The 57,671-nt window shown below is 32.9% G+C and carries 62 protein-coding genes and 1 pseudogene (1 of these 63 running past the window's edge); 48 read left to right on the top strand and 15 right to left on the bottom strand.

The window, feature by feature from the left end:
• The first annotated feature begins 110 nt into the window (after positions 1-110).
• The 7 genes from BAU27_RS28795 (at position 111) to BAU27_RS28765 (ending at position 3,924) form a co-directional block, all read left to right on the top strand.
• Positions 111-896, top strand: a complete 786-nt coding sequence (locus BAU27_RS28795) for a class I SAM-dependent methyltransferase (protein ID WP_071772825.1) — start codon at positions 111-113, stop codon at positions 894-896.
• 69 nt (positions 897-965) lie between these two features.
• Entirely contained in the window at positions 966-1,154 is a 189-nt protein-coding gene (locus BAU27_RS28790; protein ID WP_000621876.1) for a DUF3970 family protein, read from the top strand.
• Positions 1,155-1,238: 84 nt separating this feature from the next.
• Positions 1,239-2,204 carry a nucleoside hydrolase gene (locus BAU27_RS28785; protein ID WP_071772824.1) on the top strand — a complete coding sequence of 322 codons (966 nt, stop codon included), beginning with the start codon at positions 1,239-1,241 and terminating at the stop codon, positions 2,202-2,204.
• 123 nt (positions 2,205-2,327) lie between these two features.
• Positions 2,328-2,570: a GlsB/YeaQ/YmgE family stress response membrane protein gene (locus BAU27_RS28780; RefSeq protein WP_000638425.1), complete on the top strand. Its 243-nt coding sequence runs from the start codon at positions 2,328-2,330 to the stop codon at positions 2,568-2,570.
• Between the two features lie 79 nt (positions 2,571-2,649).
• Entirely contained in the window at positions 2,650-3,045 is a 396-nt protein-coding gene (locus BAU27_RS28775; protein ID WP_071746243.1) for a cytosolic protein, read from the top strand.
• A 188-nt stretch (positions 3,046-3,233) separates the two neighbouring features.
• Positions 3,234-3,380, top strand: coding sequence for a chorismate mutase (locus BAU27_RS28770; protein WP_071772823.1), 147 nt, complete (start codon positions 3,234-3,236; stop codon positions 3,378-3,380).
• Between the two features lie 46 nt (positions 3,381-3,426).
• Complete coding sequence (locus tag BAU27_RS28765; protein WP_071772822.1) at positions 3,427-3,924, top strand: hypothetical protein; 498 nt, start codon at positions 3,427-3,429, stop codon at positions 3,922-3,924.
• Between the two features lie 374 nt (positions 3,925-4,298).
• Here the strand turns inward: BAU27_RS28765 and BAU27_RS28760 are convergent, their stop codons facing one another.
• Entirely contained in the window at positions 4,299-5,402 is a 1,104-nt protein-coding gene (locus BAU27_RS28760; RefSeq protein WP_071772840.1) for a spore coat kinase CotI, read from the bottom strand.
• Positions 5,403-5,560: 158 nt separating this feature from the next.
• Between BAU27_RS28760 and BAU27_RS28755 the strand changes: the two genes are divergently transcribed.
• The 4 genes from BAU27_RS28755 (at position 5,561) to BAU27_RS32575 (ending at position 8,764) form a co-directional block, all read left to right on the top strand.
• On the top strand, positions 5,561-6,697 hold the full coding sequence (locus tag BAU27_RS28755; RefSeq protein ID WP_071772821.1) for a glycosyltransferase family 4 protein: 1,137 nt from the start codon (positions 5,561-5,563) through the stop codon (positions 6,695-6,697).
• Between the two features lie 24 nt (positions 6,698-6,721).
• Entirely contained in the window at positions 6,722-7,786 is a 1,065-nt protein-coding gene (cotS, locus tag BAU27_RS28750; RefSeq protein WP_071772820.1) for a spore coat putative kinase CotS, read from the top strand.
• A complete protein-coding gene (locus BAU27_RS28745; protein WP_071772819.1) occupies positions 7,783-8,220 on the top strand; it encodes a hypothetical protein in 438 nt (145 codons plus the stop codon). Before cotS ends, BAU27_RS28745 begins: the two co-directional genes overlap by 4 nt.
• Positions 8,221-8,302: 82 nt before the next feature.
• Entirely contained in the window at positions 8,303-8,764 is a 462-nt protein-coding gene (locus BAU27_RS32575) for a hypothetical protein (RefSeq protein ID WP_175546577.1), read from the top strand.
• A gap of 229 nt (positions 8,765-8,993) precedes the next feature.
• Here the strand turns inward: BAU27_RS32575 and BAU27_RS28735 are convergent, their stop codons facing one another.
• The 3 genes from BAU27_RS28735 to BAU27_RS28725 are packed head-to-tail and all read right to left on the bottom strand — an operon-like array spanning position 8,994 to position 12,427.
• Positions 8,994-10,184, bottom strand: coding sequence for a glycosyltransferase family 4 protein (locus BAU27_RS28735; RefSeq protein ID WP_071772818.1), 1,191 nt, complete (start codon positions 10,182-10,184; stop codon positions 8,994-8,996).
• A gap of 3 nt (positions 10,185-10,187) precedes the next feature.
• The gene (locus BAU27_RS28730) at positions 10,188-11,141 is read right to left on the bottom strand and encodes an NAD-dependent epimerase/dehydratase family protein (RefSeq protein ID WP_071772817.1); all 954 of its coding nucleotides are present in this window, start codon (positions 11,139-11,141) and stop codon (positions 10,188-10,190) included.
• The gene (locus tag BAU27_RS28725) at positions 11,138-12,427 is read right to left on the bottom strand and encodes a UDP-glucose dehydrogenase family protein (RefSeq protein WP_071772816.1); all 1,290 of its coding nucleotides are present in this window, start codon (positions 12,425-12,427) and stop codon (positions 11,138-11,140) included. Before BAU27_RS28725 ends, BAU27_RS28730 begins: the two co-directional genes overlap by 4 nt.
• A 192-nt stretch (positions 12,428-12,619) precedes the next feature.
• Here BAU27_RS28725 and BAU27_RS28720 point away from each other — a divergent pair, with 192 nt between their 5' ends.
• The 3 genes from BAU27_RS28720 (at position 12,620) to BAU27_RS28710 (ending at position 15,376) form a co-directional block, all read left to right on the top strand.
• On the top strand, positions 12,620-13,441 hold the full coding sequence (locus BAU27_RS28720; RefSeq protein WP_071772815.1) for a UTP--glucose-1-phosphate uridylyltransferase: 822 nt from the start codon (positions 12,620-12,622) through the stop codon (positions 13,439-13,441).
• A gap of 360 nt (positions 13,442-13,801) precedes the next feature.
• Positions 13,802-14,647, top strand: a complete 846-nt coding sequence (locus BAU27_RS28715) for a DUF5700 domain-containing putative Zn-dependent protease (protein WP_071772814.1) — start codon at positions 13,802-13,804, stop codon at positions 14,645-14,647.
• 24 nt (positions 14,648-14,671) lie between these two features.
• Complete coding sequence (locus BAU27_RS28710) at positions 14,672-15,376, top strand: YjgB family protein (protein WP_071772813.1); 705 nt, start codon at positions 14,672-14,674, stop codon at positions 15,374-15,376.
• A gap of 14 nt (positions 15,377-15,390) precedes the next feature.
• Here BAU27_RS28710 and BAU27_RS28705 read toward each other — a convergent pair whose 3' ends face one another.
• Positions 15,391-16,596 carry an MDR family MFS transporter gene (locus tag BAU27_RS28705; protein ID WP_071772812.1) on the bottom strand — a complete coding sequence of 402 codons (1,206 nt, stop codon included), beginning with the start codon at positions 16,594-16,596 and terminating at the stop codon, positions 15,391-15,393.
• A gap of 62 nt (positions 16,597-16,658) precedes the next feature.
• Here BAU27_RS28705 and BAU27_RS28700 point away from each other — a divergent pair, with 62 nt between their 5' ends.
• The 5 genes from BAU27_RS28700 to BAU27_RS28680 all read left to right on the top strand — a co-directional run bounded on the left by BAU27_RS28700 (position 16,659) and on the right by BAU27_RS28680 (position 22,225).
• On the top strand, positions 16,659-18,434 hold the full coding sequence (locus BAU27_RS28700) for an SgrR family transcriptional regulator (protein WP_083596220.1): 1,776 nt from the start codon (positions 16,659-16,661) through the stop codon (positions 18,432-18,434).
• Between the two features lie 158 nt (positions 18,435-18,592).
• A complete protein-coding gene (locus tag BAU27_RS28695; RefSeq protein WP_071772810.1) occupies positions 18,593-19,216 on the top strand; it encodes a YhbD family protein in 624 nt (207 codons plus the stop codon).
• A 13-nt stretch (positions 19,217-19,229) separates the two neighbouring features.
• Complete coding sequence (locus BAU27_RS28690) at positions 19,230-19,940, top strand: bactofilin family protein (protein WP_071772809.1); 711 nt, start codon at positions 19,230-19,232, stop codon at positions 19,938-19,940.
• A gap of 18 nt (positions 19,941-19,958) precedes the next feature.
• Positions 19,959-20,666 carry a cytoplasmic protein gene (locus tag BAU27_RS28685; protein WP_071772808.1) on the top strand — a complete coding sequence of 236 codons (708 nt, stop codon included), beginning with the start codon at positions 19,959-19,961 and terminating at the stop codon, positions 20,664-20,666.
• Between the two features lie 23 nt (positions 20,667-20,689).
• Complete coding sequence (locus BAU27_RS28680) at positions 20,690-22,225, top strand: MDR family MFS transporter (RefSeq protein WP_071746233.1); 1,536 nt, start codon at positions 20,690-20,692, stop codon at positions 22,223-22,225.
• 53 nt (positions 22,226-22,278) lie between these two features.
• Here BAU27_RS28680 and BAU27_RS28675 read toward each other — a convergent pair whose 3' ends face one another.
• Positions 22,279-22,599 (bottom strand): hypothetical protein, encoded by a 321-nt coding sequence (locus BAU27_RS28675; RefSeq protein ID WP_071772807.1) that lies wholly within the window; start codon positions 22,597-22,599, stop codon positions 22,279-22,281.
• Between the two features lie 255 nt (positions 22,600-22,854).
• Here BAU27_RS28675 and BAU27_RS28670 point away from each other — a divergent pair, with 255 nt between their 5' ends.
• Positions 22,855-23,634 carry a BC_2878 family exosporium-associated protein gene (locus tag BAU27_RS28670; protein ID WP_071772806.1) on the top strand — a complete coding sequence of 260 codons (780 nt, stop codon included), beginning with the start codon at positions 22,855-22,857 and terminating at the stop codon, positions 23,632-23,634.
• A gap of 376 nt (positions 23,635-24,010) precedes the next feature.
• Here BAU27_RS28670 and ycaC read toward each other — a convergent pair whose 3' ends face one another.
• Positions 24,011-24,646: an isochorismate family cysteine hydrolase YcaC gene (ycaC, locus tag BAU27_RS28665; protein WP_071772805.1), complete on the bottom strand. Its 636-nt coding sequence runs from the start codon at positions 24,644-24,646 to the stop codon at positions 24,011-24,013.
• Between the two features lie 321 nt (positions 24,647-24,967).
• Between ycaC and BAU27_RS28660 the strand changes: the two genes are divergently transcribed.
• The 3 genes from BAU27_RS28660 to BAU27_RS28645 all read left to right on the top strand — a co-directional run bounded on the left by BAU27_RS28660 (position 24,968) and on the right by BAU27_RS28645 (position 28,294).
• Complete coding sequence (locus tag BAU27_RS28660) at positions 24,968-25,738, top strand: GNAT family N-acetyltransferase (protein WP_071772804.1); 771 nt, start codon at positions 24,968-24,970, stop codon at positions 25,736-25,738.
• Positions 25,739-26,289: 551 nt separating this feature from the next.
• The gene (locus BAU27_RS28655) at positions 26,290-26,985 is read left to right on the top strand and encodes a CsxC family protein (RefSeq protein ID WP_071772803.1); all 696 of its coding nucleotides are present in this window, start codon (positions 26,290-26,292) and stop codon (positions 26,983-26,985) included.
• Between the two features lie 127 nt (positions 26,986-27,112).
• Positions 27,113-28,294, top strand: a complete 1,182-nt coding sequence (locus BAU27_RS28645; protein ID WP_071772801.1) for a BC_2427 family protein — start codon at positions 27,113-27,115, stop codon at positions 28,292-28,294.
• Between the two features lie 223 nt (positions 28,295-28,517).
• On the opposite strand, the gene BAU27_RS28640 is transcribed toward BAU27_RS28645, so the two are convergent.
• Complete coding sequence (locus tag BAU27_RS28640; RefSeq protein ID WP_071772800.1) at positions 28,518-28,949, bottom strand: GNAT family N-acetyltransferase; 432 nt, start codon at positions 28,947-28,949, stop codon at positions 28,518-28,520.
• Positions 28,950-29,173: 224 nt separating this feature from the next.
• On the opposite strand from BAU27_RS28640, the gene BAU27_RS28635 reads away from it, so the two are divergent.
• Positions 29,174-30,034, top strand: a complete 861-nt coding sequence (locus BAU27_RS28635) for a DegV family protein (protein WP_071772799.1) — start codon at positions 29,174-29,176, stop codon at positions 30,032-30,034.
• A gap of 77 nt (positions 30,035-30,111) precedes the next feature.
• Here BAU27_RS28635 and BAU27_RS28630 read toward each other — a convergent pair whose 3' ends face one another.
• Complete coding sequence (locus BAU27_RS28630) at positions 30,112-30,315, bottom strand: hypothetical protein (RefSeq protein ID WP_071772798.1); 204 nt, start codon at positions 30,313-30,315, stop codon at positions 30,112-30,114.
• Between the two features lie 464 nt (positions 30,316-30,779).
• Between BAU27_RS28630 and BAU27_RS28625 the strand changes: the two genes are divergently transcribed.
• The 5 genes and pseudogenes from BAU27_RS28625 to BAU27_RS28605 all read left to right on the top strand — a co-directional run bounded on the left by BAU27_RS28625 (position 30,780) and on the right by BAU27_RS28605 (position 36,996).
• Entirely contained in the window at positions 30,780-32,051 is a 1,272-nt protein-coding gene (locus BAU27_RS28625) for a helix-turn-helix domain-containing protein (RefSeq protein ID WP_071772797.1), read from the top strand.
• Between the two features lie 330 nt (positions 32,052-32,381).
• Entirely contained in the window at positions 32,382-33,986 is a 1,605-nt protein-coding gene (locus BAU27_RS28620; protein ID WP_071772796.1) for a M3 family metallopeptidase, read from the top strand.
• A gap of 18 nt (positions 33,987-34,004) precedes the next feature.
• Positions 34,005-35,400: pseudogene (locus BAU27_RS33460) on the top strand (5'-methylthioadenosine/adenosylhomocysteine nucleosidase).
• Positions 35,401-35,488: 88 nt separating this feature from the next.
• Positions 35,489-36,499, top strand: a complete 1,011-nt coding sequence (locus tag BAU27_RS28610; protein WP_071772795.1) for a phosphotransferase — start codon at positions 35,489-35,491, stop codon at positions 36,497-36,499.
• Positions 36,500-36,558: 59 nt separating this feature from the next.
• Positions 36,559-36,996 carry a GNAT family N-acetyltransferase gene (locus BAU27_RS28605; RefSeq protein WP_483295359.1) on the top strand — a complete coding sequence of 146 codons (438 nt, stop codon included), beginning with the start codon at positions 36,559-36,561 and terminating at the stop codon, positions 36,994-36,996.
• 139 nt (positions 36,997-37,135) lie between these two features.
• Here the strand turns inward: BAU27_RS28605 and BAU27_RS28600 are convergent, their stop codons facing one another.
• Together BAU27_RS28600 and BAU27_RS28595 are read right to left on the bottom strand one after the other, a co-directional pair.
• Entirely contained in the window at positions 37,136-37,459 is a 324-nt protein-coding gene (locus BAU27_RS28600; RefSeq protein ID WP_071772794.1) for a hypothetical protein, read from the bottom strand.
• Positions 37,460-37,745: 286 nt separating this feature from the next.
• On the bottom strand, positions 37,746-38,162 hold the full coding sequence (locus BAU27_RS28595) for a hypothetical protein (protein ID WP_071772793.1): 417 nt from the start codon (positions 38,160-38,162) through the stop codon (positions 37,746-37,748).
• Between the two features lie 121 nt (positions 38,163-38,283).
• On the opposite strand from BAU27_RS28595, the gene BAU27_RS28590 reads away from it, so the two are divergent.
• From BAU27_RS28590 to BAU27_RS28550, 9 genes are all read left to right on the top strand, one after another.
• Positions 38,284-38,931, top strand: a complete 648-nt coding sequence (locus BAU27_RS28590) for a response regulator transcription factor (protein WP_071772792.1) — start codon at positions 38,284-38,286, stop codon at positions 38,929-38,931.
• Positions 38,924-40,300, top strand: a complete 1,377-nt coding sequence (locus BAU27_RS28585) for a sensor histidine kinase (protein ID WP_071772791.1) — start codon at positions 38,924-38,926, stop codon at positions 40,298-40,300. The genes BAU27_RS28590 and BAU27_RS28585 overlap by 8 nt, the downstream gene beginning before the upstream one ends.
• Positions 40,301-40,438: 138 nt before the next feature.
• Entirely contained in the window at positions 40,439-42,235 is a 1,797-nt protein-coding gene (locus BAU27_RS28580; protein ID WP_071772790.1) for a Xaa-Pro dipeptidyl-peptidase, read from the top strand.
• Positions 42,236-42,546: 311 nt separating this feature from the next.
• Positions 42,547-42,810 carry a hypothetical protein gene (locus tag BAU27_RS28575; RefSeq protein ID WP_071772838.1) on the top strand — a complete coding sequence of 88 codons (264 nt, stop codon included), beginning with the start codon at positions 42,547-42,549 and terminating at the stop codon, positions 42,808-42,810.
• A gap of 184 nt (positions 42,811-42,994) precedes the next feature.
• Positions 42,995-43,210, top strand: coding sequence for a hypothetical protein (locus tag BAU27_RS28570; protein WP_071772789.1), 216 nt, complete (start codon positions 42,995-42,997; stop codon positions 43,208-43,210).
• Between the two features lie 208 nt (positions 43,211-43,418).
• Positions 43,419-43,919: a transglycosylase SLT domain-containing protein gene (locus tag BAU27_RS28565; protein WP_071772788.1), complete on the top strand. Its 501-nt coding sequence runs from the start codon at positions 43,419-43,421 to the stop codon at positions 43,917-43,919.
• 165 nt (positions 43,920-44,084) lie between these two features.
• A complete protein-coding gene (locus BAU27_RS28560) occupies positions 44,085-44,315 on the top strand; it encodes a hypothetical protein (RefSeq protein ID WP_002172334.1) in 231 nt (76 codons plus the stop codon).
• Between the two features lie 385 nt (positions 44,316-44,700).
• Positions 44,701-45,192 carry an ankyrin repeat domain-containing protein gene (locus BAU27_RS28555; protein ID WP_071772787.1) on the top strand — a complete coding sequence of 164 codons (492 nt, stop codon included), beginning with the start codon at positions 44,701-44,703 and terminating at the stop codon, positions 45,190-45,192.
• The gene (locus BAU27_RS28550; protein WP_071772786.1) at positions 45,189-45,785 is read left to right on the top strand and encodes a DJ-1/PfpI family protein; all 597 of its coding nucleotides are present in this window, start codon (positions 45,189-45,191) and stop codon (positions 45,783-45,785) included. The genes BAU27_RS28555 and BAU27_RS28550 overlap by 4 nt, the downstream gene beginning before the upstream one ends.
• 47 nt (positions 45,786-45,832) lie before the next feature.
• On the opposite strand, the gene BAU27_RS28545 is transcribed toward BAU27_RS28550, so the two are convergent.
• The gene (locus BAU27_RS28545) at positions 45,833-46,759 is read right to left on the bottom strand and encodes an aldo/keto reductase (protein ID WP_071772785.1); all 927 of its coding nucleotides are present in this window, start codon (positions 46,757-46,759) and stop codon (positions 45,833-45,835) included.
• 288 nt (positions 46,760-47,047) lie between these two features.
• Between BAU27_RS28545 and BAU27_RS28540 the strand changes: the two genes are divergently transcribed.
• The 7 genes from BAU27_RS28540 (at position 47,048) to dltD (ending at position 53,961) form a co-directional block, all read left to right on the top strand.
• Positions 47,048-47,404, top strand: a complete 357-nt coding sequence (locus tag BAU27_RS28540; protein ID WP_071772784.1) for an FtsB family cell division protein — start codon at positions 47,048-47,050, stop codon at positions 47,402-47,404.
• Positions 47,405-47,680: 276 nt separating this feature from the next.
• Positions 47,681-48,007, top strand: a complete 327-nt coding sequence (locus BAU27_RS28535; protein WP_071772783.1) for a DUF3870 domain-containing protein — start codon at positions 47,681-47,683, stop codon at positions 48,005-48,007.
• 120 nt (positions 48,008-48,127) lie between these two features.
• On the top strand, positions 48,128-49,180 hold the full coding sequence (locus BAU27_RS28530) for a dipeptide epimerase (RefSeq protein ID WP_071772782.1): 1,053 nt from the start codon (positions 48,128-48,130) through the stop codon (positions 49,178-49,180).
• Positions 49,181-49,219: 39 nt separating this feature from the next.
• Positions 49,220-50,221: a C40 family peptidase gene (locus BAU27_RS28525; RefSeq protein WP_071772781.1), complete on the top strand. Its 1,002-nt coding sequence runs from the start codon at positions 49,220-49,222 to the stop codon at positions 50,219-50,221.
• Positions 50,222-50,240: 19 nt separating this feature from the next.
• Complete coding sequence (locus tag BAU27_RS28520) at positions 50,241-51,863, top strand: peptide ABC transporter substrate-binding protein (protein ID WP_071772780.1); 1,623 nt, start codon at positions 50,241-50,243, stop codon at positions 51,861-51,863.
• A 113-nt stretch (positions 51,864-51,976) separates the two neighbouring features.
• On the top strand, positions 51,977-52,510 hold the full coding sequence (locus BAU27_RS28515) for a GNAT family N-acetyltransferase (RefSeq protein ID WP_071772779.1): 534 nt from the start codon (positions 51,977-51,979) through the stop codon (positions 52,508-52,510).
• Positions 52,511-52,779: 269 nt separating this feature from the next.
• Positions 52,780-53,961: a D-alanyl-lipoteichoic acid biosynthesis protein DltD gene (gene dltD, locus BAU27_RS28510; protein ID WP_071772778.1), complete on the top strand. Its 1,182-nt coding sequence runs from the start codon at positions 52,780-52,782 to the stop codon at positions 53,959-53,961.
• A 41-nt stretch (positions 53,962-54,002) separates the two neighbouring features.
• Here dltD and BAU27_RS28505 read toward each other — a convergent pair whose 3' ends face one another.
• Positions 54,003-54,227 carry a hypothetical protein gene (locus BAU27_RS28505; protein WP_071772777.1) on the bottom strand — a complete coding sequence of 75 codons (225 nt, stop codon included), beginning with the start codon at positions 54,225-54,227 and terminating at the stop codon, positions 54,003-54,005.
• Between the two features lie 148 nt (positions 54,228-54,375).
• Here BAU27_RS28505 and BAU27_RS28500 point away from each other — a divergent pair, with 148 nt between their 5' ends.
• Positions 54,376-54,876, top strand: a complete 501-nt coding sequence (locus BAU27_RS28500) for a DinB family protein (protein WP_071772776.1) — start codon at positions 54,376-54,378, stop codon at positions 54,874-54,876.
• A 24-nt stretch (positions 54,877-54,900) separates the two neighbouring features.
• On the opposite strand, the gene uptA is transcribed toward BAU27_RS28500, so the two are convergent.
• Positions 54,901-55,506, bottom strand: a complete 606-nt coding sequence (gene uptA / locus BAU27_RS28495; RefSeq protein ID WP_071772775.1) for an undecaprenyl phosphate transporter UptA — start codon at positions 55,504-55,506, stop codon at positions 54,901-54,903.
• 296 nt (positions 55,507-55,802) lie between these two features.
• Between uptA and BAU27_RS28490 the strand changes: the two genes are divergently transcribed.
• On the top strand, positions 55,803-56,918 hold the full coding sequence (locus BAU27_RS28490) for an HD domain-containing protein (protein ID WP_071772774.1): 1,116 nt from the start codon (positions 55,803-55,805) through the stop codon (positions 56,916-56,918).
• A gap of 37 nt (positions 56,919-56,955) precedes the next feature.
• Positions 56,956-57,453, top strand: coding sequence for a GNAT family N-acetyltransferase (locus tag BAU27_RS28485; protein ID WP_071772773.1), 498 nt, complete (start codon positions 56,956-56,958; stop codon positions 57,451-57,453).
• Between the two features lie 35 nt (positions 57,454-57,488).
• Here the strand turns inward: BAU27_RS28485 and BAU27_RS28480 are convergent, their stop codons facing one another.
• Positions 57,489-57,671: the final stretch of a DUF1836 domain-containing protein gene (locus BAU27_RS28480; protein ID WP_071772772.1), read on the bottom strand. Its footprint extends 582 nt past the window's final position; only the last 183 of its 765 coding nucleotides appear in the window; its start codon lies off the right edge, out of view; the stop codon is at positions 57,489-57,491.

The following is a 57,671-nucleotide window of genomic DNA, read 5'->3' as shown; positions in this document are numbered from 1 at the left end:
TTGGGGTTACTAGTATTCTTATACAAGGAATGGAGCCTAAAAGAGGATTTGAAATTATATAAAGAGAACTTATTAATTATATGAATACTTATAGAAAGAAGTTGATAAAAATGAGTAAAGAAGAGCTTGTGAAACAACAATTTGGTAGTAATGCAGAAAAGTATGTGAAAAGTAAAATACATGCAAATGGACCGGATTTACAATATGTAGTTAAGCAAGTTGAAGCTCGTCATAATACTCGTCTTCTTGATATTGCTACTGGTGGTGGACATGTTGCTAATTTCTTAGCCCCAATGTTTAAAGAGGTAGTCGCTCTTGATTTAACAGAAAAAATGTTAGAAAAGGCAAAAGGTTTTATAATAGGGAACGGACATGAAAACGTATCTTTTGTAGCAGGACATGCAGAAAGGTTACCATTTGCTGAAGAATCTTTTGATACAATTACATGCCGAATTGCAGCACATCATTTTGTTGACCCTTCGCAATTTATTTTTGAAGTACATCGAACGTTAGAGGATGAAGGATTATTTATATTAATTGATAATGTTTCACCAGAAAATAATGAGTTTGATACATTTTATAACTTTATCGAAAAGAAACGTGATCCAAGCCATGAACGAGCTTTGAAAAAAACAGAATGGATTACTTTATTAGAAAAACATGGTTTACAAATGCAGTCATGTCTTACTTTTGACAAAAAGTTTGATTTTGACTGGTGGTGCAATATGATGGATGTGCCTGTGCAAAAGCGTCTAAAGTTAACAGAATGTATGATGAAAACATCAAACGAAATGCAGGAATTCTTCAACATTCACTTTGATAATAATAAAGTAGAGTCGTTCTATACTGAAATGGCACTGTTCGTCTGTAAAAAAAGTTCAACATTAAAAAGATAAATTTCTTGCAGACTTTCTGAAGTACGATATACTTAGTACAGAGAAAATGAGAATTGAGGAATAGCAATAATGATTCGTGTACGTATTGAAGGAACTGAGGAAGAAATGCTTGAATTTTTGCAAAGAATGCCTGATATTCCTGGGTTTGAAAAAACACATATGAGAGAACCGAGAAAAGGGAATAATCCGAAATATGATTCAAGCAAAAGTGTACTAGCATATTTATCTTATAAAAAGATTGAAGTCGCCAATAAATAATAAATAGGCGGCTTTTTTAATTATCTCTTTTTCACCGCCTTGTCTTTTTCGCATAATAATGATAGTAGATTATGCTGGAGAGGGGTGAGGAAAGTTAATAAAAAAATAATCTTTTTCGGAGATTTTGGAATTGATGATGCAGTAACGTTAATTTATGCGAATAAAACATGCAAATTAGATATTATAGGTATTGTTGCAGAGTATGGAAATGTATCAAGAGAAATTGTAATGGAAAATGTGTATTTTTTAGAAAAATACTATGCTACAGAAGTGAAGATTATTGAAGGTGCCAGTAGACCGATGACAGCTGAAGAACCTTTATTTTTCCCTGAAATTCATGGAGATCACGGTTTAGGTCCAATTATTCCACCGAAAATGAGAATTTGTAACAGCGAAAATTTTTGCGAATTGATTAAATTAATTGAGCCTTGTCCTGAAAATATTATTATTGTGGCGACGGGACGATTAACGACACTTGCAACATTATTTTTATTGTATCCAAATTTAATGAATCGAGTATGTTCCTATTATATAATGGGCGGTGCTTTTCTATTTCCAGGTAATGTTACACCAGTATCTGAAGCTAATTTTTACGGTGATCCAATTGCGGCAAATATCGTAATGAAATATGCAAAGAATGCTACTATATATCCGTTAAATGTAACGCAAGCAGCACTTATTACTCCTGAAATGGTCGATATTATTGATAAAGAAGGGACAGGACAGGCGAAACTTATTAAACCAATGATTGATTTTTATTTTGAAAATTTTTATAAAAAAGAATATCCAGGTATTGCTGGGAGTCCGATTCACGATTTACTTCCGTTCATTTCTTTTATAACTGATGATATTTTTGAATATAAAAAATCATCAGTTTGGATTAGTACGACGAACGATGTAACGAGAGGTCAAAGTGTTGCAGATTTTAGAAAAATAGCTGAGCCAACGACATTTGATAATCGTCCTATACAAAGAATTGCCGTTGGATTTAATTATCAAGCGTTTAAAGACGAATTTATGAGAACAATATTGAAGCCAGATTGTCCTTAATAGGTTGAGCAGATTAGAATGATTTTCATAAGACGAATAACTTACGAAAAATGAAACATAACTAATGGTAAGCAATTGTTTCAGATTATATTTTTATAGGTTAAATATATAGGAGGTAATGATATGATTTGGTATTTAATCGTCGGTGGTATATTAGGATGGTTTGCAAGTTTAATCACTGGAAAGGATGTACCGGGCGGTGTAATTGGTAATATTATTGCTGGTATTATCGGTTCTTGGCTTGGTTCGTTATTACTTGGAAAATTCGGTCCTGTTATTGGTGGCTTTGCGATTATTCCAGCTTTAATCGGTGCGATTATTTTAATCTTCATCGTGAGTTTTCTGTTGCGAGCAATCCGGAAATGAAGATAGGTGGACTGTTTACATTTGTAAGCAGTCCATTTTATATGTTATGCTACTGTTATACAATCAGGAGGTGTCAGCATTGAAATCATTCACAGTAAATTTCCATCAAGAAGATAATGCAAAAGCGACAACAGTACATAAATTAAGTGAAGAGGACTTCAATAAAGCAACAGAAAAAGGTACTCGTCATCTATTTGATTTAGATACAAACGTTGGCTTCTTCGTATTCTTTGATGCAGAAGATGCAGAAGGAAATGATCAATACTTAATGTTACAATATGAAGGAGATCATGAAGAACCAAGTGCTTGCTACGGATTTGATTTAAAACTATACTATCAATTTTTAGCATTATACTTAAATGATCTTGAATTCCAAGGTGAAACAAATGAAGAAGAGGAAGAGTATGGTCCAATTCATCATTTAGCTCACTTACTTTACCATATCGTTGAAGACGGTAAATCAATTGAAGTGTAAAGATACATATTTTGAAGCTGTCCTTGATTAGGACAGCTTTTTTATTTATATGTCGTGCCTTTCAGGAACTGTGGCCGATATAGGTTGAGAATAGAGATTCATTTTGGAGAACTGTTTTATTTCTTCCGTGTTTCAGTGGTAAAACTTCTGTTATAATTAGCGTAACTAAATTAATGGAGGCTATTATTATGCCCGTAGATGTAAAACATTTTATTAAAGCAGCAGGATTAACTGTTATCACGTCATTAAGTGGAGACAATACATTCGCTCACAATTTCGAAACTGTAAAAAGTATTTTCGCTACATATGTAAAGAAGTTAAGATTAACCTTTTAATGTAATTTTTGTAATTTGAATAGACGCAATATTTAGGGGAGATAATTTGTTTACAATAGAAAATTATACAAATTCTTTAAAAAAAGGGCTTGAAGAAAAATCGATTGATTTGATTAGAAATATTAGAGAGACACTTCGGTTTAATTATTATGAAGGGATAGATATAATAGATTTCACAGCTTTTGTTCAGTCATTTGAAATGTCAATTGTCATGTTTTCGATGGATAGAGGAGCAAATGAAGTTTTTTATGAAGGAATGGATAGCGGTGTCTTTTCTGGTAGTCACGATTTGATAGATGATGTGGAATATTATAAATTCCATGACGACGAATCAGACGAATTTTGGGAATTTTATGAAGAAAATGATGGGGAGTTATCAGAAATTGAAAAGAAAGCTATAGTGGAATGGTTTGCTATGTGCTGGAACAAAGCAGGTGGTACGAGTGTTAAATTACCGTCCTACTTTAGTTTTCATGATTATGATGAATGTTTTGATTTACATAACAATAAATGGATTTCTGATGGAGACAAATGGTTTGATTAATCTCAAAAACAAAAGGGAAAGATTTATTTTTTGTTAACAAGTAAAGAAGTCTTTTTCTGAGTGAAGGGTTCTGTAAAAGGTTAAATCTAAAGAAGTTATTGATGGAAAAAAGCATGACAATTTTATGTCATGCTTTTTATTTATATACATCAAATTTAAATACTATAAGCGTATACGATTTAATGAATAATTTGGTGTGATTTAACACATATAACTTTATTTTCTTATATCCAACTCCATAAATAATTTTCACATGTACCACAGTAGAATATACGTTACTTTATTAATATAAGAAAGATTCCTTAACCTCATTTTATTATTAAGGATAGCTAGATTATGTTTGCGGATGATATCATATCGGACGATCAAGTGGCTTAAAATTCATTTATTAATATGTTTAACGCTTTTGATTTTATTCTTTCATACTCCATAGCTTCAGTGAGTTCAGCAGCAAGTAATGGTGATTTTCTGACGTATTTTTCACGGATTACATCATATAATTCGTAGGGAAATAGCATATCAATAAACATGATTTTTTTTTGCTCGGCTGTTAAAGGAGAAACTGATTCATATGCATTAATCATAATGTTAAATTGTTCTTCGTTCCATGTACCTGTTGTATCTAATAAAGGAATAATCATTTTGCGTAAATCCCGAATCGGTAGATCGAACGAAACGGTATCTAAATCAATTACCCAAATTTGATTATTCGTATCCAGTAAAGAATTTCCTGTTCCATAATCCTGGTGACATAAATTGGGGGATGCTCGTAATTCTTCTGTCCACTTTTGATATTCAGACTCTAATAAACGTTGATACGTAAGTTTTGCTTCTGTAATAAAAGGATCGATTTCAGCTAAGTATAGTTGTGAAAAAGGGTCATCAATCAAGGTTTCAGATAGGTTTTTCCAAACCTCCATCTGTTGAAATCTTTTAATATAATGATTAGGCCAACGACCTAATTTTGTAAAGATAGGTATACCTGGTGGTGGCTTATAACCAATAGAAGCTAAGTGGAAATCTGCTAATCCCTTCATAATCATTTCAAGATCTTCTTGCATAGTCAGTTCAAAAGGTCTACCTTCAATCCACTCGTATAAAACAAATAAAAATGGACCGTGTTTTGTATAGAGTTGGTCCTTTTTATTAGGAATTATATTTGGAACACGCATGCCTTTTTTAGAAAGATAATCTTGAGCATGAATTGAAAATAAAGCTTTCTTTTCAGGTCGATGAATTCTTTTTAAACAAAATGGTCCATCTGAAGTATGAATTTTCCACACTAGAGCAAGTTGCCCACCTTGTATAAGTTCGATTGTAGTTGTATGAATATCCCAATGTTTAATCATGTTTTCTGCTAATGATATTAATTTTTGCTCCTCTTCAGGTGATAGTATATATTCCGTTTCCTCATTGTGAATTTCCAAATATGTCACCATCCTTTTGTGTTCTCTTATTACTTTATGGTGCATGGTCATTTTTGTTTGAGACATTCGCCTATAAAACAAAAAAGTGATGTTTTTCCTAATTTAATTGTAAAGAATAGAAAAAACAATGAATAATTCACAAAGATAAAACTTATTCCGTAACATATACTGAAAAGAATTATATTTTTATGAAATAGGGAGGGTAAAGAATGAAAATTGCAATAATTGCTACTGAAAAGCTACCTGTACCTGCCGTGAGAGGGGGGGCTATTCAAATTTATATAGATTCCGTCGCCACCATTATTGCCTCTAAAGGAAATGATGTAACAGTTATCTCCATAACGGATCCAAATTTAAAAACGGAAGAAAAAAATGGTGGTGTAAGATATATACGTTTTGCAGAAGAGGGGTATCTTCATGATATTCTTGAACATTTGAGAAATGAACAATATGATGTGATTCATTTATGTAATCGCCCTAATTGGATTACGTTTTTAAGTGAAGTGGCAACAAAGACAAAATTTGTATTAAGTGTGCATAATGAAATGTTCGCGTATGAAAAGATGAGTGATCAAGAAGGAGAAGCATGTATTAAAGCCGTTTCGAAAATTATAACAGTGAGTGATTATATAGGAGAAACGATTACCTCGCGCTTTAAGACAGCACAGTCTAAAACAAAAACAGTATATTCAGGTGTAGACTTAAATGAATATTATCCGGATTGGACTATAAATGGAAAAGAAGTTAAACGTTATGTAAAGAAAGAGTTGAATTTGCAAAATAAAAAGGTGGTTTTGTTTGTTGGACGCCTGAGTAAAGTGAAGGGACCTCATATTTTGCTACAAGCTCTCCCTAAAATTATCGAAAAAAACCCAGATATTGTAATGGTTTTTATTGGATCAAAATGGTTTGGTGATAACAATGTAAACAACTATGTAAAACATTTATATACATTGGGAGCAATGTTTCAAAATAATGTAATCTTTATTAAATTTGTTAAGCCTAAGGATATTCCAACACTGTACACTATGTCAGATATTTTCGTTTGTTCTTCTCAGTGGCAAGAACCTCTTGCCAGAGTACATTATGAAGCAATGGCGGCAGGGTTACCAATTATCACTAGTAATCGAGGTGGTAATCCTGAAGTAATTGAAGACGGAAAGAATGGTTATATTGTTAATGATTTCGAGAATCCTGATGCATACGCAGAGAAAATTATTAGTCTATTAAATAATGAATCTAAAAGAGAACAAATGGGGAAATATGGACGTTTGAAAGTTGAAAAGGATTTTGGATGGAATCGCGTTGCCATGAATTTAATTGGAGTATATAAGGAAGTGCTATAGAATTCAAGAGGAGGATGAAGAGAATTGGAAGAAATAGCTGGATTAGAGAAAGAACATTTAAATAGAATCCTTAGTTTTTATCCATTTGAGGTAAATAATATTATTCTGCAATCAAGTAGAAGTGGGAGAACTGTTTGGGAAGTGGAGACAAATGAAGGGTTAAAAATATTAAAACAAGCACATATGAAACCGAAAAGAATGTTATTTATTGCTGGAGCACATTTACATCTTTTTCAAAAAGGATTGCCAATTACAAAAATGCATAAAACAAATAGAGGAGGGGTTTGTATTGGAGCTGATGAGTATGCATATGTATTATATGATAAACATCAAGGAAAAGAAGTAATCTATTATAATAAAGAACAAATGGAAAAAGTGCTTATATATGCAGGTAAGTTTCATCAAGCATCAGAAGGATATATCCCACATCAAGAAAGTAAAATGAGAAGTCGATTAGGAAAATGGCATAAGTTATATAGGTGGAAATTACAAGAATTAGAAGGAAACAAAAGAATTGCACAATCTTATCCTAATGATGTGTTTTCAACAATGTTTTTAGAATATGTTGATAAAATGATAGCTCGTGCCAAAAGGGCATTACAAGAAATTGATGAACCATTTTATAACGAATGGACAAAGCAAGTAATTGCATCTAAAGGTTTTTGTCAACAAGATTTTACATTGGCAAGATTTGAGGAAATAGATGATGCTGTTTTTATGAAAGAGTTACATTCTATTACAAATGATTTACCAGTAAGAGATTTACGTATCATTTTAAATAAAGTAATGAAAAAAATGTCAGTTTGGGATGTTAATTCAGTGATTCATATGCTGAGTGCTTATGATTCAGAAAATCCATTATCAGAAAAACAATATCGCATACTTTGGACGGATTTAACGTTTCCCCATTTAGTATGTTCGATTGCACATAAATATTATTTAGGGCAAAAGCGTTCGTGGTCTGATGAAAAATATATTTGGGCGTTACAAAATATAATTGCACTGGAAGATTCTAAAGAGGAATTTTTATCTCGATTTTCAGATATTTATGACGAAATCAAGAATAAAAGTGGAGGAGGAAGAAAATGAAATTAGAACCGGAAGAAATAGTCATACCTATTTTAAATTTAGAAAAATTTATGTTTTCTCCACCAGGACCAATGGGATGGGAGATGTCAGAATATGAGCAAACATTAGAGAAGCAAAAAGACATTGTACTTGATGAATCATCTATATTAGAGAATTTAGCGATTATTAAAGACATAGAATTAGTGGAGTTACCAACAGTTGGATTACTAGAGTTAGAAACAATAAGCAGTAAAACAAACACAATAGTTAAGGACATTGTAGATGAAATAAATGATGAAGATATTCAAATCGTTGAAGAGGAAGCCGTACAATCGGATTTAAGTACTACTGAACCAGAAAAACCAAAAATAAAAATACAAATTATTACACCTAACGAGCCATTAAAAAGACCGTGGATAGCTGGAATTTTAAAACATTTCATGGAAAAAGAATAATGAAAAGTCCGCAATTACAACAATCATTTTTTACTTTCTAGCATATTTTAAATATAAGTCAAATAAGGAAGGAGTTATGTAAATGGCTGATGTAAAAAGAGCAAAAATAAAAATAGATTTTGAGAATGGCTTTAATATTAATTCTGATCAAGATATACAAGAGGTATTAAAACTTTTGGCTGAAGTTATTCAATCTGGTGGACATACTGGTGTAGAAGTAGAAGTTCAATATATTGATGAAACAGAAATAACCTTTACTGACGAAGAAGAAGAAGAAGAGGACGAAGAAGACGAAGAAGACGACGAAGAAGAAGAGGACGAAGAGGACGAAGAAGACGAAGAAGACGACGAAGAAGAAGAGGACGAAGAGGACGAAGAAGACGAAGAGGACGAAGAAGACGAAGAAGACGAAGAAGACGAAGAGGACGAAGAGGACGAAGAGGACGACGAAGAAGACGAAGAAGACGAAGAGGACGAAGAAGACGACGAAGAGGACGACGAAGAAGACGAAGAAGACGAAGAAGACGAAGAGGACGATGCATAAGAAAAATCCCCCCTAATATATAGGGGGATTTTTCTTATATTTTTGTTTATTTTATGAAATAAAAATACTAAATGAGAGATTGAAGTAAAGAGCGAATTTAGTTGCTGTGGTTCTGTAAAGGATAAATGTATTTGTCAGTAGGTTTAACTTTCACGCATTAACTGCCCGTAAAAGCCCGAGTGGTGCAACTAATAACCAGTGGGGGAAAAACACTGGTTAAAGTTTCATTTTATATAATTTGAATTTTAAGTGGCCGCATTAGATTTGTTACAGGTTGGTTTGTTGGTATAATAACTTGCCTATATACTTGTTTTAATTTATTAGCTGTATGCTTAAATGTAAAGTTTTTTTCAACAATCTGCCTGCCATTTTGAGCTATCAATTTTGCGAATTCTGGTTGAGATAGCAAACCTTGGATAAGCCTAGAGAACTCTTTCGGGTTATTATATTGTTCAATTAAGCAGCCGTTATGTTCATCTGTTATAACTTCTGCATTTCCACCACGGTTTGTTGTAATGATAGGGGTTCCGGCAGCCATTGCTTCATAATGAACACGTGCTAATGGCTCATGCCATTGCGAGCTGCAAACAAATATGTCTCCCATTAAAAATATATTATGAATTTGATCCGCTGGAATAAATTTAGTGAAAATCACGTGTTCTTTAATAGGTTTAGCGAGTTTATGCAATTTTTTAATATATTTATTTACTCTGTTATCACTAAACCATTTACCTCCAACTATAACGAGTACCGTATCTTTATGGACTTTAATAATCTCTTTCATAGCATGGATGAGTATATCTGGTCCTTTGTTTTTGGTCAATCTACCGACAAATAGAATCACCTTTTTATCTTGGATAGCGTATTTCGTCCGAAATTCATTTCTAATTTCTTGTCCTTTGCGTGTCCAAATTGGAGGAGATGTTTTTATGTTTACACCAGAGTAGACAATCGAAATTTTATGTTCAGCATGTGGAAATCGTTCGATTACTGTTTCTCTAATATAGTTACTAACAGTAACGATAGCTGTAACCATTTCAATAATTAGGTTGCCTTCAGGAATGGATATTTTGTGTTCAGCAAACATATCGTTATGAAGGCCTAATACAAATTTACTGTCTGGAGAGGCTTGTTTATATAGGGGGATATTTTTGGGACGATTAAAAACGTGTATAATATCAAAGGTATTGGATTGAAGTGCTTTTATAACATTCTGCTCATATTCTATTTGAGGGAAATACATGTAATGAATATTGTCTTGTGTTGATTGTTTTGGAAGACTTGGGTCCGAGATGGAAAAAATAGTGAGTTCGAATTCTTGACATATATAGGGGGATACTCCATCAATCATCATTTGAATTGCACCGCCTTTAATTGCTGGAGAAGGTAATTTTTCAGTACATATATATGCGATTTTCATAAACTAGTCTCCTTTATAAAGTTGTTTTATATATTGATATTCTGCTTCCAATCCATTAGATAAAGAAACAACAGGATGATATTGTAGTAGTTTATTAGCCTTAGATATATCTGCCCATGTTTGTTTTGGTTCGCCAGGAATTGATTTTAGAAAAATTTTATTTGCTGATTTACCTAATATTTTTTCTAGAGTAGAAATGATATTTAAGATGGAAGATCGTTCTGTTCCACCGATATTTATAACTTCTCCTACTATATGTTCGCTTGTCTCTAAAGCAGCTATGGTTCCTCGTATACAGTCATCGATATAGGTAAAATCACGTGTTTGCGTTCCATCACCAAATATTGTGACAGGTTTATTTTCTAGCATTTGTTTAATTAATCTGTGGAATGCCATGTCAGGTCGTTGTCTCGGTCCATAAACTGTAAAATATCTTAAAATCACAATTGGTATATGAAAATTTTTGTGATAAATATGACATAGGTTTTCACTACTTAATTTTGTGACACCGTATGGAGAAAGTGGAATCGGTAATAAGTTTTCAGAAACCATCCCAGATTTTTCTCCATAAACAGAAGATGTTGATATCTGAATGAATTTCTCTAACTTTACTTCCTTACATGCTTCAAGTAAATATTGTGTAGCAAGTATATTATTGGTTACATAAGGATGAAAATCCTTTCCCCAGCTTGTTCTTACGCCAGGGATAGCAGCTAAATGATAAACAACTTTTACATCTTTTAAAAGCCTGGATAAATCTGTAGTTAATATATTTTCTCTTATAAATTGAAATCGTGGGTTCATTTGGAGGGTTTGAATATTATCTGTTTTTAAGGCCGTTGGGGTAGGGCCAATAAAATGATCAATTCCTACTACATGATAGGACTTATTCTTAAGTAGTGCTTGACATAAATGAGAACCGATAAAACCGGCGGCTCCTGTTACAAGTATTTTCATGAACGACCAACTCCTATATAGCGTAAACTGTACTGCTCTATTTCATCTTTATCAATACAATTTCGTCCATCCACAATTGTGCATCCTTTCATTAATTGTTTGACTTGTTGCCAATTAAGTTTTTTAAATTCATCCCATTCTGTGGCAAGAATAATACAATCAGAATTTGTGATTGAGGATTTTAGTTCTTTATGTTGTGTAACTTGTTTATTCAAATGCGGAGGAAGAGAAGCTTTTGGATCATACGCATGAAGGTTGTAACCAAGAGGGAGTAATTTTTCAAGAAGTTCTACAGCAAGTGAATTACGAATATCATCAGTGTTTGGTTTGAAGGAAATTCCTAAAACAGTTATTTTTTTTGAAGATGGCACTTTTATGGTATTTTTAATTTTTTCAACATAGAGGTCAATCTGTGTAGAATTAATGGATTGTACAGCTTGCAAAATAGGAACTGTTACCTGCCTATCATTTGCTGTATATATGAGTGAATGTAAATCTTTTGGGAAACACGATCCTCCATATCCCATTCCTGCTTGAAGAAAATGGGGGTTAATTCGAAAGTCGTAGCCAATTCCTTTTGCCACTTCATTAATATCAATGTGATACGCGTCACAAATTCGGGCGATTTCATTTATAAAAGATATTTTTGTAGCCAAAAATGCATTGGCGGTAGATTTAATCATTTCAGCTTCGCTTAGACCTGTACAAAGGAATGGAGCATTAATCTTTTTATATATATTTTGCATAACTTTTAATGACTTTGTGTCATTTTTTTGGATACCAATAATAGTTCTATCTGGAATAAGCATATCTTGAACAGCAGATCCTTCGCGGAGAAATTCAGGGTTAGAAACAATATTAAATAGGGATGACGGTACACCATTTTTGATGAGCATTTCATATAAATGTTGATTCGTTCCAGGTGGAACTGTACTTTTTGTAATAATTGTTTTATAGGATTTTATAGCTGGAACTAGTAGGTCAATAACAGAGTATAAATATTTTAAGTCTGTCTTTCCGCTGGGGGTAGAAGGGGTTCCTACAGCAATAAGAATAACTGGTGATTGTTGTATAGCTAGACTAATATCCTGCTGGAATTGTAGTTGTTTTTGATTTTTGTAAATAAGTTCCTTTAAACCAGGTTCGTAAATTGGACATTCGCCTCTCTGGAGAGCTTGGATTTTATTAAAATCTTTATCTACACAAATAATAGAATGACCTAAATCGGCTAAAACCGCCGCCGATGTGAGCCCAACATAACCAGATCCTATAATACATATATTCATATGGCAATCACCTTTCTGAAGTTATTACTAGTTTTTACAGTATATTAGTGGACAAGTTAGATTGGTGACATATAAAAAGGCCTATTCATACAAGCGATGTAAGATAGGAGCCTTTTTTTAATTTGTGATGCGCGGTTAAGGGTTCTATTGAGTATAATATTGAAAACATGTTGAAGAAGGGAGGAGAGAGGAATGATAAAAAAAGCGATCATTCCAGCTGCTGGTTATGGTACAAGAAATCTTCCTATTACAAAGGTAGTTCCGAAAGAAATGTTTCCAATAGGTAATAAACCTGCAATTCATTATATTGTAGAAGAAGCTGTGAAATCAGGTATTGAACAAATATTAATTGTTCTTTCAAGTAGAAAGAACTTAATAGTTGATTACTTTGATTATTCATTAGAACTAGAGGCATTTTTAGAAAGGGAGCAAAAAGCCGAATTGTTAAAAAAATATAACATTCCTAACATTCAAATCCACTATGTAAGACAGCCATATGCTAGAGGACTTGGTGAGGCAATAAAATTAGGAGAAACATTTATTGGTAATAATCCTTTTGCTGTGCTTTTGCCAGATGATATCATAATTTCTAATAAAGAAAATGCCTTAAATCAATTAATTGAGATATATAAAGAGACAAAAAGTAGCGTATTAGGTATCCATACAGTACCAGATGAAGATTTAGGGAAATATGGAATTGTCAATGGGAATAGTGTTAAAGCAGATTATATTCAGATTACAAATATTGTTGAAAAACCGAAAGTAAATCCTCCATCTAATCTTGCGGTGGTCGGCCGATATATTTTTACGCCAGATATTTTCCAGTTGCTAAAAAAGATTGGGCCTGGACATGGAGGTGAGTATCAACTAACTGATGCAATAGAGTCTTTGCTTATGACTAAGAATGTGTATGGCAAAATTATTGATGGAAAAAGATTTGATATTGGACAAGAAAATGATTATATTCAACTTCTTAATTTTCTACATGGACAAAATAGAACAAGCATGAATTGAAACGGTGTAAAGTTTCTTAATATACATGAACTTAAAAAATTTTCATGTGGATATACGCTTATTTAAATCATTGAGAGGACAGGAATGAAGCAAAATATAATTTTGTATTCAAGAAAACCTAAATGTATTTTCTATTTCATACAGTGCAAGAGAGATTTTTAATAACTGCATATGATGAAATGTAAAAAAGTTCTTTATTAAAAGGTGGTATTTATACTACTTTTTAATAAAGAACTTTTTTATGTAACTACAAGTTTCTTGTTTTTTATTTAAAGTAAATTTTGTAACAATTCCTTTTAAGTTATAGTAGAAGGATTGTAACAAGTAAGGAGAGTAAGTGTATACAAGGAGATGAATAAGATGATTAACAATACAATTCCAAGCTTTTTGAAGATTTTGGAAAGAAATGAAATAAGATTACATGACTTGAACAAATATTATGATATGCACTCAGAGGCATTCGAAGAGTATTTTAATTTTCACTGTCCTAAGACGGAAGAACGTCTTTCTAGTGCGATTGAAAAGTATCCTGCAAAACTAGAAGACATTCGTATTATTTCGGAAACTTTACCATCAATTATTCAAGAAGTTAGTAAGGACTATCGCATTCAATTTGGTATTAATATAGATTTAACTTTTCATATATTTGTAGGTGGATTTGGTTCCAACGCATTTGTGGAAAGGGAGATTATTGGGGATATCTTTTTTGCGGTAGAAAAATTATCTCCTGTAAGGGAGCATCTTCGTGTTATCGTTGCTCATGAAATTGGACATATATATCATAATTTCGTACTACAAGAGAGCGGAATGGATTGGACTAATGCTGAATGGACTGATGCGTTCGTAAGTTTATATCGTGAAGGTGTTGCAATTTATCTGTCAAAACAAATTGTTAAAGATTTAAGTGAGTCTGTTTACTATTCATATAATAATGACGGTGATCCATGGTTCCAATGTTATAAAGAAAGTGAGAAGCAAATTAAGAAACGTTTTTTACAAGATTACATTGAAGGATGGACCGCTGAAAAAGAGAAAGAATGGTTCCGTGTATCAGGAGGGAACTATTTTGGATACAACCGACTTGGTTATTTTTTAGGAGCATCGTATATGGAGTATATTGTGAATACTTTCGGGGAAAGCGAAGCACTTACTTTTTGGACCAAAAATAATTTGAAGAGTAGTGTAATGGAATGGTTACAAAAGTGAATATGTTGAAGAAGGAGGCTGAAAATGATGAAAGTATATATGAAAGTACTTATATTTTTCCTAACTTTAACGTGTGTAGCGGCTTTAACCGCATGTGCTAACGCTGAGGAAAAGAAGCAAACTAATTCAATATCAGAAAATAGTACGGAAAAAAAGAGCGATACGTCAGAAACGAGTAAAAAGAATGAAGAGACTGCTCCCAAAAAAGAGAAAGAACCTGTGGAAAAACCAAAAGGTCAAGACTCAGCAAAACCTTCAACAGATTCTAATTCAAAAAATATAGCAGTTAATCAAAAATCAATTAACCATATTATAGATTTATTTGAGCAAGCGAAAGTAGGTAAAGTACCTAATGTTCCATACGCGGCGCATACAGGTGATATAGAAGAAATAGAGAAGGCATGGGGGAAAGCTGATAAGCTTGATCAAGCGGGGAACGGGATGTATGCAACTTTTACAAGTAAAAATGTGGCATTTGGCTTTAACAAAGGATCACAAGTATTTGACGTTCGCTCGTATCATTCAGAACTCAAATCGATTACGTTACAAGAAATCGAAAAGGCTTTAGGAAAACCAGCGTCTGTTAAAGTAAATGGTAATGACAAAATATACGTTTATAAAGTAAATGACCAATTTGAATTGAAATTTATAATTCCGAAATCGACTGGTAAAGTACATCATATTTCTGTGTTTTCACCGGAGGATAGCATAAATAATATGGCTGGTTAAATGAAGAGCTGTTCCTATAGGGACAGCTCTTTTGCTTTTGTTCTCTCTAATGATTGAACGAAAGCTGTTTGAATAATACCGCCAATTATTAATAAGAAAGCACAAATATAAAATAGAGTACTACCGCTTAATTTACTTAATAACAATGCACCTACAAAAGGTCCGCAAGTTCTTGAAATATCCCAATGTATACCGTATATAGAAAAATATAATCCGCGTCTATGACTTGGAGCGATCTGTGAAACGAATCGTAGTAAGTGATTCAAAGCTATACTTTGCCCAATCACTAAAAAGAGCAATGTGAAGAATAATGACCATATTGTTGTGGAATAACCGTAGCCAATCGCAGCTAACGTATAGCAAGTATAGGAAATAACTATGATTTTAGGCATAGAAAATCGTTCAGACCATTTCACAAGGAATATTTGAAGAAGCACTTCCATTACCGCTTTACAAGTAGAGATAAATATGAGTATGAATAGAAAATTTGGAAATACACTTTCAGCGAATATACGATAGTTTGATTCGGTTTGAGCGTAGAAAAAACTAATAGGTAGCGTAGAAACCATAAGTCCAAACACAGCATAATGCTTTGAAATAAATTGTTTTGGCGAATATACTTCTTTAGTTTTATTAACGTTTTTCATGAGTGGAGCTGTTTCAGGAAGCTGCGTCCATACGAGCACGGCATAAAGAGTAAGAGTCACACCTTGTGCAATAAATAAGTACTCAGGATGACTATTATAGAAAAAAGCACCAATTAATGGGCCAATTACAGAGCCGATTGCTCCCATCGTTTGCAGAACCGCAAATATTTCTGCCTGTTGTTCTGCTCTTGTTAGGTCAGCAATTTGAGCGCGCTGTGCCGGAATGTATAAAGAGCGGCCAATACCATTTACGACATATAATAAGGCGAAAAAGGCGACGGATTCAGCAAAAACGAATCCGCTTACGGCAAAAGCTTGTAAAAATAAGCCGAGTAACATGATTTTCTTACGACCGTATTTATCTGTTACACCTCCAGCAATTAATGTAAACACAATATCAGCGAGAGGCTGTAATCCGAAAAGAAGCATTGTAACGATGACATTACCATTTAACACTTTATTAACGTGAACAATAAAAATGATAGCTAACATTGCTTCAGTCGTCCGGACTAACAATTCACCGAACAACCGAATGAGGATTGGTCTATTATAACGTTTTAAAAGATGATTCATTTTTAATTCCTCCTTTCTATATTAAAATGATAAGATGGAAGCTGAAAATGAAAAAGGGTAGAATGAAAGGGAAAGGTTTTTCATCTTTTAGGGGGCGTTTTATGAGCATTTTAGAGCAATATATGCACCTATGGCTCCAGTATGGAAAAGGGAGAGCAGAGGGGGAGCAATTAGAAATAACAATACAAAATATATCCGAAACATTATTTTGTACAGAGCGAAATAGTAAACTAATCATAAAAAAATTAGAAGAATTACATTGGATTGTATGGTTTCCTGGCCGAGGAAGAGGGAATCGTTCAAAGTTGTTATTTCAAAAACATCCGCTTTCTTTAATTTTAGAAAGAGGAAAAGAAATAACGAAACAAGGGGACGTAAAAAGCGGAAACGCGTTTATTGAAAGGTACAGCTCGTATTTCCCATCGCTCCAAACTCAATTTCAAACTTGGATAGATTCGATATTTGGTTATCAAGTTGAAAGGACATCTCAAGGGAGAAAAGATGTGCTCCGCTTGCAAGTTCAAATGAATCTAGACATTGCATTAGACCCTGTATACGCAACGATGCGTTCGGAATGTCATATGGTAAAACATATATACGATACATTAGTGTATGTAGACGGAAATACAAACAGTGTAGAGCCAAGACTTGCGTTTTATTGGGAATATGATGACCAGAAATATATATGGACCTTCTACTTACGAAAAGGTGTTAAATTTCATAATAGAAAAGAACTAACCGCTTATGATGTTGAACAGACATTTAAACGATTTATGAAAGTGAAAAATAATCCGCATGCTTGGATGTTACAACACGTTGAAAGTTTACATATTCTTGATGACTATATTGTACAGATTCGTTTATCTACAGATAATAAGTTGTTTTTACATTCTTTAAGTACAGAACAGTGTTCTATTGTAAATGAAGATGGAGACGGGAAGTTAATTGGTACTGGACCGTTTCTGTTATGTGAAAAGAATGAGGATGTATTTGTATTAGAAGGAAATGATTTATATTTTCGCGAGCGACCATTTCTGGATCGAATTGAATTATGGAATGTAGAGCACAAAGTTAATACGTACGATATATTAGCGAAAGCACGTTTTAAAAATATAGTAAAGCGTCATAAAGAACTATCTAGACTTGAGTCGAATGTAACTTACATTACGTTAAATACAGTAAAAGAAGGACCTATGCAAAATGCGATGTTTCGGAGAGCTTTATATAAAATTATTCATGGTAATAAAATTGTTGAAGAATTACAGGGAGAGCGTGGGGAAGTAGCGGATGAATTAGTATTCATAAAGAACGGTACAATTCAAATTAACAGGGATATACATACACTTATTAAATGCAGCTCTTACCGTAATGAAACACTGCAATTATATACATTTACAGGGAAAGATCACGTTGAAGATGCACATTGGATACAAAAAGAATGTGCAAAATACGGAATTAAAATTGATATTGAGTTTCTTGAACAAGAAGAATTATTGCAAATGAGTACGATACAAAAGGCCGATATAATGCATGATAGTGCGACAATTAGCGAGCGCATTGAAGATAGTTTACTATATATGTTTCTTACCAAAAACAGTTTTATAAATCAGCATAGTAATATAAGCTTTAACAAAGTATTGCGGCCATATTTTACAGAAAATCAATTAGAGAAACGGGTGACACTGTTACGCGATATTGAGGGCACACTGTTACGTGAAATACATATCATTCCTTTATATCGTAATAAACAGCGAGTAAGTTCACACGAAAAAATACAAAATGTAATGATTAATTCACAAGGTTGGATTGATTATTACGATATATGGTTTAAAGCTTGAAAAATATAGGTTCTCACGCATTTTAAAGAGATGTGTGAGGACCTTTTTTGTAGGTAAGACAGGTTTGTTTCACACATTGTTATGCCACTTGTGATAGAAGTTCGTTTACAACATAACAGTGTTATGTTACATTGGTATCAGGAAGGAGTGTTATACAGTTGAGTACGGATTTAATTTCAAAAAAAGATTTATTAGAACTAACTGGTATTTCATACGGACAGTTATATAGGTGGAAGAGAAAAAGTTTAATACCGGAAGATTGGTTTGTACGAAAGTCAACGTTCACAGGTCAGGAAACATTTTTTCCGAAAGAAAAAATATTAGAACGTATTGATAAAATTCAAACGATGAAAGAGGATTTATCACTAGATGAATTAGCAAATATGTTTTCACCGAGCGTGACAGAAATTCATTTAACAAAAGATGATTTGTTACGTAAGGGTATTGCATCAGAGCCAGTTTTACAATTCTTCATAGAACAAACGAATAAAACAACAGAATTTCAATTTGTAGATATTCTTTATGTGTATATGTTTGAAGAACTACTTCAATCAGGAGACGTTAGTTTAGAAGAGGGAAAAATGGTCTTACAAGTATTACGTGAAAATTACGAAGCGATTAAACATAAGAATTGTGACTTAGTTATTATTCGGAAGTTAGGGATTTCTACATGCTTCTTAGTATCAGGCGTTGAGGATTTAATTTTTGAAAAGGGAACAAAGATTGTTTTACGTGTAGCAATTATGAAATATACCGAAGCATTAAAAACTAAACTGTTGTAGTGGAGGAGAAATAATGCGTACAGAAAATTTAATTATAAACGGATATGGTTCATCAAACGGTGGAGAGTTTCATAAAGTGCAACTAAATGGAAAAGGAACTGTTAACGGAAACGTTGAATGCGACCAATTTGAATGTAATGGTTACGGAACTGTTACTGGTGATTTGAAAAGTGGCAATGCGAGAATTAGCGGATCAGGCAAAGTTGAGGGTACAGTTAGTGCAGAAACGATGCGAATCGATGGGAAAGGGACAATTACACAAGATGTAAAGGCGAACAGTTTAAAAATTGCAGGAAAAGGTACGATAGGTGGAAATGTCATCGGTGAAGAATTTAAAATCAACGGTCAAGCGACGATTGATGGTAATTGCGAGGTTGATGTTTTTTCTTCAGAAGGACAATTTACAGTTGGCGGTTTATTAAGCGCAGATGAAATTAATATTAATATTCACGGTACATGTAGGGCGAAAGAAATTGGCGGTCAAACGATTAAAGTAAGACATAGATTGAGTACTTTTAGTCGGCTTTTTAAAACAGTATTTGGCTTGCAGTTAGAGACTGAATTGTTAGAAGGTGACAATATCGATATTGATTATGCTCACATAAAAACGGTAAGGGGAAACAATGTTACAGTAGGACCGAACTGTGAGATTGAACTTATTGAATATACTGGTGTTCTTACTGTTGATAAAAGCGCAAATGTAAAAGAAATTAAGCAGGTTTAATGGGAGGGAGAAAGTAATATGGAACATCAACATAGTCTTACTGTCAATGGTTCTGGTAGTTCAGCAGGCGGAGATTATAACAAAGTGAAGATACGCGGCGAAGGAACGATTTCTAACGATATGAGTTGTAATGAATTTAAAACGTACGGCACGAGTGATGTACGCGGTAATATGAAAGTTAAAAACTATGTCGTGTATGGTGACAGTGAAGTACAAGGAAACGTAGATGCGGAATATATAAAAGTATATGGCAATACACAAATGCATGGTGATGCTCATATTGAAAAAACAAAAGTAAGAGGTATGATTGAAGTAAAAGGAAGGTTTTCAGGTGATTTCGTAGATGTGAAAGGTGCTTTAAATGTGAAGGGAGATATTGAAGTAGAAGAATTATCACTAACTGGTGGTCTTGAAAGTGATGGATTACTTAATGCTGAAAATATTGAAATCTCAATTCGTTATGAAGGAAGTAAAGTGAGAGAAATCGGTGGGAAAAAGATTACAGTGCGTAAAAAATCGAGATTTATTCCTTTTACAAGTCATGCAGGAAGTCTTCAAACATCAATTATTGAGGGTGATGATATTTATTTAGAACATACAATAGCAGACGTAGTAAGAGGAAATCATGTTATAATTGGCCCTGGCTGTGAAATTAGTGTAGTAGAATATCATACTAGTTTTAATCAGAAAGGTAATACAGTCGTAAAAGAACATAAACAAATATAAGTAGTATGAGGGAGAGTAAGGTTATGGTTGAGAAAAATAATAAGCTCGGCTTTGTTGTGGCGGGCTTATTGCTAGGTATTTTAATGGCATCAATGGATAATACCATTGTCGTAACAGCGATGGGAACAATCGTTGGTGACTTAGGAGGCCTTGAAAACTTTGTATGGGTCGTTTCTGCCTATATGGTCGCAGAAATGGCAGGCATGCCGATTTTCGGTAAATTATCAGATATGTATGGTAGAAAGAGATTCTTTATTTTCGGTTTAATCGTCTTTATGATTGGTTCGGCACTTTGTGGAACTGCTGAAAATATTACACAGTTAGGTATTTATCGTGCTATTCAAGGTATTGGCGGCGGGGCACTAGTGCCGATCGCATTTACTATCGTTTTTGATATCTTCCCTCCAGAAAAACGCGGGAAAATGGGTGGATTATTCGGAGCAGTATTTGGTTTATCAAGTATTTTCGGGCCATTACTTGGCGCATATATTACGGATTATATTAGCTGGCACTGGGTGTTTTATATTAACTTACCACTTGGAATTTTAGCACTTATTTTTATTACATTCTTTTATAAAGAGTCACGAGTTCATAGAAAGCAAAAGATTGATTGGTTTGGCGCAATTACTTTAGTTGGTGCAGTAGTTTGTTTAATGTTTGCCCTAGAACTAGGCGGACAAAAATATGACTGGGATTCTAGCTTTATTTTAAGTTTATTTGCTGGGTTCGCTATTTTAGTAATTGCTTTTATTGTTATTGAACGAAAAGTAGAAGAACCAATCATTTCATTTGAGATGTTTAAACAACGTCTATTCGGAATGAGTACCATTATTGCATTATGTTACGGGGCTGCATTTATGTCAGCAACTGTATATATTCCGTTATTCATTCAAGGTGTATACGGTGGCACTGCAACAAACTCGGGATTATTACTTTTACCAATGATGTTAGGGTCAGTCGTAACAGCGCAATTAGGCGGATTTTTAACGACAAAACTTAGCTATCGAAACATTATGATTATTTCTGCGGTTATTATGCTACTTGGATTATTCTTATTAAGCACGTTAACACCAGAAACAAGTCGTGTATTATTAACGATTTATATGATTATTATCGGATTTGGAGTCGGTTTCTCATTCTCTGTACTAAGTATGGCAGCTATTCACAACTTCGGTATGGAACAGCGCGGATCTGCGACTTCAACGAGTAATTTCATTCGTTCATTAGGAATGACGCTTGGTATTACAATCTTCGGAATGATCCAAAGAACAGGTTTCCAAGATCAATTAGAAGAAGCGTTTAAAGGGATGAGCGGAGGAATGAATACAAACGCTTTAGGAGATTCAAGAGCTATTTTATCAGAAGCGGCGAGATCTCAAATTCCGCCGCAAATATTAGATAAAATTATTGACGCTCTTTCTAGTTCAATCGTTCAAACATTTATGTGGGCGTTAGTACCAGCAGGTTTAGCATTCATATTCATTTTCTTTATGGGAAATGAGCGTATGGTATTACAGAAAAAACAAAAGAATAAAAAGAGTGAAGTATCAAAAGCGTAATGAAAAAGCTCCTTTCAAATTGAAAGGAGCTTTTTCGTATGTACGGATTCAGATTAGCCTTCGATAATTTCGTATTCTTCGTCTGCTAATAATAAAATTTGTGTTTTCTTACCTTTGTTTTGAACTTCGATTACATCATATGTACCTAAGTCTCTTAGTTTGCTTTGAGAAGCGTTAACCATAACTTCCATAGAATCAATTAAGATATCTTCTTCAATGTATGATTCAGGCAATGCCATATCTTCAGTTTCTAATACACATGCGTATAGACTTTGTAAGTTTTCAGCAGTTGGGTTTTGTTCTTCAACATCAATGATGTTTTTTACTGCTTCCATATTTTCTTCTTTTGCTTGGTACACTTTAATTTTAGCCATTGTTTTAATCTCCTTTATAACGTAATCGTAGAGGCTACACCTCATTATAACGCTTTTTCATTGAAAGATGAAATTGTTATATGTATTTATAGTAAAAATTATGTGTTATTACTTATTATTGATGTAATTTCCTTATTGATGTTATGAGTAAATAATTATATCCTTACGTTAAAATTATATTGTCCAAGCTTTTCTTATATCCCGCTCATATTATGTGTATTAGATAAAAACATATAGGGAAGGGATTGAATGTAAGTGGATTGCGAGCCGAAACGAAATTGTAAATGTTGTCAAAATAGCATATGTGAATTTTTACAAAGTCTAGAACCTTTTACTAAGGTTGAGAGTATCGTAATAGCCGGAAAGGAAATTGTTGTATCTTATTTTCTTTCATTTAACAAGATGAAAGGTATCGGGTCATTTGTACAAGAGGACAATGATGTTATTTTTGTAGATTGTTCAAAGATTGATGCGATTCGAATAGGAAAAGCGTGTAGTTGTAAAGCGAAAGTTAAATTTATTGAAGAGGATTTTAGTCTCCTTGGAAATGTTTGTCCACAGTGTTTAACGGAGGGAAGCACACTCTTTTTCGACTTTTATAATTCTGAATTGAATTTATCTCTACAAGCAGAAACAATTGATGCGCCTAGATGTATTGAATTTACAGATGAACTTGGGAATGTAGTAAAGCAAATTACAATAGTAGGTGAAGCGATTGTTTCTAAAGATTTTGTTCAAGTGCCAGAACTATTAGATTTTCGATTGATATTATCGGATACGGCTGCAAATCCTTTGAACTTCGGATTACTATTCATTAATTTCCCAGATCTTACGTTTATTATTCTTTTCGCATCGAGTGGATACCTCAACATTTCGAACTGTTTGAGAATAGAGAGTGGAACTGGTAATGCTGAAATAGAAGAGTTGAAAAAGATGGTAAAGAATGACGATAATACGTACACATCAATTATTCAGTTGACTAAAATATATACAAATGGCGCTACAGAATCCTTTACTTCTAAGAAGGAGAAATAACGTATTTATATTGATTAACCCTCTTACAAGATAATGAGGGGTTTTTACATATACGAATTGGATTGTATGAACGAAAAAATTGCTTTGTTAATATGAATGTTAGAAGTAAATAGGATGGTTAGTTATATTTTTTATTGCTATGTACAAATTTCTATCAGGATACGGTTTTTTACAATAATTTATGAAGGGACCCATTACAGTAAAGCTAGAAAAATATTATTTAAGTGAACTTAAATGTAATGAAAGAGGTCAATTTGTAAAGCAACTAAGAAAAGGGCTACTTCAATAGCCCTTTTCTTAGTTATGTAGATCACTGTTGGTAGTCTTTACATAGTTATTCGGAATTGATATCAAGTTGAATCAAGGATTGATTAATTTATTTACTAAATTCTTTTTGAGCTCCCATATAGCTTCCGATGATATTTTGATAACTTGGAAGATGCTTAGCAAGTAAAGCTCCAAAGCCTTCAACATTATTTCGCCAGTCGCGCTGTAATTCAGCTGCAACGCTAAACCAGTTCATGAGTTGTACCCCTCCATGAGCCATACGCATAAGAGCGGCATCAGCAACTTGTTTACTAAAAGTTCCAGATGCATCCGTTACAACAAATACCTCATACCCTGCATTTACAGCTGATAGAGCCGGGAAAGCAACACAAACATCAGTAACTACGCCTGCGATAATTAGCTGTTTTTTACCCGTTGCTTCAATAGCTTTTACAAATTCATCATTGTCCCACGCGTTAATTTGTCCAGGACGCGCTATTTTAGGAGCATTTGGAAATAATTCAATTAACTCTTGCATAAGTGGACCATTAGGACCGTCTTCAAAGCTAGTTGTTAAAATAACAGGTAAATCAAAAAAATTAGCGGTATTAGCAAGAGCTAAAACATTATTCTTGAACTCATCAACACCATAGTCACGCACTAGGCTAGAAATCAGGCCAGTTTGATGATCCACTAGAAGAACAGCGGCATCACTTTTTGAAAGACGAGAATAGAAATCAGACATTTTATAATCCCCCTTAAAAAGCTTAGTTATAAATCAATCTTACAGTTATTTAGATAGATTTGGTATACGTATAAAATTTTATCAATAAATATGTTTTATTTAGATAAAAAGATGTGTGTTTTAAAATCAAAAAAGTGAAGTTTTCTTTTTTGAATAGATGTTATAATAATTTTATATTTGTGAATAATTTATAATTATATGAAGTTTAAGTGTAATAGGCGTTTGCTTATATGACGAATAAACGGATGAGTAAAAAAAGTTATTTAAGTGGATTCATAAAGATATAGAGTTATATTGATTTTATAGAAAGCGGGAATGTAAATGATATATGAAGCAAATATACATACTAGAAAAAAATTAGTTTCTCTGTTTGAGGATTTTAATAATGTTGTGTTACTTTCTTATTTACAAGGACATATGGGCACCGCTTGGGTAAATAATCTTGAAAATCCGACAGTAGCGCAAGTTACAGTAGGGATTTTCACATTTTATACTGGAGATCCAAATGTGAAGGAAACAGACGAGTTATTACGTAACATTCCTGATAGAATGTTAGTAATCGTAAATAGTGAAGAGTGGAAAAAGCGTTTAGAAACATTTTACGAAAGAAAAATAGATAAGTTTTTACGCTATAAATTTAAACGGAATGCGGAAGTTTTCGATCATTCAAAATTACAATCTTTTATATCAGCGCTTCCAAAAGGATACGAGTTACGAAGAATCGATGAACATATCGTAAATATCCCTACATTACATAAGGTCTCCGAAGATTTTACAAGTCAATTTCAAACGGTAGAAGATTATATAAATCGAGGTATAGGTTATAGTATTTTGTATAAAGGAGAAGTTGTATGCGGTGCATCATCGTATAGTATATATGATAATGGCATTGAAATTGAAGTTGCGACTGATCACAATCATAGAAGAAAAGGATTAGCAACTATAGTTAGTGCAGCGTTAATCTTGGACTGTTTAGAAAAAGGGATATATCCAAACTGGGATGCAGCGAATACTACATCTGCTAAATTAGCAGAAAAGCTAGGATATGTTTTTGATAAGGCGTATGATACTTATTTTGTGGATAATAGGTAAATGAACGGGGATATGTACGAATTTTACAACGTAAAGAATTTAAAGGGACAGTTTGATGACTAGAAGGTTTTAGATAGAATTGGTCATAACTCCTATAGAAGGCTTAGAGAATAAAATAGTAAGTTTAATAATGAGGGAATCTTGCAATTTATTGAGTGCAAAAACCGGCTTTTTAGTCGGTTTTTATTTTTTTAATAAAAGGGGACAATAATCGTGCTGTTCTCCTTTATAGAGATTATTATGTGCGAAAATGATTAATTTTAAATATATCCTTTGCTAGATAGAAGGAAGGACTCTATAAAAAATTAATTTTAGCATTCTTATTATTTCTAGTATAAAAGGGTTAAGACTTTCTATTTTTCTAGGTAGATATTCGTATAGGCCCAAAATATTAAGTTGTGTGTGTTTATCTATTTAAAAGAAAGTAGTCTAATTACTTGTAAATGATAAAAGTGACTATGATACAAACCCAAGCATTAATAGAAGAAATACATATACAGTATAGAGAGTTATAAAAGCTCTAAATTTTTCATATAAAGGAGACAATAAATATGAGTGAAGAATGTCCGATTAATGTACCTTGTCAAGCAGCAGGACAAACTCAAATACCATTAAGTGATGAGGTTGCAACACCAATTGTTACTCCAGGAGCACCGATTGTAAAAATCCCAGTTGTATTAGCTGAAAGAACAATTCAAATTGTTGTAGAAACTGATATTACATTAGCACCTGTAGCAACTGAAATTAAACGTGTCCTGAAAAATGTATTTTTAACACAATGTAAGTTAGTTCCTGTAGCATTTACTCCAGTTCCAGGGACAGTTTACCGCCGCGTTACAAGAGCAAAATTATTTGTACAAGGGTATATTCGTAAAAATATTGAATATGCTGGTGATGGATGTAATTCAGTGTTATTTGATCGTATTGCAAATGTTCCATTCTCTGGTTTTGCAGATCTAACAGAGGGTGATTTTCTAACACTACCTTTAATAGCAGCTTCCTCAGACACAACATCTCACTTTATTAATCCAAAAAACGGTGATTTACCACGTTTAGACAAATACTTCTTCGAAAATGCAGTTGTTTATAACGAACAACCATATTGCGAATTAGTCAGCGCTAACTTCTTTGAATTAGATTTTTCCCCTTGTCCAACAGAATTAAACGAAACATTTGATACACTTCGTGAAAAAATTGTACTAGATCTTACTTTAAAAGTTTTACAAGTACAACAAGTACAAATATAAAACTAAAAAAGCATTGTCTTTGATAAAAAGACAATGTCTTTTTTAGTTTTATAAAACATATATAATGATGAAATGGTCGCGTACAAAAAACATATTTTTATGAATTTCATTAGACGGGGGGATAGTGATGAAAAATCCATGGGTTGGTCAGGAAATATGGAACAAAGTTTACAAAGGGAAAATGCTGAATGGTCAAGGTAATTCACGTGAAATAAGAGAAAAGAAGAAAAGTGAAGAAACTGAATCAGAGAAAGAGAGTATAGCAATTAAAACAGAGAAAAAAAGTAAAGAAATAGAGTCGGAAAAGGAAGAAAAAACAATGGAATTAGAGAAAGAAAGTGAAGAAACAGGATTAAAAAAAGAAGAAAAAACAATTAAAACAGAGAAAAAAAGTAAAGAAACAGAGTTGAAAAATGAAGAGAAAACAATGGAATTAGAGAAAGAAAGTGAAGAAGCAGGATTAAAAAAAGAAGAAAAAGCAATTAAGTCAGAGAAAAAAAGTAAAGAAACAGAGTTGAAAAAGGAGGGAAAAATAATTGAATTAGAGAAAAAGAGTGATGAAAAAGAATCAAAAAAAGAAAGTATTGATTCGGGACCCAAAACAGGGACTTCAGTACGTTCAATAGAAGTGAAAACCCCATTTTCTATTATTTCAGATGTGACTAGTTTTATAAAATTTCCTAATATTAATGTGAAAAATCAAGAAGTATTTGTATTTCGAAATCAAAAAGATAAAAGGAATCGTGAACTGGACACTAAGTTATTAACTACAGTGCAACATTATCATGGAGAAGTAAATTGTAATTTAGTTTCTTCAAACCTTTATGAAAAGAGAGTGCTTTTAGAACTTTCTAATCAAAAAATAAAAGGGAATACGGAAGAAAATTGGGGAGGCACATCTTCGTGGATTCCTATCCACGGTATAATTTTAGAGAAGGAAGATGAAGTAGACGTAAATAATTATATAACTGCGAAACTACCGATAGAAATAGGGAGATATAAAGGTGAAATTAGTTTACAAGAAAAAGTGATATTTAAAGAAAAAATAATTGGAATAAAAGAGGTATCACAAGAAGTTATTTTGACAAAAAAAGAATTTTTATTGCCAAATATAATAAAGAAAGGAAATAATCCATCTATAATTGAAAAAGGAAGCTTACTTATAGAAGGATATATATTTCAATGTATTAAATTTACCTCAGAACAAAGTACATCTCATGATAAGCTATATCAGTTATTACAAAATATTGTATTGGAATTAACTGTTCAATTATTGCAAGAACAGGAAGTTCGTGTGCGGATTACATAAATGATTATTTCTCTATCAATCAGCTGAAATTTTTTCAAGATTATGTAATAGAGAAAAATAAAAAAGTGCTAGCAAGTTTGCAAACGAGCTAGCTAACATGTATTGGAAGTGAAATAATACCAATGAAGTGATTAAAAATACGTTAATTAACTATGTGAAAGGTGATCAATCTATGTTAAAACATGTGGTGAAATACACAGTGTTAAATCCTATTTTAGAAAACTCATAACTTAAATAGTAAAACATGTTTATCGTAATTTTCCAAACACCAATTATATTTTTTTAGAATAATTGGGTGGACAACTTCTTTCGTAGTATTAACTTCAGTAAAGCCATATTTTTTATAAAAACTTTCTAGTTCTTCAAAAGGAAGACAATACACATTTTGTATTTGCAATTTTTTCGCAGTTTGTACTAAAAATGAGACAAGTTCTCCAGCTAATTGTAGACCCCTGAATTTAGGGAGAATAAAAATCCCACCCATTTCAATAGTATCTTCATCTATTTGGACTAATCGTCCAACACCTGCATACTCGTTGTGATATGTAACGATCGCAACTGTGTCTCGTGTTAAATCACTTGGTACAAATCCTATCGATTCATAGTGATTATTAATCCATTCTAAATCATTAGATGTAGCTAGTTGAATACTCATATGTATCCTCCCTCAGAAAAATGTAATATTCTCATTATACACAGTGTAATAAGTTGTAAAAAGAGGTTAAAATGAAATCATTTTTATTTGCAGTTCAAGTTTTGAAGAATAGTGCATACAATATAAAGTGTTTTCCTTTCTTCATTTAAGTTTTACGTATATAATTTAAAAGTACTATTTTATATTTTATTATTTTATATTTATAACAGAATAGAGGTTTAAAAATGGGTGTTAAAATCATTACGGATAGTGCGGCGGATTTACCGGTAGAATTGCTGCAGGCATATGATATTGATTTAATTCCACTCCGTGTATATGATGAAGCAGAAACAGAGTATTTAGATGGAGTTACATTAAATTCAGTTACATTATTGCAAAACATGAGAGAAGGCGCTACTTATAGAACATCATTGCCTTCACTTGAGACATTCCAAGAAAAGTTTGTTTCCTATGCAAAAGAAGGAAATCCTTGTATATATTTAGCTTTTTCATCTGAACTGTCTGGTACATATCAATCATCAGTCCTCATTAAAGAAGAAGTAAAAGAAACATATGCTGACTTAGATTTAGAAATTATCGATACGAAATGTGCTTCGCTTGGTCAAGGGCTTGTCGTTTTAGAAGCTGCTAAAATGGCAAAAGAAGGCGCAGCAAAAGAAGATATTTTAAAACGTGTTGATTTTCTAATGAACCATATGGAACATATCTTCACTGTAGCTGACTTACAGTACCTTGTTAGAGGTGGACGTTTAAGTAAAGTAGCAGGTTTTATCGGTGGTTTACTAAACATTAAGCCGATCTTAAACGTAGAAGAAGGAAAACTTGTACCACTTGAAAAGGTAAGAGGGAAAAAGAAAGTACTTGGCCGAATTGTAGATATTATGGAAGAGCGCGGAAAAGATCTTAAAGGTCAAACAATCGGTATGACTCACGGTGACGATTTAGAAACAGCTGAAGCATTAAAAGCATTAATTACAGAAAGATTTGGCTGTGAAGTATTTATTGTAAATACAATTGGTGCAGCAATCGGTGCACATACAGGTCCTGGCGTTATAACGTTATTTTTCTTAAATGAAGTAGAGTAAAGGATTGATCTTTTGATCAATCCTTTTTTAATTCTAATATAATTGTTTTATGTGGATGAAAAATATGTAATTTTATATTAGTTAGTAACTTTCTTTTTAGTAGGTATGAAGGTAGATAGGAAACAAGTGAAGGCTAGCATGAAACCAAATATTTCAGTATCATCAACTACTAAATCATTGTTCCACTGATAAAGGAAGGATGCTAGCAATAAAAGAGTAGCAGCGCCTCCAACATATCTTGCTATTTTTCGTGTTGAATCTTTTTTTGTTTTTACAATCATATTTGTCATCCTTTCATATTTACTAAATAATTCGACAAACTAATTTCTAGGATGTAATATTGATAATTCATCTATTAAGTTCAATTAATTTATTTTCATTTACAATAGATGTCTTCCATGTAATAGGTAAATGTAATTAACCATTCGATCTATTTTAAGAATGATAGTTTACATGTAGTTAAATCCTTTTCATTAAGTTTATCGTAATTCAAGTATATGATGCTGTGTTTGTTAATAACAAGTAGTAAAATCACATAAAAAAAATGGACGAAAACCCCAAATTTTAACTATTAAATTTAACAAGCTATCTAGAAATAATCATAATATGAATGTAAAATTAATATGGTTGATACATTTTTTTACATTTGTGAAATTATACATTTTATTTAGTATGAAAGATTAAGAAATACATAATGACTTATTTAGCAAAAAGTATAAAATGGTTAAACAGGGAGAGTAAAAAGATGGAAATAGGGGAACGTATTCGCCATGTTCGAATGCATAAAGGATTAACACAGGGGGAGCTCGTATCAGGAATATGTTCAATAACATATTTAAGTAGAATAGAAAGTGGAAAAATAAAACCGTCATCTTCTTTTATAAAAAAGGTTTCTAAGAAGTTAGAAGTAAAGAGCGATTATCTTATAAATGGAAATTACGAGGAGATACAGCTTACTATTTTTAAAATATGTAATAAATATAAAAAAGATAAAAGTATTACAGAAGCTGACTTATCTTTGTTAGAATTATACGTTCGTGAAGTAGATTCAATCCCTTTATTACTAAAGGGATATGGTGTACTTATATACTATCATGCCCGACAAAAAAACGTGTTATATGTGAAGTCGCTTATAGATCAAGCTTCGCAAATGATACCAAGTCAGGTCGAAATGCAAGATCCTGAAGATTATATTTATTATTTAAAAGCTCGAGGTTTATATTTTTATAATAAACAAGACTACAGTGCTGCTCATGATATTTATGTACAGGCTGAGAGTTTACTTGGTGCAGAAGAAACTGAACAACATGGTCATATATACTATAATTTATGTCATGTATATAAGGAGCTTTATAAAGATAAAAGTATTAGTCGTTTGTATGCCTTAAAAGCTTACAACATATACAGAAAAAATGGTATGCAGAAAAACGTAATAAATACACTTTTAATGCTTGCAATATTGTATATTATGGATGAGTTATATGAAAAGGCACTTGAAATTTTACAGCAAGTAGAAAATAGTTTGGCTACTAATGGTGATTCAAAGTATTTACCTATCATTTCATATGATTACGGTAAAATTTATCAAGGTTTGAAAGACTATACGAATGCCATTAAATACTACGAAAAAACTTTGGAATTAAGTGAATTTTTATCACAGAAAGATCAAAAAGTATATGCGTTACGAAACATGTTGGAGATTTACATAGAACTTAAAGATTGGGAAAATGTTAATAAGGCTATGAATGAAGCATTTCATTTTTTATCGATTTATGATGTGCCAATTGCATTTGTCCAACTATATGGTTTGAAAGCTAAAGTATTCAAAATACGTGGGGATTATTATGAATATGAGAAAAATATGCAAAAAGCAATTGAAGTGGGATTAGAAAAAAAACAACATCGCTTAGTTGCTGAACTTTCCTATGAACTAGGTAACTTTTATAATGAAAATCGCTCTTATAAATTATCTGCGAAATTTTATAAAATATCAGTTGAAAATAAAATGGATTTATAAAGAAGTTTAGTCAAAAATTCTTATAAATTGTAAAAGGTTATCCAAAAAGTATATTCTATACTTTTTGGATAACCTTTTTTATTGCCATTCTATAATTACTGTTTGATATGGCGGTTTTTCCTTTTATTGGAAATTAATACTTTTTCCAGTAGCAATACCATTCATCTGTTTATGCTATTTGCGTTTTAGTAGCAGAAGAAATGAGTATAAATAAGAATGTGTTAATAGAAATCTAAATATTTAAAGATATTAAATTTTTATCGTTTCATATATAATTGTGTAGGGATAAATATCTGTAACTATTTGTAAAAATAGGAGGCGGCTATAAAAATGCATGAAATTGCTAAGTGGGATTTAGATCGATTGTATTCGAATGAGGATATTCTAGTACCAATATTGGAGTTGAAAGAACAATATTTTGTAACAAGAGATATAGAGATTCTTTCAAAATTTATACAAGCTATTGAAAAAGCAGAATACTATTTGTATTGTCGATCGGCTGAAGAAAACGTTTCATCTGACAATACTATATTGACTGTGAAGGTAAAGGAACTGAAAAGTGAAGTACAGCAAGTAATACAACAAAGTAAAGCGGAAACTGCTGATATTATTAATACTACGTTAATAAAAGACGAACTAAGTGCATGGGAAAATATGTACATACAATTAAGGAATAGGTTAGAAATAGAGTACAATAATAAGCAATTTTCATTTGGACAAGCAAATAATATTGCAATGAATAGTGATAATGAAAAGGAAAGATTAGAAGTCTTCGAGTTACTAACAAACGCATTAAATAAGGAAAAAGAAATCTTTGCTACTGTATTAAATCAAATAGGGAAATTGCGCAATACAAAGAGTAATGAATTAGAAGATAGAGAGATTTTAACGCAATCTCTTCATGCGAATGGTATTTCAGAAACAGTATTATTACAAATGTGGAATGCGACAGAAGAAAATCTTGATAAATTAGTAAGTGTTTTAAATGTATATAAGAAAGGGCAAGCTTCAATTACATGGCATGAACTTATGACAGTAAAGGAAAATAATGAGGCTATTATTCCTTTTTCGGTAGCAGTACAAAACATATACGATGCATTAAAAAATATAGATGAAGAATTAGCAGAATTTGCACGTAATGCGATAGAAAATGGTTGGGTAGATGCTGAACCGAGAGAGAATAAACCTTCAGGTGGATTTTGTGCTCCTTTTTTCAGTGAGAACGAATCTCGAATCTCTATGCGTTATGACGGAAGTATTGATAGTGTAAGAGTACTTGCCCATGAATTAGGACATGCTTGGCATTTTTATAATATGGGTTTTGAACAATCTACTTCTTTTTTAGATGATTATTTGCCAATGAGTACGGCTGAATCAGCGTCTATTTTCTTTGAAACCGTGCTCATAAATTATCTAATTCAAACAACAGATAGTATAGATATGAAAAAGTCATTGCTTAGTTGGAAAATAAGGAACAGTTTTAATTATGTAATGGCAATTCGTGCATCATGCCAATTTGAAAAGAGTTATTATGAAAGAAGAAAAGAAGGCCCTTTAAGTGCTGATGAAATCGAGAAATTATCTATAGAAGCGCAAGAAAAAGCATACGGGAATGCATTATCAGAATATCAGCCGTTTGTTTGGATGAAATATGTTCAGTTTTATATAGCAGATGTTCCTTTTTATAATTATCCATACACATTTGGTTATTTAGTAAGTTTTAGTTTACTAGAATTAGCGAAAGAAAATAAAAGGGAATTTCATTGGAGGTATAAAGAATTTTTGCGAGAAACGGGAAAAGCTCCAGTTGAAGAACTTATGAAAATACATTTTGAAATGGATTTAACAAATTATGAGTTTTGGAATAAAGCTTTTATACAAATAAATAAAGATATTGATGAATATTTGCAACTTATGCAGGGGGAGCGCAAATAGATAAAGGGGACTACATACATGAACAGAATCGGTATTATCGGAGCAATGCAAATCGAAATAGACTTACTTTTAGAAAAACTAGTTATACAAGAGCAACAGACAATTGCAGGAATGCCATTTTACGTTGGAGAATTCATGGGAACCGAAGTGATTGTTACAAGATGTGGTGTAGGGAAAGTAAATGCAGCTGCATGTACGCAAACGTTAATTTATAAATTTGATGTAGATGCTATCATCAATACGGGTATTGCTGGCGGATTACATCCGGATGTAAAAGTTGGTGGTGTAGTTATTTCAACGAATGTTACCCATCATGATGTAAGTAAAACTCAAATGAAAAACTTATTCCCGTTCCAAGAAGAATTTATCGCAAGTAAGGAATTAATAGAGTTAGCACGTATTGCATGCAATAGTAGTAGTTTACATATGGAGATTCATGAAGGAAGAATTGTAAGCGGTGAATGTTTTGTTGAGGATTCCAAACTAAAAGCAAAGTTAATAGACGAATATGCACCGCATTGTACAGAAATGGAAGGTGCAGCGATTGGACACGTTGCCTACATAAATGAAGTTCCATTTCTCGTTATAAGATGTATTTCAGACAGCGCAGATGATGAAGCTCAAATTTCTTATGATGACTTCGCGAAAACTGCAGCGAATTATTGTTCAGAAATTATTGTTGAGATGCTTAAAAATAAATCAAGTAAAACTGTATTATAATTCAAAAGGAGAGAATGAAATGTTACAAGCATTAATTTTTGATATGGACGGAACGTTATTTCAAACAGATAAAATATTAGAATTATCGTTAGATGATACTTTTGATCACTTAAGATCACTACAACTATGGGATACAGTAACACCAATTGATAAGTACCGTGAAATCATGGGTGTGCCTTTGCCGAAAGTTTGGGAAGCTTTATTACCGAATCATTCTCTTGAAGTAAGAGAACAAACAGATGCATATTTTTTAGAAAGATTAATTGAAAACATCAAAAGCGGAAAAGGTGCTTTATATCCGAACGTAAAAGAAATTTTTACATATATAAAAGAAAATAATTGTTCAATTTATATTGCTAGTAATGGTTTAACTGAATACTTACGAGCAATCGTATCTTATTATGCGTTGGACCAATGGGTTACTGAAACATTTAGTATTGAACAAATAAACTCACTTAATAAAAGCGACTTAGTAAAAAGTATTTTGAATAAATATGATATAAAAGAGGCAGCAGTAGTTGGTGACCGACTATCTGATATAAATGCAGCGAAAGATAACGGTTTAATCGCAATTGGATGCAATTTTGATTTTGCACAAGAAGATGAACTTGCTTATGCGGATATAGTAATAGATGATTTGATGGAATTGAAGGGGATAGTACCTGAACTAAAGAAAGTAAAAGAAGTGAATTGAAACATTTCATTAAGAAAAAATGCTCTAATATTTCAGAGCATTTTTTCTTAGTATTAATCAAATAATTTTAGATTAGTAGGTGAGAAGAATGGATAGTATAGAATATCGATTTGAATTTGAAGAGATATGTAAACAAGCTGTCCTTGGAGAGTTGTTAAGTCCTCCTAAATCTATATGTGGTGGTCTTTTGCATCAGATGTATGCAATTGAAACGACAAAAGGAAAGTATGCGATAAAACTTTTAAATCCACAAATTATGATTAGAACGACGGCGATGCAAAACTATATACATTCAGAAAAAGTAGCTACTCTCATATCGAAAAAGGTACCAGCTCTTCCAGCTAAAAAAATCAATGGAGATTCCGTGCTTAAAATTAATAATCAATTTTATCTTGTATTTGATTGGGTGGAAGGTAAAAGATTGGAAGACGATGAAATAAATAATACTCAATGTGAAAAGATAGGTGAAATACTTGCAGAAATACATAAAACTGATTTTACAAAGTTAGATATAACCAATGATGCGTTTGAAAACGACCAATTAATTGATTGGAACTATTACTTAGTAAGAGGTAACAAAGAACATTTGGAATGGTATAAGTTATTCTCAAAAAACTATGAAAATCTTAAAAAATGGAATGCAGTCGCGAATGAAGCATCTAAAATGCTATCAGCAACTACGGTAATTAGTCATAGAGACTTAGATCCTAAGAATGTAATGTGGAATCGTAATAAACCATTAGTTATCGATTGGGAATCAGCTGGTTATATAAATCCGATGCAGGATTTAATAGAAACCGCAATCTATTGGTCAAAAAATGAACAAGGTAAACTGAATAAACAAAGATTCGCTTCTTTTATAAGTGGCTATAAAAAGAATTTTGGTGCACTACATGCGAACTGGGAAACTGTATTAGCAACAGGATTCTTAGGGAAGTTAGGGTGGCTAGAGTATAATTTAAAGCGCTCGTTAAGGATCGAATGTACAGATGAAGAGGAGCAAAAACTAGGAACGGCTCAAGTGACTACAACATTAAATGAAATCCATCTTTATGCAGTGACAATTCCTAAACTATTGAATTGGTTAAATAATGAATAAGGAAACGTTCAAATAAATTTTTAAAAAAGGAGTAGGTGGCAAAGCTGAAAGAAATACAAATGAAGAAATTTAAAGATGTATTAAAATATGAGATTAATCACCTTGTCCAAGAAAGTAAAGAAGAAGGCTTTAACTTCTTAACCAAATTAGTAAATGAATATGAAACCGAAATAAATACATTTAATAAAACTGGTGAATGTTTATACGGTGTTTTTCAAGAGGGAATGTTAATTGGGATTGGAGGCCTAAATCAAGATCCGTACACAGAAGATAATAAGATTGGTCGGTTAAGAAGATTTTACATTTCAAAGGACTATCGGCGTACAGGGTTAGGGAACTTATTATTAAATCGGCTATTAAGTCATGCGGAAAAATACTTTCAAATTGTTGTTTTACATACAGATACAAAACAGGGTAATGCGTTCTATATGGCAAATGGATTTGTAAGAGGGAACATGTATAAAGGCTCTAGTCATTATAAAGTATTACAGGAGTAGCTGTCCAAAGAAAAATTTTGGACAGCTACTTTAGTTGTTGATTTTTGTTGGTGAATCGCTATATTTTGATGATCTCTGAGGGGAATTAGAATAGTTTCCATCGAAGCGGCTTCTATGTTCAGTAGTGAAGCAATCCAATCTATATTATTGAGGATGTAGGGCGAAAGGAAGTTATGATAGTGCTATAAGGTTCCAAACGAACTTGTACATTTGCTCCAGCGTTTGCTAGCTGCGTTAAGGCATTTAAAATAATGGTGCTTTTACCTGATCTAACAGCTTTATTATAGGACGCGATTAGTGGAAGGACTGGATCAGTAGGGATATATTGATTGAGGTTTGCCACATGATAAATTGTTTTAGATATTACAGTAGCAGTCAGCGTAATACCATTTTTAATGACACCAGTCAGTGTTGTCCCATCAAATGAGATGAGTTTACATATAAGTATACGATGGTGTTTCATATTTTTTTCTCCTTTATAATAGATTTAATTTATTTTATGCTTGTCCAACAAATCAGTGTGGGCAATTAAATCATTATATAAGTATTTGAAACTTAAAAAAGTGAGGGTTTTAGATGAGTTTAAAAACTACAGATAACGGCTTACCTGCGAATAAAAGTAGCTGTCACTTTTGAGATTTGAATATCGAAATCAACGTTCTTATAATTTCATTTACCGAATTAATATTATAAAAAAAAGAACCTCAGCAACTAAAATTCAGTTTGTGAGGTAACTTCTCTGCAGTTAATTACATTCTAACATTCATTTTGTTCAATAAAACTTTTGGATTACCTTTCACATAATAAAAATGAGGATTATTTTCATCATCGTAAAGCATAATATAAGGTTTTTCATTAAGAGGAAGTAAAATAAGTACTTCATCAATCGTTGAATGTAACCATTGATTTGTAATAGAAACTGGTTTAGTTAAAGGAATCTTTATCATATGACCATCTTTCGGAACGACGTTTAAGTTTTTAAATGGACCAGTGATTGCTTTAGCGTATTGGACTGCATCTTTTTCAATCGCTGAATCTAAAGATTGTTTTTGAACGACCTTTTCTTTTTGACAATCAAACACTTCAATTTGTTTATTTATATTTGCAAAAGCATTTGTTGATAATAAGAAAAACAGAAAAGTAATGACCCCGATTTTTTTAAACATAATACAACACCTCATCATTACTATGCCCTCAGATGCTATAAATATTTTTCTGTCACATTCATGTAACAAAGAAGTTGTATGATACAATTGGTTTTTGCTTAAAAGTAATGGAGGAATAAGCATGAAAGTATTAATCGCAGATGATGAACAAGATATGTTAAAAATATTAAAAGCTTATTTTGAAAAAGAAGGCTTTGAGGTTTTGTTAGCGAAAGACGGGGAAGAAGCACTTCAAATTTTTTATGATGTGAGAGTAGATTTAGCTATATTAGATTGGATGATGCCGAAACAGAGTGGTATTGAAGTCTGTCAGGAAATAAAAAAGAATTCAAGTGTAAAAGTGTTAATGCTTACGGCAAAAAGTGAAAGTGAAGACGAATTAGCTGCGTTTCACAGTGGGGCAGATGAATACGTAAAAAAGCCATTTCATCCAGGGGTACTAATTACTCGAGCTAAAAAACTTGTACAGCATGATGATGTAATTCAAGTGCAAGATGTTAAGATCAATTTCGCGAAAAATAAAGTGTTTAAAAATGATATAGAGTTAGAAATTACAAAAACAGAACTACAGTTAATAAAGTGCTTTTTGCAACATAAAGGAATGATTTTAACTCGTAAAAAGCTGTTAGATATCGTATGGGGATTTGACTATTTTGGGGAAGAGCGAACGGTTGATACGCATGTAAGAAGATTGCGTAAGAAAATAGGGGAGAATGTTATAAAGACGCACCGGGGGCTCGGATATAGTTTGGAGGAACAAGGTGAATAAACTCGGAAAAAAGCTATTTCTCAGCATTTCTCTAACGGTCATTCTAATTTTTACGATCTCATTATTATTAATCAACTATCTTTTACCGAAATATCATATTTACAAAACACGTGAGAACATGGATGAATTTACAACGCAAATACAAAATGCATCAGTTAAAGATTTTGAAGAAGTTATTCATACAATCGAAAGTGAAAATAACGTTACAATTGTATATACACCAATCAATCAGTCAGAAGATGATATGAATGAAGCGTTACGCATGCAGCTTACGAAAAAGAAAGTAACGTTAAATAAACTTTGGATTACGAAAGACGAAGTACTAAAAGTGAAAATAGAAGGGCAATCGAATAAACTGTATGACCAAGAGAAGTTAAAAGCCAGCTTTTTTGCTAAATATATTGCGAAAGATGATTCGTTAATTTTAATGGGAACTTCTATTGCACATTCTAACGAAATTATAAAAACGTTAAATACATTTTATTTATACATTTTTTGTTTCTCACTCCTACTTATTATTTTACTTGTTTGGATACTTTCAAAAATAATAACGACTCCACTGAAAGAGCTAAGTGATGTAGCTCAAGATATTTCACGTTTGCAGTTTAAACGAACGAAAGTGAAAACGAATGATGAAATAGGCGACTTAGCCAATAGTATCAATATTATGAGTGATAAGTTACATGAGGCACATCAAGATTTAACAGATCGGAATGAACATTTAAAACGATTCATGGGTGATGTTACCCATGAATTAAAAACACCAATTGCATTAGTAAAAGCATACTCTATCGGAATAAAAGACGGTTTAGATGATGGTACGTACTTACATACCATCATTAAACAAACAGATCAAATATCAAACTTAATAGAAGAACTATTACGATTTTCCAAATTAGAAAGAGATAGTTTACAAAAAGAAGAATTCCCTATTGAACCACTAGTCCAAAGTATAATAGATAAGCATAAGATTGAATTGGAGTCGAAAGAAATTAAGTTGCGAGTGAAATACAATGCGGGTGATTCGATTGTTTATGCGGATGTAAATAAAATGGGAATGGTGTTTCAAAACTTTATTTCTAATGCAATTAAATATACAACGAATCAAAATGTAAAAATTAATTTAGAAGAGAGAATAGAAGGTGTATATTTTAGTATTCAAAACGGTATTGATGCTGAACAAATTAAAGATATCGATAAAATTTGGGAACCTTTTTACGTTTTAGAGTCTTCGAGAAGTAAAGAAAAATCAGGTACAGGATTAGGACTAGCGATAGTAAAAAGTATTTTAGAAAGGCAGGGATTTGAATACGGGGTTTCGGTAGTAGATGGGGAAATACAGTTTTATATGTATATAGAAAGGAACTAATTGTTATTAGTTCCTTTTCTTTTATATGAAAAGATTTGATAGTTCTACAAATTTCTCAACTGTTTATATAAAATATAGACTGAATTTTCTGTGTTTTTGATGTATAGTAAGAGAAGGAATATATGGGGAGGGAAGGGTATGAAGAAAAAGAAAATAGCAATTACACTATCGACTATATTATCTTTAACAATTACTTCAGGAGTTTCTAGTATGACTGCACATGCAGAAAATAATGAAGAGAGCTCTGTAAAAGACAAAAATGTTATGTTAAATGGTCAAATTTCAGAGGCTTTAATGTCAAACACGAAAATTGAATTAGAAAATGGGATGACGAAACCAATCTATTCACTTGATGAAGCCATCGTAGAAAATCTATTTGTAGAGACAGAAGTTGATAGTGATCGAGATGGTAAAAAAGATCGTGTATCAGTAAAAGTTTTGCGTCCAAAGACGAATCCAGATGTGAAAGTCCCCGTTATTTATGAAATGAGTCCATATCGAGCTGGTTTAAAAGATGTCCCTGTTTATAATGTTGATGAAGAATTGAATGCATATGGAGGAAAACCGTATGGAGCTGTTAATCTTGGTTCATACGGAAATTATTACGTTCCGAGAGGATATGCAGTCATTTTAGGTGAAAGTATCGGAACTGGGAAATCAGATGGATGTCCGACCACTGGAGATGAGCAAGAAATACTAGGAACTAAGTCTGTTATTGATTGGGTGAATGGTCGTGCAAAAGCATATACAGAGGATGGCAAGGAAGTAAATGCAAATTGGTCTACAGGAAATGTAGGAATGACAGGAGCTTCTTATAATGGGACATTGCCAAATGCTGTCGCAACGACTGGAGTGGAAGGGTTAAAAACAATTATTCCAATCGCAGCGATTAGTAGTTGGTACGATTATTATAGTGCAAATGGGGCGGTTATTGCGCCGGGAGGTTATCAAGGAGAAGATACAGATAATATGGCTGAAGCAGTACTGACAAGAAAGAACCCTGAAGTTTGCGGGCAGGTCATTAAAGAACTTACTGCTGGACAAGATCGTAAAACAGGCGATTATAACGACTTTTGGGATAAGCGTAACTATGTAAAAGATGCTAAAAATGTGAAGGCTAGTGTGTTTGTTGTTCACGGGCTAAATGATTGGAATGTAAAAACGAAGCAGTTTGCACAGTGGTGGGAAGCTCTTGGTGAAAATAATGTTCCTCGTAAAATGTGGTTACACCAAGGGGGACATGGTGGGACAACAAGTAATAACTGGCAGCAAACGCAAAATAAATGGTTCGATTATTGGTTATATGGAATTGAAAATGGAATTATGGATGAACCGATGGTTGATGTGCAACGTGAAAATAAAACGTGGCAAAAAATAAAAAATTGGCCAGATCCAGCGGCTGTACCATCAAAAATTCGTATGTATTTAAGTAATAAAGCAGTCAATCTACCATTAAGTACGGGATCAGTAAACAACGTTTTCTCATTTGTAGATGATGCAAAAATAAAATCGAATCAATTAGTAGAAAACCCAGAGCTAGAAGTAGCAAATCGATTAGTATATACAATGCCTGTACTGCAAAATGATATGCGAATAAGCGGCACGCCGAAGATTTCATTTAAAGGGAATATTGATCGGTCTGTATCAAATTTAACAGCATTACTCGTTGATTACGGCGGAGCAAAGCCTGAAATTGTAACGAGAGGTTGGATGGATCCACAAAACTTGAATAGTATAAATAATTCAACGGCGATTCAACCTGGTAAAGATTACACATTCACATGGGACATGCAGCCGGATGATTACGTATTTAAAGCAGGACATCAAATAGGAGTCGTTTTAATCGCAAGTGACTACGATTATACAATTAGACCGAAAGCAGGAACAAAGCTAACTGTGAAATTGAGTGAAGTGACATTGCCTATTGTAAAGTAAAGATTTATTAATGAGTTTGAAGAGCTTACTACTGTAAGCTCTTTTATATTTAGTGGCTCTGTTTAGTGATATTTCATAAATAAATGTTTCAGTTATTTTTGTATTATTTTAGAAACAAAATTTGAGTATTAAAGAAGTATTCGTAATGATTAAAGATAAGTTTCGTAAAATACTTAAATGTTGTTACACTTGCATTGTCCAAGCATTCTCCTAATAACCACATATACTATTTATATTAAAGCCAGTCACTATTAAAAAGAGGACTGTTATTTTAATATAAATGATACTTTAGGGAAGTAGGTAGAATGAATTTGGAAAACGAAGAACAAGGAAGAATTGAAAATCAAGTGTATTCTAATCGAGTTGTAAGATCAGAATTTGATGAGCATTGGGAAACTTGTATTTCAAAAAGTGGTTATGTAATCTATGTAGCGACAAGTGATCATGCTGAAGTAATAGTTTTACTTTCAGATGGTTCAAGTAAATTATTAATCTTCGAAAAAGGCGGTAACGTAATAGTAGGTGGCGGTGGAACGAGTCATTACAGCAAACCGCATATTGCAAGAAACATTTAATGTAAAAAGAAGAATCGAGAAGACGCTGGTAACCTTATAGTCTTCAATTTATATATATCCTAAAGTGAGGTTTTGTTTTAGATTCTGGCGTTTTTTGTAACAAAAATAAAATGAAAAAGATCTTTAACGTATAAAGGTCTTTTTTGTTTTATTCACAAATAAAATTAATAGAGGTGAGCTAATTATGAAAAATATTGGTGCATTCTATGTTCTCTCGGGTGTTATTCTATTCGGCCTTACATATATAACTTCTGCAATTTACGCGGGTTCATTAGAAATTTGGGATAGAGGAAACGGGAAATTCTTTACTGCATTTTATGAAATTCATGGTGCAATTTTATCGATAATTTCAATTTGTTTTATAATAGTGGGGATATACTATATACATAAAAAAGTGTAGCGAAAAACAGTCAGCTTTTCATGTATAGTACATGAAAAGCTGACTGTTTTTATGTATTTAATGAGTCTTTTAGAAGAATTGCAGTTTTCAGATTGATAGTTAAAAATGTAATGACTTAGTATAATTAAAAACATTTCGTCAAATGAATGTCACATAAAAGTTTTATAGTAGATGTAGAAAGTGAAACATATACAAAGCAGGAGATGAAATGATGAAAAAGGCGCTACAATATATATTCATATTATTTACGTTAGTTACTTTAAGTTATGTAATTTATATTAACTATGAAAAGCAGAAAGAGATTAAAAATAATAAACAAAAAATTAGTGAAGTTGCAAAGAGATATGGTATTCCAGAGTGGATACCATTATCTATTGCTGATCATGAAACAAAATTTGATCGAAAAGCGATAGGGGATAAAGGGACATCTTTTGGTCTGTTTCAATTACATCGTGCTGGTTTAGCACCAGCGCAATTATCGGAAGAGAGCTTAATGGATTCCCAAATAAATGCAACAATAGCGATTTCTAATATGGTTAAATCGTATAAACGCGGTGTGAAAAAAGGATTGGTTGATTGGGAGTTACTTAAATATGTTGCTAATACATCAGGATGGCCAGGGAACTTAGGGGGAGAATGGACAGATAATAATACGAAATATAATAAAGGATTAGAACAATCATATCCATTATATAAAAAAGAGAAATAGATATAAAAAGGCATTTCCAATTTGGGGAAATGCCTTTTATATGTTATAGTATAATAGCGTTTGGGTGGCATGTTATTTCGATATATCTTCAAATTTGTTATGTAGTATTTTTATATTAAATAGCTACTAATATTATTTTTTTATATAAGGAGTAAGTAGTAGAATATGAAAAATATAGATTTTATACTAGAAAGTGATGAAACATTAAAACCGTCAGAAAGATTAGTACTATTATTATTAGAGAAGCATAGAATGTTATATACGAACGATCTATTAGCTCTTTCGAATTTATCATATAAAACATTAACAGATTCATTAACAGCACTCGTTATGAAGTCGTATGTATTAAAAGATACTGGTAAGGGAAGAAGGCAGAATTGTTATAGATTAGTATGATAAGAGTACTGTTTTGAGTCTTGCTACACACTTTTTTGCAAATGTAAGGCGTAATTTTATTTTTTGTTTTCAAATGATAAAAAGACTGCCATGTGAGTAAATAATGGATTTTGATATGTAAAGAATTCCTGATTGCTGAATTCATATTTTTATTTCATTATTATTAATCTTAATTAGTTTTAATAATAATCAATGAAAAATCAAAAGAATTATAAAAATGAAATTTAAAAACAATCCATTCGTTAGAGGGGTTGTTTTTTTATTGGTATAATAAAAAACGAAATAATATTGTTATGTAAACTGTTTGTTAGTAAAGGAATAGGCCATCATTAATAGAATTTATAAAGGGAGAAATACAAAACATCTTTATAAATGGAGGTTCACTATGGAACAAATCATATCAGTAACACAAGCAGTTATAAGCGGAGAAAAAGAAAAAATAGTAGAGATAATAAGCGAGGATCGAAGTATTGTAAATTCATATAGCGAAGATGGATGGACACCGCTTCATTTAGCAGCTTATTTTGGGCAGAAAGAAATAGCAAGTTTCCTTTTAGAACATGGAGCAAATATACATATTAGAGCGAAAAACGAAAATGAAAATACGCCACTTCAAGCGGCAATTGCAAACAAACAAATCGAACTTGTATCTTTCTTAATTGAAAAGGGATCAGATGTGAATGCAGTGCAAAATGGTGGCTGGACAGGACTTCATGAAGCTGCATTATTAGGAAATGAAGATATAATTACATTGCTTCTTGAACATGGGGCCAATAAAACGACTAAGAAAAATGATGGGAAAACTGCATTTGATATCGCTGTAGAGAAAGGGCATGAGCATCTTTTACATCATTTGCAAGAGGAAGTGAGCTTATGATTAGCCACTGGAATGTAGGGATTTTTCTTTTTAATGAAGTGGAAGTGTTAGATTTTGCCGGCCCATTTGAAGTTTTTTCCGTTACAGCAACAAGTGAAGGTCAACCATTTACAGTTCATACTGTTAGTCAAGATGGAGAAATGATTACAGCAAGAAATGGATTAAAGGTACAACCAGATTATAGTATCGAAGACTTACCTCCAGTTGATATTTTAATAATTCCTGGTGGCTTAGGTGCTAGAGAAAACGAGATGAAAAATGAAATAATAATAAATTGGATCCGACAGCAAATGAAAGAAGTGAAGTTAATGACTTCTGTTTGTACCGGTGCGCTTTTACTTGCGAAAGCTGGATTACTCGATGGCCTCAAAGCGACAACACATTGGGCTAGTGTTAAAAATTTTAGAAATGATTTTCCGAATGTGGAAGTTTTAGAGAATGTAAAATTTGTCGATGAGGGACATATTATTACGTCTGGAGGAATTTCAGCTGGAATTAACATGTCATTTCATATTGTGAAAAATTTGTTAGGTGCTCAGATTGCTGAAGAAACTGCGAAAAGGATGGAATACGATATTGATTTCAAATATTAAATGTAAACCAAGACCAGCAGTGGATATTTCCAACTGCTGGTCTTGGTCTATAGTGAACGAATATATGTTAACTCTTCATCTGTAAGAAGGGGGCGATTTGACGCGGCCGCATTTTCTCTTGCCTGTTTTTCTGTTTTTGCACCAGGAATTGCGACGGATACTGCTGGATGAGATAGGACGTAGTGAAGTGCTAGCTGTCCTATAGTCTGATTTTCATTTGAAAGCAACCGTAGTTTCTCTACTTTTTGTAAATCTTCTTGAAACCACGTTTCTTTTGGCCAATCTTTGCGTAAATCTCCGTCAGGAAAAGTTGTTTCGTTTGTGAATTTTCCGGTCAATATCCCCATTTTTAAAGGCCCGCGTATAACAGCACCTATATTGTTCTCTTGTAAGTATGGAAGTATATCATTTTCAGGTTTTCGATTTAATATGTTGTAATCAAGCTGTACAACATCAATTTCATTGTTTTTATTAAAGTACTTTATATATCGTAGGTCATGAGTTGAAACACCAACCGCCCTTACTTTTCCGTCTCTTTTTAAAATTTCAAATGCATGTAAAAATGCTTCCGTTTCTTCTTTTTTATTCCACCAAAGGTGACAGAAATAAACATCTATATAGTCCGTTTGTAGGCGGAGTAAACTAGTATCGAATACTGAAATTACTTTTTCAGCTGTATTATAAACCGGCTCTCCATTTGGATCGTAGTGATGTCCAATGAGTCCACCTTTTGTTGATAAAACGATATTATTACGGTGGTTTTTGATTGCTTGTGCCACTAATTTCTCACTGTGTCCTAACCCATACACATCTGCAGTATCAATAAAGTTAACGCCACATTCGATAGCTTTTCTCATAGCAGTTATAGATTGTAAATCGTTAACAGGTCCCCATTCATCGCCGCCAATTGCCCACGCTCCAAAGCCAATTTCCGAAACGGTAATCCCCGTTTTGCCCAATGTACGGTAGTGCATCGTTTTCCCTCCTTGTAAGCATGTTATAACATCGGTATGCATAGCGGGAGGTAATGTGTGCAAAAATGTCTTCTACAATAGAGGAAAAAGAATAACATAAACTACTATTTTATAGCAGCATAAATAAAATTTTTTATTTTAAATACAGAGATGTCGTCGAACGCTATCTCTAATTGGTTAATTTGTGAGTTTTTTTGGTGAAGGAGCTTATTTTATAAGAATAGAATTTAAGTTAGTAAGAGATCATGCCGATGGTAGTGAAAAAATATGGGTTAGGGGGATTTGAAAATGAGGAAACTCAAAAGAGTAAATGTTCCTAATATACCAGAGCAACTATCACAGCCTAATGACAATCGAGCAATAAATAAGAAGAAATTAAGGCGATTTATATTCATGTTTATTTTTATTGCTGCAACTACTTTGTACGTTCAATATATTTTGACGAAACAACAAGAAATAATAAGTGAAAAAAAAGATACAATAACGAATCAAAAGAACCAACTAGTTTCTTTAAAGAAAGATCAAAGTTTTTTAAAGAATAACATCGAGAATTTAGCTGATAATGAAGACGAAATTTTAAAGTTTGCGAGAAAAGAGTATCAATTTTCTAAGTCAAACGAAACAATATTCGTACTGCCGAAGTAATGTGATGAAACAGTTAGTTAACGCTAACTGTTTTTTTGATGTATGAATGTTATGGTACGGGGAGTAATAGCATATTTTAAAAATAAGGAGTTTCATTGTTAATTGTTTCAAGATATTTTCATAATTATGGAATATATGTCAAAATAAATATTGTTAAAATTCTGTCAATTGTTTATAATACAAGGTAAGCGGATACATTTTTTGATTAACGTTGAGTTAACAGCTCTTACGTCTGTTAAGAAAACCGTTATCCTCGTATAAGAAAGGAAGATAGCTGTGTACGCTTCAAATACAATTTACGTCGTAGGGGATGCGAAAGCACCTCAAAATAATCCCATTACCGAAAAGTTCAAAAGTTATTTTGTAGCATTTGTACTTGTGAAGGATACAGGGGAAATTGTAGATGCAGATTGCTCAGCGACAATTGCATTAACATCTCAATTTGTAAAATATTTGTTTCTACATAAAAATATTAATGATCCAGCATTAGTAACAGAAATAAAAAATCGATATTTCGGTTCGTCACAAAAGGCGCTACTTGTAGCGCTAAAGGATGCACAGAAAAAATATAATCAGATCGCTGCTTTGTCTACCCATTCATAGACAAAATCCAGCCGTAAGAATTTTCTTATGGCTGGATTTTTTTATTTCGCATTAATAGGCAGAATAAAAGCCTCCCGTGTATTAAAGTTTCACTCTATAGAAAACGAAAGGATGAACAAAATGCAAATTACTGATGTGAAGGTAAAACGTCGACACGTAAAACTTCATACACCGTTTAAAACAGCGCTTCGTACTGTAACGGAAATTGAAAGTATAGATGTGGCTATTCATACAGATGAAGGGATTGTTGGAAAAGGAGCTGCTACAGCAACGCCGGTTATTACAGGTGATTTTGCCAACGGGATTGAGGAAGCAATATTAGGGTCAATTCGCTCTGTATTAGTTGATAAAGATGTACTGCAATTTCAAACGTTATTGTTACACATTCAAATGAGCTGTATAGGAAATACAAGTGCGAAAGCGGCGGTAGATATGGCTTTATACGATGTATATTGTCAATTTCACAACATACCGTTATACGCATTACTAGGTGGAAAGAAAGAGATTTATACTGATATTACTGTAAGTGTGGATGAACCTTTAATAATGGCAAAAGAAGCGAAAAAGCATACCGAAAAGGGATTCCAAACATTAAAAATTAAGGTGGGTAAAGAGGTGCATTTAGATTTGGAACGCATAGAAGCAATTCGAAATGTGATTCCAAAGAGTACAACGTTACGTTTAGATGCAAATCAAGGATGGAAACCGAAAGAATCGGTTTCTATTATTAGAGAAATGGAGAATAGAAATTTAAATATAGAATTTGTAGAACAACCAGTTCATGCGAAAGACTGGGATGGATTAAAATATGTGAAAGATAATGTACAAACGCCTATTATGGCAGATGAAAGTATGTTTTCAGCGGTTGACGCATTAAAAATTGTCCAAGGAGGATATGCAGACCTGATTAATATTAAATTAATGAAATGCGGTGGTATTCGAGAAGCCTGGAAAATTGCGGATATTGCGGAAGCAGCAGGTGTGAAATGTATGGTTGGAAGTATGATGGAATCTTCACTTTCAGTTAGCGCTGTTGCACATTTAGCTGCGGCTCATCCGAATATTCATTACTTTGATCTCGATGCACCGTTATGGTTAGTAGAAGAGCCAGAAGGAATGACTTACACTGGTCCAAAGGTAAACCTGCATTCTGTAGTGAATATACAATCTTAGAAGTAGTACCTTGTAAACTATCTTTTGAGGGGGATATATATGAAAAAAGTAGGGACTGCATTTTTAACAACCTTATTTATTTTTTCATCGTTTACATCGGCAAATGCTGAAGAGAAGAAGGATAATAAAGCATTTATAGATGTATCTGCTGCAACGTTATGGACTGCACCTGATTCATTACGGCCAATTGATGCACCGAGTGCAACAAATCCAGTTGATTTATGGAAATGGACGAAATCAATGACGCTCGATGAGAAACTATGGTTAACAAATGCAAATAAATTAGAAACGCAAGCACTACTCGGTCAAGAAGTAACGGTTGTTGATAAGAAAGGTGACTGGGTAAAAGTGTTAGTACACGGACAACCGACACCACGAAATGAAAAAGGTTACCCGGGATGGATGCCGGAAAAACAATTAACGTATAATCAGGAGTTTGCAGATAAAACAAAAGAACCGTTCGTATTAGTAACGAAACCGACAGCAATTTTATATATAAATCCTTCTGAAAAACAAAAAGCACTTGAAGTTAGCTATAATACGCGACTGCCGCTACTAAGTGAAGATACAATTTCATACCGCGTATTGTTGCCAAATGGACAGAAAGCATGGCTACGAAAAAATGATGGAACGGTTTACCGTTCTCAAGATGATATTCCGGCTCCGACGGCCGATGATTTAATCAGCACAGGGAAAATGTTTTTAGGTTTACCGTATATATGGGCTGGTACAAGTGGTTTTGGATTTGATTGCTCTGGATTCACACATACGATTTATAAAGCGCACGGTATTACAATACCGCGAGATTCCGGACCGCAATCAAGAGCGGGGGTTGCTGTTGATAAAGAAAACTTACAAAAAGGAGACTTAATCTTCTTTGCACATGATCAAGGGAAAGGTAGTGTCCATCACGTTGGGATGTATATTGGTGATGGTAATATGATTCACTCACCAAGAGCTGAAAGATCAGTTGAAATAATCCCGTTAAATACACCAGGATATATAGATGAATACGCTGGTGCTCGTCGTTACTTACCTTAAAAAAGATAGGGGGCTTTATATGAAAAAGGTAGTTCGCTATTCATTAGTTAGTACTTTACTCGTCTCTTCATTTTTAGTAGGCTGTGCGAAAGAAAAAACAGCTACGAAGCCGAAAGATGAGAAAAAAGTATTACAACTACTAGAAACAGGTGAAATTCCATCACTGAATTCTGGAAAAGTAACAGATGCAGTATCGTTTAATGTTTTAAACAATGTTATGGAAGGATTATTCCGTTTATCGAAAAATGATGAAGTGATTCAGGCTGGGGCACAAAAATATGAAGTGAGTAAAGACGGAAAGACATATACATTCCACTTGCGTGATGCGAAATGGTCTAATGGTGATCCGGTAACAGCTCAAGATTACGTATATGCTTGGAAGCAACTTATAAATCCAGATACAGCCTCTCAATATGCATATATCGCGTACGATGTGAAGAATGCGGAAAAGATAAATAAGAAACAATTGGGCTTAGAAGAATTAGGTGTGAGAGCAAAGGATGATAAAACGTTCGTTGTTGAGTTAGAACATCCAGTACCGTATTTTACGAAACTACTTATTTTACCGTCTTTCTATCCAATTAATGAAAAATTTGCGAAAGAGCAAGGTGATAAATACGGGTTAGAGGCAAATAAAGCGATATATAATGGGCCGTTTACATTATCGGAGTGGAAGCACGAAGCGAGCTTTACAATGAAGAAAAACGATAAATATTGGGATAAAAAAGAAGTGAAATTAGATGAAGTAAACTACCAAATTGTTAAAGAAATCTCAACTGCGGTAAATTTATATGAAACAGATAAGGTAGATAGGGCTGTAATTTCTACAGAATTTGTAGATAAATATAAAACGAATAAGGAACTGAAACAATATACAGATCCAGTAATGTATTTCTTCCGTTTCAATGAAAATGTACCGATTCTTAAAAATAAAAATGCGCGTCTGGCACTAAGTACAGTGTTTGATAAGAAGGGCCTTGCGGCATCATTTTTAAATGATGGTTCTGTTGCTGCGAACTACTATGTACCAAAAGGGTTTTTAAAAGGTCCAGATAAGAAAGACTTTAGAAGTACAGCGGGCGAGTTTAATAAGACAGACGTAAAACTGGCGAAAGAATATTGGGAAAAGGCAAAGCAAGAAACAGGAACGAATGAAGTAACGCTTGAGTTATTAAACTATGACTTAGAAAACTTTAAAAAAGTAGGAGAGTATATTAAAGAACAGCTTGAGAAAAACTTACCAGGCTTAAAAGTAAATGTGAAACTACAACCACATACTCAAAAACTAGCGTTAGAGAAGAAAAAAGAATATGAAATGTCGTTATCACGTTGGTTACCTGATTATCCAGATCCAATGACATACTTAGAAGTTTTCCTTTCGGGAAGTACCGTTAATAATACAGGGTATGCAAATCCAGAATACGATGCGTTAATTAAGAAGATTAAAACAGAATTAGGTAATGATGAAAAAGCTCGTTGGAAAGCAATGCAAGATGCTGAAAAAGTACTTCTTGATGATGCAGTAATTGCACCGGTATTCCAGCGCGGACTATCTTACTTACAAAAACCGTATGTAAAAGATTTATATGTTCACCAATTTGGTCCAGCAACTAGCTTGAAATCGGCGGACATACAAAAGTAAAGAAAGAGAAAAAACAGACTTCACGTATGTGATAGTCTGTTTTTTCGTAGTTAAAGCCGATGATAGTTCATGGTATAATTTACTAGTCTATAAACAGTATTAGGAGGGGCACTATGTCTGTATTTGTAAAGGGGAAAGTAATACATACGAAAAGATTGGTGATGAGAAAACCGAATATAGAAGATGTTGATCAATTGTATAACATATTGAAAAAAGAAGCTGTTGGTCAATGGCTTGCTAAATCAAGAGGTATGTCAATAGATGAAACTAAAGATTATATTAGTCAACTTATATTGCATTGGGAACAGTATGATTTTGGTGTATGGCTGTTATTCAAAAATGAAACAGACCAGTTATTAGGACATTGTGGTTTAAGAAAGGTAAATGAAACAGGGGAAACAGAAATTATGTATCTCCTTGATCCAGAGTATTGGAGGAATGGATATGCGTCAGAAGCAGCAGAGGCTTCCATTCAATATGCAACAGGGACGATGAATTTAAAAAGAATAATTGCTAGGGTTAAAGTAGCTAATGAGAATTCGAAAAAACTTTTACGCAAGCAAGGCTTTACATATACTCAAGATGTTGATCATAGTGGGCGTTTATTATCATATTTTGAACTCAATACATCATCTGATGAATTATAGACATTTTATGTGTTTTTTCACTACTTAAAAATAAAATTATTACTAAAATTCCAGTGTGAAATTTATGTAGAATCTTGTATAATTAACATGTTTCTTTGGAAACACTTTCTTGCTCTATAAGTATTTAACTTAATAGTGCAAAGAAATGGAATACATACATGTAAATAATAGATAAATAGAATGGAGCATGTATAGAGAAAAAGGAGAGAAATGATGACGTGTCAAAAACAAGGGTTACAATTTAATAGCAATAGAAAGAGGAATAAACGATGAAGATGAAGCATGCTTTTGGTCCAATTATTATAGCATGTCTACTTTTTTTCATTGTCGTGCTTATTCCGTCTAAAAGTTTAGTCTCACTAATTAGCGATAAGAAAGTTGAAGATGCGGCAACTTCTTTGCAAAAAGAGAAATTACAAAGTGTTTTCTTGCAACAGAAAATGTTAGAGAATTCGCAGTATTTACCGATGTATGGTTCATCAGAGTTTTTACGAATGGATGCATATCATCCATCTAACTATTTTAAAGTAAATCCAGCAGGCTTTACACCATTTTTAATCGGGACTGGCGGTACGCAAAGTTTGGCTCATATATTAAATATGACGTCTACAATGGATGATTTGGAAGGGAAAAAAGTAGTGTTTGTTCTTTCGCCACAGTGGTTTACTAAGAGTGGTGTACAGGAAGGGGATTTTACAAATAATTTCTCTAAGCAACAAGCATATCATTTTATTTTTAATGATGAAATAAATCCTGAAATGAAGAAAAAAATTGCGAAACGTTTACTAGATTATAAAGTAGTTCGTAAGGATGCGATATTAAGTAGTTCACTAGAAAGTATTGTGTATAATGATACAAAACATAACATAAAAGCTGGACTAGCTAAACCGCTAGCATATATGTACCGGAATATTTTAGATCATCGAGATTTATTTAATTCTCTATTTAAGATCGAACCGATGAAAGAGAAGACAAATACGGGACTACGCTCACTTACTTGGGAAGATGCACGAAAACACGCGGAACAAGAAGGTAAGGCGGAATCCACAACAAATACATTTGGAATTGAAAATCCATATTACCATAAACATAATTTAAAGAAAAAATTAAAAGGATTAAAAAACTTTAGAGCAAACGAAACATATGATGATTCACCAGAATACGGTGACCTACAAATTGTTTTAGATCTTTTCAAAGAAAAAAATGTAAAACCACTCTTTATTTCTGTACCTGTAAACGGACCGTGGTATGATTACACTGGCTTTCCGAAAGAACGCCGTGATGTGTATTATAATAAGGTTCGCGATCAAGTCGAGAAAGCGGGATACCCAGTAGTCGATTTCTCTAGCCATGAATATGATAAGTATTTCTTAAAAGATACGATTCATTTGGGCTGGAAAGGCTGGATTTATTTCGATGAAGCAGTGCAGAAGTTTTACTCTGAGACATAACAACTTAGAAACAGGAATGGCAATAAAGCCGTTCCTGTTTTTTAGTATAAAGGATTTTGGTGTGGGCAATTTGGAAAGGCGTGTATATCTTGAATTTGTCTAAAGTCATAATGTTTTATTGCAAATTGAGCTTGGTAAAGGTATTCATAAACAAATAATTGATTATTTTGTACGCCGCATAAAACGCCGGATGTCCCTTGCCCATTAATGAGAGAAACACCAACAGGGCGTCCAATTAAGTATGGTACTTTTTGCTGCCAGTGCATAGGGGAATCACTCCTTTTGAGTTACTATACGAATTATATGACTGAATTGTTGCTTATCCACGTAAATCTTAAACTGGAGGGGTTTTTATGTAATGTCTAGAAGTTATATATGAATCGATTATTAGTGTGAAAGAGGAAGGAATGAATTATGGAGAAAGAAAGTATTCTAGAAGAAAAGTTAAGACTAATAGAATGGTGCCAAACATTGAAGTGTGTAACTAATGATGTATGGTTTGAACCTTTTAGAAAAGGTTCATGGGGAATTGCGGATGTGATTTCGCATTTTATCGTTTGGGATGGGTTTTTAATGAAATATAGAATTTTGTACTTTATAAGCTCGCAATATGTACCTGATGTTCCAACAGATGTGGAAGAAATGAACAAGAGTGCAATGAGATATGCGAGGTCTGGTATTTCAAAAGAAGAACTAATAGATCAGTTTATATCCACCCGTAAACAATTAGTTGATCAAATTAATCAAATTCCTGCCCAGAATTTTAATGGTGACTACCAATTTGGCACAAAAAGAGTGAGATTAAACGATTATTTTTCATCACTCATTCAACATGATTTAAAACATAAAGAAGAAATTATACAATTCCTAAAACTTAGCGAAGCCAATAATAAAAACCGCTATAATTCTAAATGAATTTATAGCGGTTTGATTAAAAATTTAAGCCAGCTTTTTACGTTTCTTTGCCCATTTTTTTATTGCGAAATACAAAATAATAAGAACAACGCCGCCAATAGCGAAAGATTGCACATATGGTCCGGCAACGTCATTTATATTACCCCAGTTTTCTCCAAGTTTTTCACCTAAATAAATGAAAATGATAGACCAAGGAATAATCGCAAGTCCTGTTAAAGTAATGAAACGTGAAATTGGCATTTTTGTAATCCCGGCAGGAATTGAAATCGCATGACGAACGACTGGAATGAAACGTGCAGTGAAAATTACGCCAGTTCCGTAACGATTAAACCAATCTTCAGCAGCGTCAATTTGTTTTTTATGAATGAAAATATACTTTCCGTAACGTTCTAATACAGGGCGACCACCGTATCGTCCAATCCAATAAATAAAGACTTGGGCAATGACTCCACCAATGGTACCGAATATAACTGCGCCTACAAGTGAGATACTTCCATTTGATACTAAGTATCCCGCATAGGCAAGGACAATTTCACTTGGAATAATCTCAATCATAAGTCCGAGCATTATGCCCCAATAACCTAATCCTTCAAAAAATGTTAATACTGAATGAATAAAACTACTTAACATTGTTGCACCTTCTAGTTCATAAGATTTTTCGAGTAAAAGCTCTTTTTATTTAATAACATAAAAAGTTCACTATATGCAAATTATACCTTATTTAATGAATGTATTGCCATTTTAATAGTTTTTATGTTTTGTATTAGTTTTCCTAGTTTTTATAGTAAACGATATAAATTGAGTTTTCATGAAGAGAGAATGAAAGGAGTATTAAAAATTTCTCATATTTAAAGAGAATGAAAGAGATAGTAGACTGAAAATTTTGTGTAATGATGTAAGTGTTGAATTTACAAAGGGGGAGAAGTATGCGTTTTACAGATCCTATTTACGGACCAATTACTATTCACAATAGAGACATCATACGATTGATCGATACTAAAGCGTTTCGAAGATTGGCCTATATAAAACAGCAAGGGCATACATATTTTTTACATAAGAACGCAATACATACAAGGAAAGAACATTCGATAGGTGTATATGTACTGGTAAATAAAGTAATAGAACATCTTATAGAGATTGGTGATATTCATTTATCAAAATATGAACGGAAATTAGTCTCTACTGTAGCACTTCTACACGATATTGGACATGGTCCATATTCGCATTGCTTTCAGAAAATCTCAGGTGAGGATCATGGCGATTTGACCGTTCGAATTATTCAAGAGGATGATGAAATACGTGCGATTTTAAATAAGACTACTGGATTATTAGAAGATGTAACGAAAGGTTTAACAGAAGATGGAGTTTTTCCGATTATAGATGAGCTATTATTTAACTCACTAGGAATGGATCAATTAGATTTTTGGAATAGAGATTTATATTATTCATCGCTTGAGTTAGAAGGTATTGAGATTAAAGCACTAATCTCGACTATGCGTTTTATAGATGGAGAGCTTGTAATTGAAGAGAATGGTATACCTTATATTGAACAATTGATTCAAATGAAAAAAGATCTTTATAATCATGGATTTGGTCATCCATTTGTAGTAGGTAAAGACTTATTATTGCAATTTATTTTCAAAAAGATAGAAGAGAAACACATTTCGTTCCATACTCCGGAGCTGCAAAATTTCTTTCGTAAAGCAAAGAGAATAGAAGTGAAGGACTTTCTTCCGTTGCAGGATGAAATAATTTCTAATGAAATAAAGTGCTTTGCAAAATCAAATCACGTAGAAATAGCATCGTTAATTCAGCTTTATTTTTCAACATCCAAAAGCTTACCATTTGAAAAAGGGCTTGAAGGTGATTTTAACGAGAAAAATAATAAATTAGCGATAATAACTGAGAAAAGGGCTTACAGTTCATATGTAAGTGGTATTTTTGTTTATAGGAATGGTCAGTTAGAAGATATTATGGAACGATCATCTTACATTCAAGACATAGTGAATTTGCCGAAAAAAGAATATGCGTATTCAATTTGATTAGCCGAGTAATTCGAAAAGTGGATGGGGTGAAAATATGGATTGGCATGAACGTTTATTAGAAATGGATGATTTACCAATTATTTTAGAGTGGTATAATGACGAAGAATTACATAACATAGCGGACGTGAGACCATTCAAACGATATACAATAGAAGAACTTCGAAAGTATTGGACAGAAAAACTGTCTCGATCTTATGCAAGTTATCATGTGATCGTAGTAGAGGATGAAGTAATAGGGAGAGTTGGATTAAAAAAGAAGAGAAATGACGATATATATGTGATGGAGTACTCAATCTTGATTGGCGTCTCAAATTTATACTCAAAAGGGCTCGGAACAGAGATTACAAATTATTTTATCACTAAATCATTTTTAGACCCTGATATAAAAGCGGTTGTATTGCAAGTTAGGGAAGATAATAAGAGGGCAATGCGATGCTATGAGAAAGCTGGGTTCAAAAAAACTGAATCGTATGTAGAGAATCAGCTGAAAATGTATGAGATGCAAAGAGTTAAGGAGTGCAAAATAGTATAGAAATTAAAAAATAGGAGCACTTCTACTCCTATTTTTTACGGCTTCACATCTAAATTTTGTAAAAATAACGTTGCTGTCACATAACGTTTCGCTAACATTTGTACATATGCGGTATGTACAGAGAGTGTAGCGATAATAATAGCGTTACGAATTGCTTCGCGTTGTTCGTTATTAATTTGATCGAACTTGCTTGCGATTTTATCAGCTTTTTCTTTTAC

The organism is Bacillus sp. NH11B (genome assembly GCF_001884205.1).
GTDB lineage: Bacteria > Bacillota > Bacilli > Bacillales > Bacillaceae_G > Bacillus_A > Bacillus_A proteolyticus.
Note: the sequence above shows the minus strand (reverse complement) of the source record. Positions and strands in the feature narration are given on the sequence as shown.

Excerpts from the sequence above, each read along its gene's own strand:
- dltD (WP_071772778.1), top strand. The coding sequence starts at position 52,780 with ATGAAGATGAAGCATGCTTTTGGTCCAATTATTATAGCATGTCTACTT.
- BAU27_RS28545 (WP_071772785.1), bottom strand. The coding sequence starts at position 46,759 with ATGCACTACCGTACATTGGGCAAAACGGGGATTACCGTTTCGGAAATT.
- BAU27_RS28730 (WP_071772817.1), bottom strand. The coding sequence starts at position 11,141 with ATGAAAATACTTGTAACAGGAGCCGCCGGTTTTATCGGTTCTCATTTA.
- BAU27_RS28600 (WP_071772794.1), bottom strand. The coding sequence starts at position 37,459 with ATGAAACACCATCGTATACTTATATGTAAACTCATCTCATTTGATGGG.
- BAU27_RS28580 (WP_071772790.1), top strand. The coding sequence starts at position 40,439 with ATGAAGAAAAAGAAAATAGCAATTACACTATCGACTATATTATCTTTA.
- BAU27_RS28780 (WP_000638425.1), top strand. The coding sequence starts at position 2,328 with ATGATTTGGTATTTAATCGTCGGTGGTATATTAGGATGGTTTGCAAGT.
- BAU27_RS28550 (WP_071772786.1), top strand. The coding sequence starts at position 45,189 with ATGATTAGCCACTGGAATGTAGGGATTTTTCTTTTTAATGAAGTGGAA.
- BAU27_RS28565 (WP_071772788.1), top strand. The coding sequence starts at position 43,419 with ATGATGAAAAAGGCGCTACAATATATATTCATATTATTTACGTTAGTT.
- BAU27_RS28500 (WP_071772776.1), top strand. The coding sequence starts at position 54,376 with ATGGAGAAAGAAAGTATTCTAGAAGAAAAGTTAAGACTAATAGAATGG.
- BAU27_RS28685 (WP_071772808.1), top strand. The coding sequence starts at position 19,959 with ATGGAACATCAACATAGTCTTACTGTCAATGGTTCTGGTAGTTCAGCA.
- BAU27_RS32575 (WP_175546577.1), top strand. The coding sequence starts at position 8,303 with ATGGCTGATGTAAAAAGAGCAAAAATAAAAATAGATTTTGAGAATGGC.
- BAU27_RS28525 (WP_071772781.1), top strand. The coding sequence starts at position 49,220 with ATGAAAAAAGTAGGGACTGCATTTTTAACAACCTTATTTATTTTTTCA.
- BAU27_RS28705 (WP_071772812.1), bottom strand. The coding sequence starts at position 16,596 with ATGAATCATCTTTTAAAACGTTATAATAGACCAATCCTCATTCGGTTG.
- BAU27_RS28635 (WP_071772799.1), top strand. The coding sequence starts at position 29,174 with ATGGGTGTTAAAATCATTACGGATAGTGCGGCGGATTTACCGGTAGAA.
- BAU27_RS28715 (WP_071772814.1), top strand. The coding sequence starts at position 13,802 with ATGATTAACAATACAATTCCAAGCTTTTTGAAGATTTTGGAAAGAAAT.
- BAU27_RS28720 (WP_071772815.1), top strand. The coding sequence starts at position 12,620 with ATGATAAAAAAAGCGATCATTCCAGCTGCTGGTTATGGTACAAGAAAT.
- BAU27_RS28725 (WP_071772816.1), bottom strand. The coding sequence starts at position 12,427 with ATGAATATATGTATTATAGGATCTGGTTATGTTGGGCTCACATCGGCG.
- BAU27_RS28660 (WP_071772804.1), top strand. The coding sequence starts at position 24,968 with ATGATATATGAAGCAAATATACATACTAGAAAAAAATTAGTTTCTCTG.
- BAU27_RS28570 (WP_071772789.1), top strand. The coding sequence starts at position 42,995 with ATGAAAAATATTGGTGCATTCTATGTTCTCTCGGGTGTTATTCTATTC.
- BAU27_RS28710 (WP_071772813.1), top strand. The coding sequence starts at position 14,672 with ATGATGAAAGTATATATGAAAGTACTTATATTTTTCCTAACTTTAACG.
- BAU27_RS28485 (WP_071772773.1), top strand. The coding sequence starts at position 56,956 with ATGGATTGGCATGAACGTTTATTAGAAATGGATGATTTACCAATTATT.
- BAU27_RS28540 (WP_071772784.1), top strand. The coding sequence starts at position 47,048 with ATGAGGAAACTCAAAAGAGTAAATGTTCCTAATATACCAGAGCAACTA.
- BAU27_RS28755 (WP_071772821.1), top strand. The coding sequence starts at position 5,561 with ATGAAAATTGCAATAATTGCTACTGAAAAGCTACCTGTACCTGCCGTG.
- BAU27_RS28790 (WP_000621876.1), top strand. The coding sequence starts at position 966 with ATGATTCGTGTACGTATTGAAGGAACTGAGGAAGAAATGCTTGAATTT.
- BAU27_RS28795 (WP_071772825.1), top strand. The coding sequence starts at position 111 with ATGAGTAAAGAAGAGCTTGTGAAACAACAATTTGGTAGTAATGCAGAA.
- BAU27_RS28505 (WP_071772777.1), bottom strand. The coding sequence starts at position 54,227 with ATGCACTGGCAGCAAAAAGTACCATACTTAATTGGACGCCCTGTTGGT.
- BAU27_RS28490 (WP_071772774.1), top strand. The coding sequence starts at position 55,803 with ATGCGTTTTACAGATCCTATTTACGGACCAATTACTATTCACAATAGA.
- BAU27_RS28735 (WP_071772818.1), bottom strand. The coding sequence starts at position 10,184 with ATGAAAATCGCATATATATGTACTGAAAAATTACCTTCTCCAGCAATT.
- BAU27_RS28655 (WP_071772803.1), top strand. The coding sequence starts at position 26,290 with ATGAGTGAAGAATGTCCGATTAATGTACCTTGTCAAGCAGCAGGACAA.
- BAU27_RS28770 (WP_071772823.1), top strand. The coding sequence starts at position 3,234 with ATGCCCGTAGATGTAAAACATTTTATTAAAGCAGCAGGATTAACTGTT.
- BAU27_RS28595 (WP_071772793.1), bottom strand. The coding sequence starts at position 38,162 with ATGTTTAAAAAAATCGGGGTCATTACTTTTCTGTTTTTCTTATTATCA.
- ycaC (WP_071772805.1), bottom strand. The coding sequence starts at position 24,646 with ATGTCTGATTTCTATTCTCGTCTTTCAAAAAGTGATGCCGCTGTTCTT.
- BAU27_RS28690 (WP_071772809.1), top strand. The coding sequence starts at position 19,230 with ATGCGTACAGAAAATTTAATTATAAACGGATATGGTTCATCAAACGGT.
- BAU27_RS28630 (WP_071772798.1), bottom strand. The coding sequence starts at position 30,315 with ATGATTGTAAAAACAAAAAAAGATTCAACACGAAAAATAGCAAGATAT.
- BAU27_RS28675 (WP_071772807.1), bottom strand. The coding sequence starts at position 22,599 with ATGGCTAAAATTAAAGTGTACCAAGCAAAAGAAGAAAATATGGAAGCA.
- BAU27_RS28605 (WP_483295359.1), top strand. The coding sequence starts at position 36,559 with ATGAAGAAATTTAAAGATGTATTAAAATATGAGATTAATCACCTTGTC.
- BAU27_RS28640 (WP_071772800.1), bottom strand. The coding sequence starts at position 28,949 with ATGAGTATTCAACTAGCTACATCTAATGATTTAGAATGGATTAATAAT.
- BAU27_RS28645 (WP_071772801.1), top strand. The coding sequence starts at position 27,113 with ATGAAAAATCCATGGGTTGGTCAGGAAATATGGAACAAAGTTTACAAA.
- BAU27_RS28620 (WP_071772796.1), top strand. The coding sequence starts at position 32,382 with ATGCATGAAATTGCTAAGTGGGATTTAGATCGATTGTATTCGAATGAG.
- BAU27_RS28610 (WP_071772795.1), top strand. The coding sequence starts at position 35,489 with ATGGATAGTATAGAATATCGATTTGAATTTGAAGAGATATGTAAACAA.
- BAU27_RS28590 (WP_071772792.1), top strand. The coding sequence starts at position 38,284 with ATGAAAGTATTAATCGCAGATGATGAACAAGATATGTTAAAAATATTA.
- BAU27_RS28745 (WP_071772819.1), top strand. The coding sequence starts at position 7,783 with ATGAAATTAGAACCGGAAGAAATAGTCATACCTATTTTAAATTTAGAA.
- BAU27_RS28530 (WP_071772782.1), top strand. The coding sequence starts at position 48,128 with ATGCAAATTACTGATGTGAAGGTAAAACGTCGACACGTAAAACTTCAT.
- BAU27_RS28515 (WP_071772779.1), top strand. The coding sequence starts at position 51,977 with ATGTCTGTATTTGTAAAGGGGAAAGTAATACATACGAAAAGATTGGTG.
- BAU27_RS28700 (WP_083596220.1), top strand. The coding sequence starts at position 16,659 with ATGAAAGGGAAAGGTTTTTCATCTTTTAGGGGGCGTTTTATGAGCATT.
- BAU27_RS28625 (WP_071772797.1), top strand. The coding sequence starts at position 30,780 with ATGGAAATAGGGGAACGTATTCGCCATGTTCGAATGCATAAAGGATTA.
- BAU27_RS28555 (WP_071772787.1), top strand. The coding sequence starts at position 44,701 with ATGGAACAAATCATATCAGTAACACAAGCAGTTATAAGCGGAGAAAAA.
- BAU27_RS28680 (WP_071746233.1), top strand. The coding sequence starts at position 20,690 with ATGGTTGAGAAAAATAATAAGCTCGGCTTTGTTGTGGCGGGCTTATTG.
- BAU27_RS28760 (WP_071772840.1), bottom strand. The coding sequence starts at position 5,402 with ATGACCATGCACCATAAAGTAATAAGAGAACACAAAAGGATGGTGACA.
- BAU27_RS28520 (WP_071772780.1), top strand. The coding sequence starts at position 50,241 with ATGAAAAAGGTAGTTCGCTATTCATTAGTTAGTACTTTACTCGTCTCT.
- uptA (WP_071772775.1), bottom strand. The coding sequence starts at position 55,506 with ATGTTAAGTAGTTTTATTCATTCAGTATTAACATTTTTTGAAGGATTA.
- BAU27_RS28560 (WP_002172334.1), top strand. The coding sequence starts at position 44,085 with ATGAAAAATATAGATTTTATACTAGAAAGTGATGAAACATTAAAACCG.